The organism is Blastopirellula marina (assembly GCF_002967715.1).
Lineage (GTDB): Bacteria > Planctomycetota > Planctomycetia > Pirellulales > Pirellulaceae > Bremerella > Bremerella marina_B.
On sequence record NZ_PUIA01000010.1, the window covers coordinates 1 to 57149 of the forward strand.

Here is a 57149-nt window from a genome sequence, read left to right on the forward strand (position 1 = left end):
TTTTGGTTCAAGTGGTTTTCACGAACCCAATACGAACCTCAAGTGGGACGACCACCCATCACTCAAGCAAGTCACTACCTTATTTATATTGAAGAACCTCTTCGAGTTAACGCTCGAAGAGGTTTTTCATGCGCGCTGGAGATTCAGTTTAAGTAGCATAATACCTGCCAAATACCAGTCAGCCGCTGCTATCACCTATCAACACTTGCCCTAGAATTTTGGTTCTTCAATCGGGACCAATCCCTTGGGGATCGCTTCGGCGTCGAGCTTGGATGGGCGTTCTTTTCGATTCTCGTACGCTTCGCGAGGGCCAAGTACGATGATCGCGCCTTGGAATTGATCCTTCTTGCCGTTGTCATCTTCCACGGCGACTTCCAGAGGAAACCAGGCTGCCATTTTGTCAACCGGAAGTTCCTTACCCGTTATCTGACGATAGATGGCGACATGCTCTTCCCGACTTACGCGGGCAGAGCCGTTGTTGATCAGGGCATAATCCAGAGCATCGCCTCGTCGTTGATCCAAGAGTTCGTTCCACAGCTTCTCGACGTCCGCGGTGATTTCCCCTGTCGCGGAATCAATCTGCAGGCTGCGATGCTGCCTCAGCAGGGTGTAATAGGGATTCTTCCAGTTACCTTCTGATGTAAGCTTGATCGTCTGCTTTCCCTGCAGCGGTACCTCGAAGAGTTGCTTTAATCCAAAGTGAGGAGGTGTCGGAAGGCTCTCCAGCACGTCAGTGGGAATCTCGGCAAAGATCAATTCTTCCATGAACCAGGCAACGAGCGTCTCTCCGATCAGGAGACCTCCCAATTGACCAGATGCCGGAACAGGCCGGATGCGTGCCCCCGTATCTACGTAGTTCCACCAGAACAAATCGCTGGAAAAAGCAGCCTTTCCCGTGTCGACGTCTTTTAGTTTCCAGGATTCGATGAGGTAGTCTCCGTCGAATCGGTATGCGAATTCACATACCGCCGGAAAATCGCAGGCGACCGTACTATCCGCTTTTAGTGCAGGAGGCCCAGCAATGGGAGAACTGCTTTCTCCAAATTCGCCACTGGAATAAAGGAAGGGAATTGGGCTACCATAGTCTTGGTCACCAAACCCATCAGCCGCAACAGAAAGATAAGCTCCCCCCAACTTCTTGAATTGCCTGCTCATCAAAGGTAATCGCAATGCCCGGCTCAGTGAGATTCCAATCGTCTCGCCGGTTGTCCAATCGACGACGCTTTGCCCCAGGCCTCGATATTTCTCGTTGCGCCATAGGCATTGGCCATCATGCAGATAGTAACGGTCGTCCTTCTCGACCGGCATCATCGTTTTCGTATCGTAGACGATGATCTGTTTCGCGTTAGAAGCAAGCCGCTGAGGCCCAATCATTAGTAAGCCTTGCGAGCCAGCATGTAAGAAGAATTCGTCCGTCTTTTTCAACTTCAGGTTGTATCGATGAATGCGGAGTTTTTCTGCTTGGCTGAGATAGAGGTTGTCCTGATCGATCGCTACGGAAATTGGGGAAGGAAATTCGCTTCGAACAACGACAGTCTTCGACTTCAGATCAACCAGGGCCAGTGGATAAGTGATCTTTTGGGTTGTTTTGGACTTATGCTCGCCCCACAAGACCAACCATTGATGATCTGGTGAGACGTCAACTCCTTTTACGTCAAAACCAATGGAGACCCGCGGCAATTCGACCAGAAAGCGTAACGTGGCCGAAGCCACTTCCTTTTCCGCATTGTCTTTCAGCACGAAGGCCAACTTCACATGCTGAAGGCCCACCTCTTTGAGGGTTGGCTTCCATTGAATGGCATTCCCCTGAACGGTAACGCCGTCTGGACCAGACAATTTTTTCAGCTGAATCGAGTCTTGGTCGTAGTTACGAGGTGGATTGAATCCGAGGCGAAACACCTCATCGACTTTAATGATTGTCGGAGGTCGCTTCGCTGGTTCACTCGACTGAGCAAACACAGACTGATGGTTTACCCCCAAACAGAATACACAGAAGATCGCCGGAACGATCGCTTGAACGGCAGAACGGGGAGGAGCGACGGATTTCAATTTCTTGCCCTTTTCTCTGACAGCGAGAAGAAACCGGGCGCATTCTAAAATCAGGCGACTACGAGTGCAAAGATGTTTGCAATTGGTTTTTCTGTTTTATTTATCTGTGCGATTTGCGGGCTTACAGTTCCTGCACTGGTACTTTCTGGGAAATAGCGTCCTCTCCCCCAATGTCGTCAAGAAACGAAACAGCTCCGGTCAGGACATAACTGGAGCTGCGACGACCACTAGCCAATTCGTGAATCAGTTTGTTCTAATTCACTTCTATGTCGAATGCCTGTTTAGCTACTCCGATTTCTTAAACTCCACCTCAGCCCGCACCTGGGGAATCGCGTAGCGTGTCGTCTTCGCCAGGAAGTCTTGATCGAGGACCAGTTCGATCCCGTGGAACGCTTCGTCATTCATCGTGCCGCGGTAGCGGACGTGGAAGGTAATCTTTTGCGATTCGCCTGGTTTCACGTGGCCGTGCGTGTGGTTGGGTGAAATGCTCCACCGCGAGTCGCGGCTGGCAGGGGTTAGTGTGAAGTCGATCGCGTGGCTTGTTGGATTCTCGATAACCGTGGTGATCGATCCCTCATGAAGGTCTTCTCCTGCCGGGGTGAGAGTCGTGGTGACTTTCGGCTTCTGTTCTGCCAGCTTGATTGCTTGTTGCTGCAGTTCGGCCGTGATCTCGCGAACATCCATCGCTTCACCGACAGGGAAAGCGGCCATGGCTACCTGCTTGGGACGAACAGTGACCAGGTGGTACTGATGAAGGTAACCGGCCTCAGGCACCTTGCTCGATTGCCCGCCACCAACGGTTGCCAGGGTGACGTACTCGATGCCATCTTGTGGGTCGTACCGCATGTAATGAATGTGGCCTGCGAAAACAGCCGTCACATTACCTGCTTGCTTGAGCAGTGGATGAACGCGTTCTTTCCAATCGTTTCCATAGTTGCCACCCAGCCAACGTGGATGATGCAGGAACAGAAACTGATGGTCATTCCCCTTACCGCGCTCCAGGGCCTCCTTCAGGAAGGCAAACTGTTCTGGACTGATCTTCTGGGCATCGGCCTTCTGAAAATTCTTCTCGCCTGTCTCGGGGTTACCTTCGTCGGAGTAGATGACAATGAAGTTGCAATTCTTGTGCTGGAACGAGTACCAGAGCGGCCCGAAGTGCATTTCGTAATGCTCATCGTGCTGCCCCTTGGGCATCTCAGGGTCATTCAACGGACGCCAATAAACATCATGATTGCCAGCCACCGGAAACCAGGGGCATAGCAGTTCTTTCATGATCGCTTTGAACTCGCGCATTTGCGCGAGCCACTTTTCGGTGCCGTTGTAACCGTTGATCAAGTCGCCCACGGTCATCACCAGGTCTGGCTCAATTAGGTTCACGTCTCGCACGGCATCGGCTAGCACGTTGACACCTTCTTCAGGGCCCCCTGTGCGATCTCCAAAAACCGCGAAAACGAAAGCGTCTTCCTCGTTGGGAAGCGGCAAAACCACGTTACTGGAACGCGTGGTGAAAAAACGCTTCTCGGTTGGCTGCTGCGTAGCGTGGTGATCGTTGTGATGGTGCATGTGTCGATCATGCACGAGATTAGGAGTCTCGCTCATTGGCTTCTCCTGAGCACTCACGCTGCCCAACAGAACTAAGCCCGTCCAAATCAAACTTTGCGCCACGATTATGGTTTTCATCGTGCTATTTGCCTTTCGCACTCTGGAGACTTTCAGGAAACAATGTAGAGCGAAGCTACCCAAGGTATATTAATGGGTCTAGGGGCCTAAGTACAGGAACTTCCCCTCTACATGATTTCTTCACACGGTTCTCGTGTTTCCGGGAAATCCGTATCTTTTTGCCCAGCCACAATGCCCCCTGAAGATCGGGTATCGAGCCCTTACTCTAACTAATGGTTGTGACGCTTCGCTCACTCAACAGCGTCAATTATTCGCCCTCCATGTTACCGCGATTCGATATCCCACTTTAAGCAGCATGCGTGAAAGTGCGATAAAATAACGCAAACCGAAGATTCAACTCAGGAGCTTGCCATGGATAAGTTCTTTCAGGTCGCTATCGAGGAAGCTAAGAGGGGCTTGCATGAAGGGGGTATTCCCATCGGTTCGACACTGGTGGTTGACGGCAAATTGCGAAGCCAGGGACACAACCAACGTGTTCAGAAAGGAAGTGCCATTTTGCATGCTGAGATGCACTGCCTGGAAGAAGCAGGCCGATTGACGCCCAGGGAGTATCGCAACTCGGTCCTCTATACAACGCTCTCTCCCTGTGACATGTGCAGTGGTACGGCTCTTCTGTACAAGATCCCCAAGATCGTGATTGGTGAGAACCAGACCTTCCAAGGCCCCGAGGCCTACCTGCGATCGCGCGGCGTTGAATTAGTGTTTCTAGATGACGCTGAATGCAAAGCGTTGATGGATGAATTCATTGCGGCCCACCCACAATTGTGGAACGAGGATATCGGCGAAGTTTAACGCCGCACAAGCAATACGCTCTCCGCTGAATTTCTTAGCAAGACCATAATTCGGTGGATTCTTGCAATCCATCACTACTGGGGGTATCTTACATATTTCGGGTTTTTCCCGATGATGTCACGTGCGCCTTTCTGCCCTTAACAGGTCGTTTTGGAGAAGGTCACCTCTCTAAGGGCCTCCCGTTTCCCCATCGCGTATAAACCGTATGGCGTTTGGCATAGGGTGTGCCTTAACAGTGATCTGTAATCCAATCATGCGTTTTCCCTCCCCCACCTTAAGGGAAACTCTCTCCGTGAATTCCCCCCGCGTACATCGCTTTTTTCTATATCTATCTACAGGATTACGTTTGGTATGAATCGAAAGATTAAGTCCAGAACAGGCTTCACCCTAGTCGAGCTCTTGGTCGTCATCGCTATTATCGGCGTGCTAATTGCCTTGCTTTTGCCTGCCGTTCAACAGGCTCGCGAAGCCGCCAGAAGATCTCAATGTGTAAATCATCAGAAACAGCTTGGCTTAGCCATGCACAACTACGAGAGCACGTTCGGCGTGTTTCCGTATGGCTATCGTCCCGAAGGGACTAACGATGGAACCCATCGCCGTGATTGCTGGTACCAACGAATCTTGCCTTTCGTCGAACAGAAGGGGCTTTCGGATGTGTACGAAGCTGATCCGGGCTTGTACGTCATGCACGTAGCCAGCGACACGAAAAAGGCAGAGGTCTTCACCCTGACATGTCCTTCTGACCCTAATTCTCCCGGTCACGGCGCATCTGGGGACTCGATCAGCTTTCAAGGGAATTACGCCCTATCAGGTGGTCCTGGCAGAACGTGGAGCCAAGATAGTTCGACGACGCCACCGACAATCAATGTAACCGATCGTAACATGACCAGTACCGATCCAGGTGGCATGTTTTACCTGCTGTCGAAAAAGACGTTCCGTGATTGCACCGATGGCTCGAGCAACACGCTTCTGGCAAGCGAAGGCATCGTGCGCCGCAGCAACGTAACAGCATGGGGAGAAATCGGTGGTTACTGGGGTGGTGCACCGCACGGCTCGTTCGCTTTCTCCGTCGCTGAGACACCCAACTCGTCGGTTCCAGATCGCGTCTATTCCTGCTCCGCGACTTCAGTACCTGGTGCCCCGAGCGATGCCCCTTGCGAAAACGGGAATGCCGATGGGCTTTCCGGACGTTGGAACTTTGCTCGCAGCTTTCACCCAGGCGGCGTGAACGCCGTAATGGTCGATGGATCAGTGCACTTCTTCACCGATACCATCAACCGCCAGGTGTGGCTGAAGCTCGGCATTCGTGATGACGGTCAGGTAGTCGGCGAATTCTAAGCTGCGAATTCACAAGTTTCGTTTCAGAACAAAACGCCCATACCGCTGGAAGCCGTATGGGCACACCTTCCATAGAATTCCTACCCAATAATGCCCATGAGGATGTAAGCATGAGAACCTCTCTCGCGCTCGTTGTTTGTCTGATGCTCGGACCGGTTGGATGTAGCTCAAGCACTTCTGGTCCCGATATGCATGTCGTCCAAGGCACCGTGACTTTCGATGGGAAGCCGATCGAAACAGGACGTATTCTGTTCCGTCAAACCGAAGGAGATGGACGAGCCTATTCGACCGAAATTGTCGAAGGTTCCTACAAGTTGGAAGTGAAAGAAGGTCCAACCGAGGTAGCGATTACCGCCTCCAGGCTGATCCCTGGCAAGTTCGATAATTCAAACGGAACACCGGAGCAGATGGGCGAAATGTATATTCCTGCCAAATACAACCAAAAAACCGAACTGAATGCCCTGGTGAAATCAGGCAGTGACAACCAATTCTCGTTTGATCTTTCCGCCAAATAGTCGGCGACTCAACATGGGTCGAATCAATCAGCAGGGCTGCCTACTCTTGTGGCAGCCCTTTCTCTGATGGGGCGTTCTTGGCATCATCAACGACACTCCCAAGCCAATGGGAGAACCGCGATCTGGTGCCGCAATCACTTTGGACGCACCTTAGGCCCTGATCGATTGCAGGTCGGCCATGATCATTTCTCGCGAGGACGGTTCTTCGATCCGATCAACCAGTTTCTGCGCCGCGGCAAGGTAGCGTATTGCAGCAGCCGAATCCCCTGAGATTACCGAAGCTCTGGCGAGAGCCTCATACGCGTAGGCTTCATAGAAAGGGGGCGTTCCCTTGGAGTACTTCAAGCAAAGCTCGCCACAACGCATCGCCATGCCTCCTTCACTTAATAGCGCGAACACGCGAGAAAGCTGCCAATAGCCGACCGAGCGTGATTGGCTGTTCATATCGCTACGCTGATTCCAGTGCCATAGGGAAGCGGCGGCGCGGCATAGCATGGCGATGTCTTCTTCCGGAGTCCGGTCCGTCTTATCGATCAGGTCCCATGCGGTGTTGAACGCCTCGGCCGAAAACTGACGATGTGCGAGGACTCGGTCGAACGGAGACTGATCAGACATAGCAAACTTACCACTAGCACTTCAAGAAACGGTTGCATGCCGACTGTTCTATGCTTGCCTGCGACTAGCTGCAAGCGAAATCCTATGGATCATGTCTTTCAAAAAAACATACCGCCAAGAAACGATGCATGCCCACGCAAGCGTGGGCATAACACCTGAGATGGTTGAATCGTCAATAGACAATCACTAGCGATAGGCGAGAGCCGATTTCGGCACGTGCTGGGCTCTCACCTGGATGTGGAGCTGTTCCATCGCATAACGATTATTCTGCACCTGGAATCGAATCTGAGGAGGCAGCGACGTAAGGCCATCCTTCTTCACCATCGCTTGGATTTCCATCAATTGATCACGGAAGACCGGAATCTCTCGATCGGCCGTACGCAAGATCCCCAAGTGCAGGACAAGGTACGCTGGGTCTTCCAGTACCAGTTGGAAAGGATCGACTTTGGGCGACATATGCATTTCGCGAAAGCCCTGTGCCATCGCTTTTTTCTGAGCAACGAGCACCTCAGGGCTATCAATCTCTTCGCTGATGACCAACAGATCATTCGCTTTCAGCTTTCGACCAATTTCGAGACTACCCAGGATCATCGAAAGTGGCACCGAAAAGACAAGTCCTACCAGAACCGGTGCGAGCCAGAACAGGAACGCAGGAGCTGTCGCATAGAGAGCCACCGTGACGGCCAAGCCAATCAGCGTGTGCGCCCAGTGCATCATGATGGCATCACCCAGCGTAACACCCGTATCGTCTCGCTGCTGAGCATTCCACTTCACCTTCTTGCCTCGCAGGGTCGCCAGGACGAATTGGCTGTGCAGCAGCATCATAATCGGGGCGATCAAGATCGCGATGCCCGTCTCAAGAAGCACGCTCAGCCCTGCCCTTTTGCGTACCTCAGGAGAATCGTTCGGCTGAGGACGAAGATACATGGCAATCAGCCCATAAGCTTTCGGCAGCAACAGCATTCCCATCGTGGCCGCAAACAAACCGCCTGCCATCGCGCCGAGAATGGCCGCACCTTCTTCACCACCACTGATGAAAGCAGCGACAAGTGAAAGGGTGAGAAAGACCAGCCACAGTGGCGACGCCAGGTAGCTCATGACCCCCATGCTCAAGTGCAATCGGCTGGCCGGGTGAAAACCATCGGCCAACAGCAGCCCCATGTGCTGCATATTTCCCTGACACCAGCGCTGGTCGCGCTGGGCGTAGTCGAGCATGGTCGTGGGACATTCTTCGTAGCTGCCTTGCAGGTCATGCGCCAGGCAGATCTTCCAACCTGCACGCCGCATCAAAGCCGCTTCCACAAAGTCGTGGCTGAGGATCTCGCCCCCCAAAGGTCCGCTTCCTGGCAGCACCGGCAGATCGCAGTGCTGCATGAAGGGCTGAATCCGAATGATCGCGTTGTGCCCCCAGTAGTTGCCGTCGCATTCCGACCAGAGAGCAAACCCCTCAAGGAAAACACGGCCATATACCTGGGCAGCGAACTGCTGTGTACGAGCAAAGAACGACTGACGATTTACCGGGGTGGGTGGAACCTGCAGAATACCGATCTTCGGATCGTTCTCCATCCGGCGAACCATTTCGACCAGTGTCTCACCGGCCATCACGCTATCGGCATCCAGCACGATCATGTAGGGATAGTGCTCACCCCACCGCTGACAGAAGTCGGCAATGTTTCCAGCTTTCCGACTGATGTTCTTAGGGCGATGGCGGTAGAACACGTGACAGTCGTCCGGCAGATCGATCACCAACTTGGCCCACGCTCGTTCTTCTTCCAGCCAAATATCAGGATTGGTGGTGTCCGAGAGGATGAACAAATCAAACTTTTCAGCGGCACCGATCGACTTGAGCGACTGAGCCACTGCTTTGAGATTTGCCATCACACTGATGGTGTCTTCGTTATAGATCGGCATCAGGATCGCACTTCGCGGCAGACCAGCCAGGTAAGCAGGATCATCAGGGCTAATCGATTCTCTCTGCTTTTTCGAGAACAGAATCGAAGCCAGACCCATCGTGGCGGTCCAGAAGCTGAACGCGATCCAGAAAAACAGCAACACGAACAAGGCCACCAGCGGATATTGGAAGAATCCCGTATTGGCAACCGTTTCCCAATAGACTGCCGCGGCGGTGCCTGTGGTCAGGATGGTCAAGAATGCCAACAAGCTTCGCGTGATGTTGAAACATTGAAAGAAAGAACAGCCATTCTTTTCTTCAGAGTTGATCGGTTTGTCGTACGAATGCCTTTCGATTTCCTTCAACCCGAACATCTCGGCCAGGTGATTTCCCCAGCGAGGAAGCAGCGGCAATTGCTGCTTGGTCATCTCTTTTGGTTTTGGCTGCGGTACGACCGGCTTTCGCTTCGACTTCGCGTTGGCCACGAACGACTCCGGCAAGGTCTCGGCTAAAAAACCTTCGGGGTTCTGGCTGAGCAGCTCTGGCAGGTGAGCACCAATCACGCCAGCGGGAATGCGATGGTTGTTCGCGTCGTTTTCGATCTCGATCGCATGAACCCATTTGGCAAGCTTCTTCACCGTCAGTCGAATAGCAACCTTGCGCAGTCGTTTTCCATTCGCCTTGGGATCGGTCGCTATCTGCTCTAGTGCTTCGTTGACGATACGCTTACTCTCAGCAGCGATAAAGTCGGTATCGGTGACGCCCAGGTCGCGGAGATAGTCCGACACGACAAGCTTGGCAGCGCGTACGTCCGCGTCGGGAATGGCCTCGTGCAGCGCTGGTGCATTCGGAAAGACTGCGCCGAGGGTGTCTGTGCCGAACGATTCAAATAAGGCACCGACATCGGTTGTTGAACTTAAATGGGACATAAATATCTCCACGATTCAGAGAAGAGTTCGTCCTCGTCGGTGAGGTAAACTTCCATCTCCATGGCGTACGGTGAATCTGGAATCAGGTTGCACGATACTTCTACGGTGTTCAGAGCGGTTCGCCGGACGACGACGTTCTCCGCTTTGCCACGTTGCACGTCGATATACGCTTGCAACTGGCGTTCCGTAGAGAATTTGGAAATGGTGTCGCCCTGGTAAACGACGGTGAGACGGAGAGAAGACTTATCCGAGCGATCCACTCGGAAATCAGTCACCTTCGCCAGCGAATGCTGCTTGGGTGCCTGATGGAGAAAAGCAATTTGATATTCAAGATCGATCGGCTTGCCGACCTCGATGGGTTGTTTCGGCATCCAGTAGGCACCGATGTTATCAATCCCTTCATGTTCCGACGGCAGTTCCAACAGTTGGATCGCACCATCTTTCCAAGGAGTCTTCGGAGTAATCCAAACACTGGGACGCAAATGATACTTGGCTTCGTCGTCGTTATATCGGCTTGGAGCCCGCTCGGCCTGCATTAAACCAAAGCCGTGCAGATCCTTCGCGTCGTAGTTGCTCAACGAAGGAAAGTCCAACCGGTTCAGCGATCGGCGGATCCAATCCTTCTCTCCCTTTTGAATCAGAAGACTGTCGGCATCATGTACGCGTGGACGTGGGTCGTTCTCAGGTCCATCTTTCCCCATGCCCCACATAAACATGCTGGTCAGCGGAGCCAGGCCGACTTTTTCGGGAACGCTACGAAAGAACAATTTCGCTTTCACATCAATGGTCATGGTCTCGTCCGGATGGATAACCAAGGCGTACGCGCCACTTACGCTGGGGCTATCCAGCAAGGCCCACAGCTTTAGCTGCTTGGCATCTTGCCCAGGCTGTTCGATCCAAAACTCGCGGAAGATCGGAAACTCTTCCGCTTTTGCGAGACCAATGTCGACGGCCAATCCGCGAACACTCGTCCCGTAAAACTGCCCTGGCGAAATTGCCCGAAAGTAACTCGCACCGAGGAACGAAGCGATCTCCAGCGGGTGTTCCGAGGAGGGAAATTTCCCGATGACCTTCACCCCGGAATAGCCGAGGTCTTTTGGTGGATCGAGCCCTGCCAACTCTCCCCGGTATTGAAACAGGGATTTGTCGAACTCCATCCACTGGATTTGTTGGGCCGCTTTGGCATTCTCTGGTAACAGCGAGACCTGGACTTCGTCACGGAAGATGTACCCGCGATGAAACAACTCTAGCCAGAACGGCAAAGCTTCTTTCTTCCAGATCGACTTCTCGTGCTCGAAAGCGATCAGGCGATATGTATCGTAGTTGAGGCTATTAAGATCTTCTGGAAGCTCGTGCGAAGATTCATACGGCTTGGACGAGTTGGCTTTCGCCTTGGCCACCATGGCGTCGAAGATGGCATCGCTTTGGGATGCAGCAGAGTTCACTTCCTTCATCTTGGCGGTTGGCTCGGCGCATGCTTGCTGCGCTGACCAGAAAGATATCGCGCTAAACAATGCGACAAGTATCAACGTCGGCAGATCCATAAGCTGGATTGCTCTGGACGCAATAACTTTCGTCACATCGGAGAATAAATACATGGAGAGGGCCTGTGGTGTTGGTGTTGCTATCACGACGGGCGCGATACCCTTTCTTATGCACGAGTCGTGCCAAAGTTTGTTCTGGATTTCACTAACAGACCCACAAGAACCACTGCCAATCACGGCTAGACGGCAACGAAAAGAAGCGACCCCATAAAAGCAAAGTAAGGGAACGCACCACGAGAGCTAAGTTCTAGTGGTCATTGGATAAAGATTGACCACTTACACAATTTGGCAGAGTAGCAGACGAACTGACGCAAAATTGACCGATACGATGTGCAGAAATTGCACAGCTAGACGTCGAATCTACACATTTACATGCATAAACGTGTGAATCTATTTGACAAACACCAGTTCAAACGCTTTGCAACTTGGCCTGGTGGCCACCTAACGGCTAAATACTGTCATCTCGGTATGAAGGATGGGAAAAACATCCGATGCCGAACCATGGCAGACGGAGTGGTTGACTGGCAACCACTCGACCAAATCGCTACGGCCGGTGCATGGCAATGCTGGAAAGTCGAGCAGAACCGTCCCCTGCCCTGCCTTCAAACCACGAGCCAATTCAGCAAAACTTCGTTAGGGATAGGCAGAATTAGTAGTCGATCAGGCTAAACGACTCGAACGGGGCAATCCGCTGTTCCCCTTCCAAGGCCTTCAGGTTGATCAGGAAGCAGCAGCCAACGACGTTGGCTCCGATCTTTTCAACCAGGTTACAGCAGGCCTTCATCGTTCCGCCGGTCGCCAGAAGGTCGTCGACCATCAAAACGTTTTGCCCTGGCTGAACACCGTCGATGTGGATTTAGAGCGTGTCGGTGCCGTACTCTAGTTCGTAGTGGAACGAATGGGTATCGAACGGCAACTTGCCAGGCTTACGAACCGGCACGAAACCGCAGTTGAGCTTCAGAGCCAACGGAGCAGCGAAGATGAACCCGCGTGCTTCAGCGGCAACGATCGCGTCGATCTTCTTCCCCTCGTAGCGAGCGGCCATCTGATCAATCGCTTCGTTGAACGCGTGAGGATTGGCCAGCAGCGGCGTAATATCGCGAAACAGGATACCTGGCTTCGGGAAGTCTGGGATATCGCGGATGTACGCCTTGAGATCGATTTCCGACATGCTGCTCGCTCCAGCCAATAAAAAAGCACCTGAGACATGATTTGTTTCAGGTGCTGAATATACGTCGATTTTGCAGCCGCGGAAAGAATGGGCAGAAGAGGGGTTGGTCCTCTCCGTCCGAATTAACGTCGCGTACGACGTCGGATCGGGCCTTCCAGCATTCGCTCGCGAGGATCTTGCAGGCCTTCGGCCAGGCGATTGAGGGCTTCCGTTTCGATCTGACGGACGCGTTCGCGGGTCAGGCCCAGCTTTTCGCCGATCTCTTTCAGCGTGTGGGGCTCTTCGCCGTGCAGGCCGAAACGCATCTTCAAGACGGTCGATTCACGGCCGTCCATCGTCTTCAGCATTTCGCGAACGTGCTTCAGGTCGTCGTGTTCGACCAGTTCCTCTTCGGGATTCTTCAGCCGCTCGTCGGTCACCATTTCACCCAGAGACCAACCGTTGTCGGCCTGATCGGTCTGAGGGGTGCTGTTGTAGATGCGGATCGCCTTCTTGATGATCGGCAGCTTCTTCTTCTGCAAACCGAGCACGCGAGCGATTTCTTCCGGAGTGGGCGTACGACCGAGTTCTTCGGTCAAACGGTTGGTTGCTCGTCGCCACTTCGACAGCAGTTCCACCATGTATGCCGGAATACGGATCGTCTTAGCACAGTTGATCAGGGCCCGCTTGATCGACTGCTTGATCCAGTAACTGGCGTAAGTGCTGAAACGGGTTCCCATCGCCGGGTCAAACCCCTCGACCGCACGCAAGAGTCCGAGGTTGCCTTCTTCGATGAGATCCTGCAGGCCCAGTCCTTTGCCGGTGTAACCACGGGCAATGTTCACCACCAGGCGGAGATTGGCACGAACCATCCGATCGCGAGCAGCAACGTCCCCGTTACCAATGGCGGTAGCCAGTTCGCGCTCTTCCTTGGCGGAAAGGAGAGCCGTTTCGTTGATTTCACGCAAATACGTTTCGAGCGGACTTTGCACGGATTCGAAATCGTCGAACTCCGTTTCACTCCGTTTGGTCTTCGTGGCCATGGTTGCTTCAATGCTTTCGATACGTGGCGGGGGAAATTCTTCACGCTGTCACACCACTGCTATCGTCCATGTGCTATCACTTTCTTTGATGCGTAGCGAAACGGTCACCAATGCGCGGGATGATCCGGTTGTGCGGGATTTACACAAAACGGCCAGAGAATCGGGAGAAAAGGCACAGTGACTGCGGATTACGCAGGTAGGCCCGGATGTAAGATCATCCAACCCGCCGCATCGAGCCAGAAGTCTCAACGAAAAAAGCCTCGAAGGAAACTTCGAGGCTTTTTTGATTTCTAACAAGAAGAGGCAGCAATTTAGCTGTTTTCTTCGTTGTTGTCTTGTTCCGAAGGCATCGAGAACATCGGACCGCTGGAGCCCAGACCGCCCTTGAGTTCGCTCGGAGCTGGCGATCCGCTGCGGGCTTCGCCGCCAGCGTCGGCACCTTCTGGAGCTTCGTCTTCGGCCCACTGGACACGCTTGCGGGACAGGCCGATCTTGCGATCTTCCGTATCGACACGCAGGATCTTGACCTCGATTTCTTCGCCCACCTTGACGACGTTTTCGGGGTTTTCGACCTTGTCGTCTGACAGTTCGCTGATATGCAGCAGACCTTCCAGACCGTCTTCCAGACCAACGAAGACACCAAAGTTGGTGATCTTGGTGACCTTACCCTTAACCAACTGATTCGGCTGGTATTTTTCGGGGATGGAGGTCGCCCATGGATCGGATTCGAGCTGCTTCAAGCCCAGAGCGATACGACGACGTTCTTCGTCGATGCTGAGAACCTTGCACTCGACTTCCTGGCCCTTTTCGAGCATTTCGCTCGGGTGACCGATCTTGCGGGTCCACGACATGTCGGAAACGTGCAGCAGACCGTCGATCCCTTCTTCCAGTTCGACAAACGCACCGTAGTTGGTGAGGTTGCGAACGCGGCCCTTGACGACCGATTCGACTGGGTAGCGATCCTTGATGTTTTCCCATGGGTTGGACTGGGTTTGCTTCATACCCAAGGAGATCTCTTGCTTCTCCTTGTTGATGCCCAGGATAACCACTTCGATTTCGTCGTTGATGTTGACGATTTCGCTGGGGTGGCTGATACGCTTGGTCCACGACATTTCGGAAATGTGAACCAGACCTTCGATGCCTTCTTCCAGCTTGACGAATGCACCGTAGCTCATGACGTTGACGACGCTGCCCTTGACCTTGGCACCGACTGGGTATTTCTCTTCGACCCCGTCCCATGGGCTTGGAGTCAGCTGCTTCAGACCCAGAGCAATCTTTTCGCGTTCGTGGTCGATGTTCAGGATCTGAACTTCGATTTCGTCGTCGATGTTCACCATTTCGGTCGGATGACCGATGCGGCCCCAGCTCATGTCGGTGATGTGCAGCAGGCCGTCGATACCGCCCAGGTCAACGAACGCACCGAAGTCGGCGATGTTCTTGACCACGCCCTGGCGGGTTTGACCGACTTCCAGTTCCTTGAGCAACGATTCGCGATCGCTCTTACGCTTACGTTCGATGAGCGAACGGCGGCTGACCACGATATTGCGGCGTTCGGCGTCGATCTTGAGCACTTCGCACTCGACCGTCTTGCCGATGTAGTCGGCGATGTCGTGTGGACGGCGAATATCGACCTGGCTGGCCGGTAGGAACACGTTGACGCCGATGTCGACGAGCAAACCACCCTTGATCTTGCGGGTGACTTCCCCCTTGACGACCTGACCTTCGGCGATGGATTCCATCGTCCGTTCCCAGTCGTCGATCTTGCGGGCCTTACGCTTCGACAGGGCGACCATGCCGTGCGGGTCGTCGGTACGGCCGAATTCATCTTCGACGTCTTCGACGAGAACACGAACAACAGCCCCAACTTCTGGCGGATCTTCGTCTTCATCCCATTCGTCGCGGGGAACGCTGCCTTCGCTCTTCCCGCCGATGTCGATCAGCACAAACTCTTCGTCCATACGAAGAATACGGCCTTCGACGATTTTGTTGATTTCGATCGATTCTTCCATCTCGATCGTGTCATCGAGCCAGGTATCTTCAATACCAGGCGAGAGCTCATCGATTTGCGCTAAAAGAGTGTCGTCACTTTCGAGATTGCGAATGAGATTACGATTGACCATGCTTAAAAATTTTGAACCAGGGGGCTCGAAGTCGCTGGAGATAAATAGCTGCCGCAAAAGACGATAAAATGGCGGCTGGGCTGATCCCCTCAGGCGGCTATTCGAGTGCAAAAATGCTGGACCTAACGAACCTGCGCAGGGTAAACCACTATACCCTTCATAACGCTCGATTCAGTGAGAACCCGTAAAAGTAGCAAATCCCCAAATTACCATCAACCACAGAAGGTGGGGTGAGATACCACGATTCTCGAAAATCGCCGAAAGAAAAGTCGGTTTAGGCAAACTGCGTCTTGTCTGTGGTGTGAATACGAGGATTCATCGACCGTGCTCGCGAATACTGAACCTCGCGAAAAATCGTGTCCATTCGCGTCTGCAGCGCTGATAGCAGTTCGTCGTCCGACATCTGGGCAATTTCTTCTGCGGTAATCGGTTTTCCGATCTTCACATGCACGACCCCCAACGCCGGCAGCAGTTGCCACTTGGGCCATGCTTGGAACGACCCGTCAAAGGCTACCGGGACGATCGGAGTTCTTCCTTTCCGGGCAACAGCGATGAATCCGGGTTTCAATTGCCCCAGTTCCCCATTCTCGCTCCGCGTTCCTTCGGGGAAAATCAGCACCAATTCCCCGCCTCGCAGCCGTTTGAGCGTCTCTTTCAAGCCATCCAGCCCTGTTCCAGCGCGATTCACCGGAATGGCATTAAGGTGTTCGATGAAGGCCTTTAGTGGAAACCTGAAGAGAGACTTCTTGGCCAGGAAATTCAGCTGGCGATCGCAACACAGACCGACCAGCGGCGGATCGAGGAAGCCTTGGTGGTTCGAACAGACGAGAGCCCCACCCTCGGCAGGCCAGTTTTCACGGCCAAACACGCGGATTCGATAAAACGCGACCGCAACCAACCTCGCCGTGACACGCAGAAAGTTATAGATCAGTTGCTGGGACCACGAACGAGCCCCCGTTCGCTTTTCCTCACGCATGCTGGTACCGCTGTACGATCCCGACCAATTCCTGCAATACTTCGGCTTCCGACATACCGTCGGTCATTACTTCCACGGCATCTTCGGCTTTTAGAAGCGGACCGACCTCGCGCTGCGAGTCTTCTTCGTCTCGCTTGGTTTGCTGCTGCAGAATCTCTTCAAATTCAACCGTTTCACCACGTTTTGCCAGGTCGCCGACGCGGCGGCGGGCTCGTTCCTCGGGCGAGGCGGTCAGAAAGATCTTGCACTCCGCATTCGGAAAAACAAGCGTTCCCTGATCGCGTCCTTCGGTGACAATGTCTTTGCCGGCAGCGATTTCCCGCTGAAGTCGCACCAGTTCTTCCCGCACGCCGAAATTATTCGCGGCGTAGCGTGTGACTTCGGTGACCTGTTGCGAGCGAATCTCGTGAGAAACGTCTTCCCCATCCAGAATCACGGCTCGGCCCGATAGATCAATCGATGCCGATTTCGCGAAATCCACGAGAAGATTCTTATCGGCCCAATCGATTTTGGCCCGTAACCCCATCAAGGCTACTGCCCGATACATGGCCCCGGTGTCGAGAAACTCGAACCCAAGTTCGTCTGCCAGCCGCCGGGAAATGCTGCTCTTTCCCGCCCCGGCCGGGCCGTCGATGGTAACAATCATGCCAAAAGGTCGTGAACAGGTTGGGTTTATGGATCGGTCCATGGTGAATCACCGTGCATTTAAGCAGTTATAGCAGGAAGCCGGAACGACTTCGAAGGACCCATTATTTCCTTTTCCACAGTAATCTTTCGCGAATGAGGAAATTCTGGAACAATCCGTAGAGAAGAAGCCACCCTTGTTTAGAAGCGGTCCATGCGTAGCTCGTTGTCCTTGAAATCCAGCCAAAACGTTGTCGTCCTGGGAGCCACCGGGAGTATCGGATGCAGCACGCTGGATGTCATTCGAGCCAGTAAGGGGGCATTCACACCCTTTGCTCTGACAGCACACGGGCGTCTGGAGGATCTACTCAAAGCAGCCATCGAGTACCAACCCAAGTACATCGTGGCCAGCGACGAAGCTGCGGCCCAGGAGTTCGATTGGTCGAAACTCCCCCAACAAACGACCCTACTGACCGGTACCGCAGGCCTGCAGGAAGTAGCCGCCCATCGCGATGCCGATATTATTGTTTCGGCCATCGTTGGTCGGGCAGGCCTTGAAGGAACTTTCGCGGCAATCGCAGCCGGCAAGCGAGTGGCACTCGCCAACAAAGAAACCCTGGTCGTCGCCGGCCACTTGGCAACTAAGTTAGCCGCAGAATCCGGTGCCGAGATCCTACCGGTCGATAGTGAACACAGTGCGATCTTCCAGGCCATGAAAGCCGGACGCGAGGTCGACGTTCGCAAGGTCATCCTGACAGCCTCCGGTGGACCTTTCCGTAAGTTCACCCGGCAGCAACTGACCGAAGTCACCGCTGATGAAGCGCTCGATCACCCAACCTGGAAAATGGGTCCAAAGATCACCGTCGACTCGGCAACGATGATGAACAAGGCTTTAGAGTTAATCGAAGCCAAATGGCTGTTCGACTTGGCGGTCGATCAGATCGACGTCGTGGTCCATCCCCAATCGATCGTGCATTCGATTGTAGAGTTCGTCGATGGCTCGATGGTTGCCCAAATGAGCCCTCCGGATATGCGAATGCCCATTCAACTGGCAATGACGTATCCCGAGCGCACCGAGTGTCCTGCCAGACAACTCGACCTGACGGCTGCGTTTTCGCTCGAATTCGAGCCCCCAGATTACGAGCGTTTCCCTGCCCTTAAACTGGGAAAAGAGGTCGCAGAGCGTGGGGGAACGTGCGGAGCTGTCCTGAACGCCGCGAATGAAGTGGCCGTTCAGCAGTTTTTAGAAGGTAAAATTCGTTTCGTAGACATTTACCGGGTATGTCGCCACCTGTTGGACGAACACCCGTTTGAATCAAACCCAGAATTAACCCGGCTGCTCGAGCTTGATGCTTGGGCCCGAGAGGAGTCTATCAAGTGGATCACTTGCTGTTTGCGGCAAGCGAAGGACCAAGCCTGCTCCAATACTTAGGCGGCATTTGGGCCTTCATGCAGGGCATCATCGGCTTGGGCATCGTTATTTTCGTGCACGAACTGGGGCACTTCCTGGTGGCCAAAGCTTGTGGCGTGCGCTGCGATAAGTTTTACGTTGGTTTCGACGTGCCGATTACCCTCGGCCCCTGGACAATCTCGGCCCTCTGGAAAAAGAAGTGGGGCGAGACCGAATACGGTATCGGTACGATCCCGCTGGGTGGCTACGTGAAGATGCTAGGGCAGGACGATAACCCCAACAACGCCGAAGACGAATCGGCCTCGACCATGATTGAAACGGTCGATGATCAAGGCAACAAGCAGGAAGTCGTGAACCCCCGTAGCTACACCGCCAAGAGCGTGCCGCAGCGAATGGCCATCATTTCCGCTGGCGTGGTTTTCAATCTGATTTTCGGTGTGATCTTCGCTGCAATCGCCTACACCATGGGCGTTCCTTACATTCCAGCTCAGGTCAGCTGGCTTCAGCCGGGCTCGCCGGCGTGGGAAGTCGGGCTCAACCCGGGCGATGAGATCGTCGGCCTGAACTCGGAAGGCAAGGTTCGTAAGGATCTGCGTTTCGACAAAGACATGACCCTGCGGATCATCATGAATGGCGACGACAAGGCGATGCCATTCGTGGTGAAGCGTGCCGATGGCCAGCAGGAAGTCATCGATATTGTTCCCAAGAACACCTACAAAGATGCCCAGCGTCCGACCATCGGTGTCGCTCCGATGTACACAACCAAGATGGTCGTCGCTCCCAAGCTCATGAACATGGTCTTTGGTAGCGATGTCGCCGACAAACTGAAGCCTGGCGATAATCTGACTGGCATCAACGGCCAGCCGATCGCCAACTTCCTCGACTACCAGAAGTACGTCGCCAATCACCCATACGACGCGCTCAAGCTTAAGCTCGAGCGAAAGATCGACAAGGAGAGCGACACGACCGAAGAAGTCGAAGTCGAAATCCCAACGGTGCCTTATCGCGAGACAGGTCTGATCATGGAGATCAGCCCAATCCTGGCGATCCGCTCTGGCTCACCCGCCGAAAAGGCCGGACTGAAGGTTGGTGACAAGCTCGTCTCGCTCAACGGCGAAGCTCTCGGCGATGGCTACACGCTGCCCAGCCGCGAAACGAAGTGGGCTGGTCAAACGATCGAAGTCGTGATCGAACGTGACGGCAAACAGGAAACCAAGTCGATCGAAACGGTTGTTCCGGAAGGGTTCTCTTCGGAATACATGCCAGGCTATGAAATCGGCCTGCAGACACTAGGACTGACCTTCGACCTGACGACGACCATCGCCGAGGTTCTGCCGGAAAGCTCGGCAGCCAAAGCTGGTCTTGCCGCTGGCGACGAGATCCTGATCGTCGGCTTCCAAGGCACTACCGATGCGGCCAAGGAAGTGAATGACGAGATGAAGATCGGTGCGAAGGACGTCAAAGTGAAGACGGACGAGATCGCCTGGCAGGCCGTTCAATGGACCCTGCAAGTCGCTCATCCCGACACCGAGATGGTGCTCACCGTGAAGAAGAAAGACTCCGGAACGCCGGAAAATGTCTCGGTTTCCAGCGCCCCGTCCAAGACCGACATGTTGCAGAGCCGTTATCTCCGCTTCGATGTGGAAGAGAAGATCCAGTACGCATCCGGCCTGGGCGATGCCCTGTACCTGGGTGTCCGCGAAGTGGGCGAAGGGATGAATCAGGTCATTGTCGTTCTGCGGAAGATCTTCTCGGGCGAGATGCAGATCAGCGGTCTGGGTGGCCCAGGCACGATCCTGTACGTGGCCACTGCGGAATCGTCGCGAGGCGTTTCCCGCTTGTTGATCTTCTTGACGCTCATCAGTGCCAACCTGGCAGTGGTGAACTTCTTACCTATTCCGGTTCTCGACGGCGGGCACATGATGTTCCTCCTGTACGAAGGGATCCGCGGCAAAGCGATGAACGAAAAGTGGATGATCCGCCTGACCTACCTGGGGCTGGCCATGGTGCTGACCCTGATGGTGACGGTCATCTTCCTCGACATCAATCGCTTCTTCCCTTGGGGTTAGTTCGCTGACGCCAGAACGTAAAACTGCTCCGCGTCCAAAGGTTGTTCTTTTGGACGCGGTCGGCACGGTCATCCGGCCGCTGCCATCGGTCGCCCATGCTTACCAGGCGGCAGGACAATTGCACGGGATTGATCTCGATCTACAGACCATTCGCCAGCGGTTTTATCAGGCCATCTCGAAATACAGCGTTCACGCTTTTCAAACGAGTCACGGTTCTGACGATCCGCTACGAACGAGCGAGTCATCGGAAATTGCCCGGTGGCAGGCAATCGTTAACTTCGTTCTTTCGCCGACTACTGACCAGCAGAACGATCTCTTTAAGCATCTGTGGAAACACTTCGGCCAGGCGGAGCACTGGTGCCTGTTCGAAGACGTCTCCCCTGCCCTGTCTCGGCTGGCCGACGCCGGCATTCCACTGGGGCTAGCATCGAACTTCGATCAGCGGCTCCGACCGATTGCCGAGCAGCACCTGGCAGACTTCGATCTGACACTCTTCATCTCTTCGGAAATCGGCTGGGTAAAACCAGCTTCGCAGTTCTACGAGCACGTTACGCGTGAACTCGACTGCCAGCCCAATGAGATTTTGCTGATTGGTGACGACTGGGAAAATGACGTGCAAGCACCGCAAATTTTCGGCTGGCAGGCCCTCTATTTAACCCGTTCCAGCAAACCTGGTGATGGTGATATCCCCAATAGCTATCCAAGCTTAGATGCTGCCGTCGACGCGGTGCTCGCGCGATAGCAGCCCTCAAGTCCGGGCGATAATTGATGTTGGTTCGTTGGGGTGAAACCAGCTACATTAGGGCGATCTATATTGACCCGACCCGCACTGGAAAGGATTCCTTCATGGGCACCACGCTGGCACAACTGGCCGAACTTGTTGATGGCAAAGTCTTTGGCGATCCCAATCGTGTCATCACCGGGGCCAACATCATCCGCGACGCGGTTGCCGGCGAAATTACGCTGATGGATAAGCCCGACCAGGTTGCCATGCTCATGGAAGACTGCCAGGCATCCGCCGTGTTGGTTCGTCAACAATCCGACAAACTGAACATCGATTGCATCGTTGTCGCGAACGTCCACGAGGCATTCGGCAAAACGATTCGCTTCTTTCAGCCCTGGGAACAACAAGCCGACGTTGGTATCCACCGCTCGGCCGTCGTATCTCTGGCTGCGGTCGTCGATCCCACTGCAACCATCGGCGCTGGTGCCGTAATTAGCGACGGCGTCACGATCGGCAAGAACAGCATTATTCACAGCGGCGTTACCATTCAGGCCGGCTGCCGCATCGGCGACAACGTCATCATTTTCCCAGGCGTGGTCCTGTACGATCGAACCGAAATTGGCGATCGCTGTATCGTGCATGCCAACGCCGTGCTGGGCGCTTACGGCTTCGGTTACGACTCCTCAAGCGGCAAACACATCCTCTCGGCTCAGCTAGGCAACGTCGTCCTGGAATCGGACGTCGAAATCGGTGCCGGCACCACGATCGACCGCGGCACCTACGGAGCCACGCTGATTGGCGAAGGCACGAAGATCGACAACAGCGTTCAAATCGGACACAACTGTCGCATCGGCAAACATAACCTACTCTGCTCGCAAGTCGGCATCGCTGGCAGTTCGAGCACCGGTGATTACGTAGTCATGGCCGGTCAAGTCGGCGTTCGCGATCATGTCCACATCGGTACCGGCGCAATGGTAGGGGCCAAAGCTGGTGTTAGCACGGATATTCCCGCAGGACAGCAAAGCTTGGGCGTGCCTGCCGGTCCGGCCAAGGTGGTCTTAGGCGAACACATGGCGATCAAAAAGTTGCCGGAGATGCGAAAGACCATCAAGCAGTTGGCCAAACGAATCGAACAACTGGAAAAGGAAGCCGAAGTGATCGTCGAACCGGTCATTCGGAAAGCCTCGTAAGAATCGCCTCATGGACAGTTCGCAATTACCTCCGGTTGGACTTTTGGCCGGATGGGGAAACCTGCCGATCGTCGTGGCCGAAGCAATTCAGCGCAGTGGCCGACGTGTGGTATGCGCCGCCGTCAAAGACCATGCTGACCCTGTCTTGGAAGAACTTTGCGACGCGACCGTCTGGGTTGGGCTTGGCCAGCTTGGCAAAGTGAAACGTCACTTTCAGAAGCACCACGCGACCGAAGTGACCATGGCAGGAAAAATCCATAAGGTGCGGATCTTCGATCGTGGATTCCTGTGGAACCACTTCCCCGACTGGTTCTGCTTTCGGACATTTGCTCCGCATCTGTGGGGCACGAAAGATCGCAAGGACGATACGCTCCTACTGGCCATCGTTGATGCGTTCGCCGCCAGCGGAATTACCTTCTACCCTGCTACCGACTATGCACCGGAGTTGCTCGTGAATTTTGGCGTCATTGCAGGTCCCCAGCCCAGTGCAAAGCTACTGCGGGACATTCAGTTCGGTTGGGAAATGGCCAAGGAGCTTGGGCGTCTGGATGTTGGCCAGAGCGTTGCCGTCAAGAACCAGGCCGTGCTGGCGTTGGAAGCCATTGAAGGGACCGACGCGTGCATTCAGCGAGCCGGTACCCTGTGCAAAGCTGGCGGGTTCACGGTCGTGAAAGTGGCCAAACCACAGCAAGACATGCGATTTGATGTCCCCACGATTGGTGTAGGCACGTTGCAGACCATGGTCGATGCCGGGGCAAGCACACTGGTACTCGAAGCAGAAAAAACAATTCTCCTCGACGAGCCAGCCGTGTTAGAATTTGCAAAGACCCATCGTTTGTCGATTCTTGCCGTGAGCGAGGATCGCCTCGCCGAATTTGCTCCCTCTTCGGAAGCGGCCTAGCAATGTTGCCTGGCCGCCCCAACCAGGATCCTATGCTTCGTACTGCTATTCTCGCCGTTGCTTTTCTGTGCTTTGCCACCCAGTTCGCTGCCGCTCAGCAGGACGTTACGTCGGTGGATGGCCGCCCTATTTATCAAGGGCGTGAGATTGCTCAGACCATGCATTACAACGGTGCCCCCTGGTTGATTCGCGAAAGCCGTCAGCGGGAAGAAGACTGCCAGAAGATGCTCGAGAACCTGGGCGTGAAGCCAGGGATGACCATCTGCGACATGGGCTGCGGCAATGGCTTCTACAGCCTCAAGCTGGCCGAGATGGTGGGCAAAGAAGGTAAGATTCTGGCCGTCGATATTCAACCGGAAATGCTACGTCTGCTGAAAGCCCGGGCGGAAGAAGAGGGGATCGAGAACATCGATTTGATTCTCGGTGACATCGACAACCCGAAACTGCCAGAGGGCAAAGTCGATATGATCCTCTGCGTCGACGTCTATCACGAGTTCTCGCACCCGGTCGAAATGCTGACCGGAATGCGTCAATCCCTGAAACCAGACGGCAAGGTGGCACTACTCGAGTTTCGTATGGAAGACCCGAACGTCCCCATCAAGCTGCTTCACAAGATGAGTAAGAAACAGGCAATCCTTGAATACGAAGCCAACGGTTTTCAGTTGGCCAGCGAATTCGACGGGCTGCCGTGGCAGCACATGATGTTCTTTGAAAAGGCGAAACAAACGCCGGAAGAGTAACCAGCAACGACAAGCCTGATCCGACGCTGCTGGCTTAGCTTCTGTTTCATTTCCCGGCGTGCTGAAGTTGATCACGCAGACGCCGAGCTTCGGCCAGGTGTTGCTCGGCCATCTTCTTCTCTTGCAGACTCAGCTGCATAAGCTTCGGCTGATCCGAGATCTTGATCGCTCCGAGCTCGGCAAACATCCAGGCATGGGCACGGATTGTCTGGTCGAGATAGGCCGTGTCGAAATCGGTACCTTCCAACGCATCCAGCCGCTCGACCACCGACTTGATGTGGTCTTTTACGGCCGCCAGTTGATACTGAACGACATCGACGTCTTTTTCGACTTCGCTATTCTCTTTGCTGGACAGTTTCTGGGGTGGGGCATCGGCTTTCGGCTCCACCGGTTTGGGGCGGCCTTCCAAAACCCACTTGTTATCACGAATGCTCTCGGCATCGGCGCGTTCCTGTTGGGTTCCCGGTTCCCCGCGAGGATAGCGAATATCGGTTTCGATCGACTCGATCGATTCCAGATGGTCGGCATCGATCAGTGGTTCGAGCGCCTTTTCTAGTTTTTCATGCTTGGCGACAAGTTCCTGGGCGAATGACTTCACGGCCTTCGACTGGGCTTTCTTCTCCGCCATCTCTCCTAGAACGATCGCTTCTTTGTTCATCAAAAGCAATTTAATCGCGATATGCGAACCCAATGCATCGACATCCGCGGCTGCTTGCTTTTCGGGAGCCGCCGGTGATTGAGCGAAAGTGGGGGCCGCAAATAGGGCTCCCAATAGAATCACGCAACCAGTAAGTTTCACGCAGGTCGACATGGGTAAAACTCCGTTCGAGAAAAAGTTAGTCACCCCAAGCCCCACTTGCCAGCACTTAGAATGTTGGCAATCCGTCGAGCTGGTTGCCGTTGGGTAAATCCACGCGGATCTGAACCTGGCCATCTTGAGTCTCTGCCCAAATCGTACCCTGCAACTGTTCGACGAGAAGTCGAATAATCTCGATTCCCGTGCAAACCGTGTCATCTGCGGTCAGGGCCGCTCGGGACGAAAGCTGAGCCTGAAGCTCTTCGATGCTCTTCGTTTTCGGCACGAATTTGAGCAGAATCTGTCCTTGTTCGATCTCGGAGTAAACTGCGAACGTCGCCTCAGGCGTACCGTCTTCGATAAGGAAGTCGAACAGGCCTCGACAAATAGACTGAACTGCCTCTCGGTCAGACTTGAACGTAGTCGTGGTCTGATCGGAGACTTCAATTTCCAAATCAGCCGTCCGATTCTTCATCTCGTGAAGAACTTCTGCGAGCACCTCGCTCAAACGAACAGGCTCGGCGTGCCACGAGGTCGAGGCCAGTCGCGAATAGGCCGTCAGTCCGTCCATCAAGTGATCAAGCTGATCCAGGAACGGAGCCTTGGCTTCCAAGTCGGTAGCGCCATCGAGACAAGCTTGCCGAATGGCCGATGTGGTCTGACGACATTTCGTTGCAGCCACTTGAATCACCCGCTGCAGCGTCTGACGGTGCCGCATCGACTGCCGATCGGATTGCACGTGTCGCATGGCATTAGTCAAACTGCGGCACAGTGTCGCACGTGTCAAATCGTCTTTGATCAGGTAATCCTGACAGCCTTGCTTAATGGCATCGATGGCGAGCTGCTCGTGCCCCATGGCGGTCATCATCACCACCGGTAGTTCACGTGCAATTGCATCGGGCAGCACCTGAAAGCCAGTCCCGTCAGGCAGGCGATAATCGAGCAGTACGCACTGAAAACGCTCGGTGCTCAGCAAGCTTCGGCCCGACTCAATGCTGGAAGCCTCGTCGATCTGGTAGTCGCTACCCAGCAGACGCTTGATAAGCATCCGAAACACCGAATCGTCTTCGATGAGCAAAATCTTGGGCGTTTCTACGGCAACGTTCATCAACGATAACTTCTAAGCACAAATCGGAAATTCATTGATCTCGGCATAAGTACCGAGCAATTGAATCAGGTTTCTAAACTCGACGCCTGCGTTCGATTTGGTAATGTAACCGGCCACACAATGCGAATACGCAGTTAATTTATCCTTTGGGTCGTTCGATGTTGTCAATACAAAAACGACACTCTTACGCAGCTCTTCGTCTGCCCGAATCGCCGCAAGGAATTCCGGACCATTCATCTGCGGCAGCTTTAAGTCAAGCAGCACGACATACGGCACATTCTGAAAGTCGCCATCTTTCTTACGCAGCATTGCTAGTGCCTGAATACCGTTGGTCGCTCGATATAAAGGACATGCCACCCCGGCCTTGGCGAAACCGCGCTTCACCGCTTCGGCATCAATGTCGTCGTCCTCTACCAGTAATACTCGGAGATTAGGGGATATCATTCTTGATCTCCTAGCGGAGTATTCTTCGGCCACGTGAATGAAAAAGTCGATCCCTGGCCAGGTTGCGACTCAAGCGAGATAGTTCCACCGATCGTCTCGACCGTCTTTTGGACGAGCGATAACCCCATGCCACTTCCTTCGACATCATCGCGGGGACGGAGCGTCTCAAACATTTTAAATATACGTTCATGAAACTCGGGAGAGATGCCCGGTCCGTCATCCTCAACCGAAAAGCGGATGTAATCTCCTGCATCCTCACACGAAACCTTTATTATGCCATCGTCACGGTCGTGGTGCTTAATTGCGTTCTGAATCAAATTGCTTAGGGTCAAGTCGAGCGGTGCCCGCAAAGTTCGCAGGACCGGCATTCCAGGTTTAACCTGAACCTGCATTTTCTCGGGACGGGGCAACGTATCAATAATCGCATCAAGTAACTTTGCTACATCCACTTCGCCAATCGATTGTTCTACCCTTCCCACCCGAGAATACTGCAACAGGTCATCCAGTAGCCGCTCCATACGTTGAATACGCTGATGCATCAGATCGACATGGCGAACCGACTCGTCCGACAACGTTTCGGCATTGTCGTCACGGATCCAGTTGGCCAGGTTTTTTACGGCCTGCAGTGGTGAACGCAAGTCGTGCGAAGCGACGTATGCGAATTCGTCGAGTTCTTCATTCGATTTCTCCAACTGACGGGTGTACTCAGCCAGCGATCGCTCCGATCGTTTGCGTTCCGATATGTCGACAATCGAGGCCAGCACGAATTGCTCATTTCCAATTTGAATGGGATTCAGCCCGATCTCGACCGGCAATTCATTTCCATCTTTTCTCGTGGCATACAAATCACGTCCCTCCCCCATCATTCGCATGCGAGGAGCTTTAAAGAACGATTCACGTAACGCTTGGTGGCGGTCTCGAATGGCCTTCGGAATGAGCATCTCGACCGACTTCCCGATCATTTCGTCTTCCGAGTAACCAAACATCTGCGTCACACGATGATTGACCATTTTCAGGGTTCCCAGAGGGTCTACCATGATGATTCCATTGGGCACCCCGAAAAAGATCGTCCGAAACAGGGCTTCCGCCCGTCGACGTTCGGCAATCTCTGCTTCCAACTGGGCATTCATTTTTTCCAGATTGGGCAGGTCGAGAACTCGGGGAATCAGGGGAAACAACGCCACAACCGTTCCCCACGAAACAATCGCCGTAACGGCTTTGATGAGCCCTGAAAAGCGATAGACCGGTTCCCAAAAGATAATCGCCTCGACCAGGTGACCCACACCGCAAGAGACAATGAACAAGGCAAACAATGCAATAACGGTTGGGAAGGGGAGGTCACGTCGTCGAAACAGAAAGTACGCCAGAACGACCGGAATGGTCAAATACGCGCCAAATATGGCGACATCGGAAACGATGTGCAGCCAGCCAACCCCAGGCTCTTCGTGCCATACCGAACCGCAATACCAACGCGCAGGAAATCCATCGGTTTCAAAGAGATGGAGAAAAAACAATCCAATGCTGCTCAGAACACTTCCAATAAGCTGCAACACGCTGAGATAACCTCCGTCAACAGAGGCAATTCCCAATGGACCCCCAGGCCTCGCATTCCAGTTGAACTGCGCGGCTGCCCACGGTTGACCTGCCCCCTAATGGTCAAACTATCATTGAATTGATTGTTGAGACACATGTTGCGCAATTTTGCTTTCGTCGGCAATGTCGTCTATGCTGTCGGAAGTAAAAAGCCAGTTATCCCCCAGACTTTCCAACGGAACGTCCGACAATCGGAAAGACCTATGATATCTCGTATTATTCCCCTGTTTTGTGCTGTTTTTTTGCCGCTTACCGCTATTCAAGCCGGCGAGTACAACCCCATTCTCTCGATCGGAGACGTCGTCCAGCCATGGGAGAACTTACCGGCAACTAACGGGGAACCGCACAGTTGGAAGGACCTAAAAGTCAAGAAAGTGGTCGTTGTGGCTTTTACCTGCAACACATGTCCCTACGCAGTTGACTACCAGGATCGCATCAAAACTCTATCCAAGAAGTGGCAGAACGACGACCGGGTGGCCCTGATTGCTGTGAACTCGAACCTAATCGACGAAGACTCCCTGGAAGCGATGAAAGAACGAGCCAAGACCGAGAAGTTCACCTTCCCGTATCTCAAGGACGAAAAGCAGGAACTGGGCAAGGCCTGGGGAGCTACCCGCACGCCTGAGTTCTTTGTGATCGACAGCGACCGAAAAGTTGTTTACATGGGTGCCATGGATGACAACCCCAACGCCGCCGAGGCCACCGTCAATTATGTCGACAAGGCCGTCGAAGCGACTCTGGCCGGCAAGCAGCCGGACGTTCAAGAGACCGTCGCGATCGGTTGCAACATTCGTTACAAGCGATCACGACGTTAAGCGGTGACCGTTAGTCGACAGCCACAAACTGAAACAGCTTGATCCGATTACCATCCGGGTCGGTCGTCGACCACTGCAGGAAACCTTCGTCACTCGTCTCGATCGGTTCTGGCGGTTCCATCAAAAAGGGCTCGATACGCTCGCGGGCAGCCACGATGTCCTCGACCTCCAGCGCCAGGCTGATCGCCGAATGATCGCGCGGCTCGTCTTCCTGAAGTTCTAAAACCGATAGCCGCCAGCCTCGTCCGGCCAACAGGGCATACCCTTCTTCTTCACTACGGACGGCAGACTTCATATTCAATGCCGACGTATACCACAAGATCATCGGCTGCCACTGCGCTGTCCGTATCTCAACCGCGAATAGTTCCATCGAAGGTTCCGTCAAAAGGCAACCGAATACAGGCCCTGTACCTCGCGTCTAAATTACCATCGGCATGACGACTCGTCACGGTCACATGCCCCGAGATCGCTCAAACCTCTGCTCGAAGGCCACGTTTCCATCGACATCGCATAGCTGGAACGTGATTTCTGAGGAAGCCGGTTTTGAATCGACCATCACGTTTAGGAAACCACCTTGCACTTTGTGGAAGCGATGGATCTTCGGGTTTCGCCCCGGCGTTCCCCCTGCATGCGAATTACTGGCCGCGCCGACGCTGAATTCTTTCACCCCGGTTTCCGGATCGACCGAGTGGTACTGCCAGTGACGATCGCCGCAGATGACGAAGAAGTTATCCGGCACGTTCTGCTGCAGCCACTTGCGGATCTCATTCCCTTCGTGGGTGAAACCTTCGTTGGCGTGGTTATCGTTCTTTCCTTTGCGGTCTGGACCCACGATCGGCGTGGGCGAGATCAATACCTTCCAGGTCGCGTCGCTCTCTTTCACCGTTCGCTTGAACCAGGCCTTCTGTTCGGCTCCCCAGATCGTTTTGTCTGGGCCGTCAGGCTTCTTATTTGGCGAGCGGAAATCACGGCCGTCGGTCAGCCAGATTTGCAGGTCCTTCCCCCAGCGAAACGTGCGATACGAATCACTTCCCAGAGGTGCCTGTTGGCGGAAGATCTCTTGCCCCTGCTCGAAGGTCAACTCACCGTACTTCTGCCCCGGCCACGAATCGTTATCGAGCGTGTCGTGGTCGTCTTTCAGCCAGTAGGTCGAAGTGTGACTCAGTGTATCGACCAGTCGCGGCAGACTGAACATCCGTTGCCAATGCAAACGCGCCAGATCAGGTGTCATCGCGCTGGGGGCGTCGTTGTCGTAGTAGATCAAATCGCCAGTTAGCGAAATAAAGTCGGGATCCTTCGCCGTCATCGCAGGATAGATTGGGTGCCCGTCAGGATGATCGCGATCGGGATACCCCTGGCAGGTCATCACGCAGAAGCGAACCGGCTTGGCTTCGTCTGGCTTGGGTGCCGTGCGGAACGTACCGACAAAGGGCTCATGCAGTTCCCCATCCACCGAAGTTTCGCATACGACGGTGTATTGAGTGGCTGGTTTCAAATCCTTCAAGGGAAACTGATGAATGAAGTCGGATTCTTCATCTACATTGATCCATTCTGTTTGAAACGAGATGTCATCAATTCCATAGCGCAACCGAATCTTACCCGGCTGCCCGGGACAAGCTCCTTCGATTTGCTCGACCGGGGTCTTTAACGCTTCTTCCGACTTACCTCGCTTCTTGAAAACTATCCCATCATTGTTTCGCTCGGTGTTCTTGGTCAGTCGCGTCCACACAATCGCAGTCGTTGGCGTCACTTCCCCGATGCGAAGTCCTGTTGCCTGATAAACAGGATGTCGAAGAACTTCCGTGTCGTTGGCTTGGGCCGACGTCGCAATAGCAGCCGTTGCGATGGTGGACTTAATAAACAGACGGCGATCGATGGGCGGGAATTTGGGCATGGGGGATTTCCGGAGGCACTTAAGAGAAGAAGTCAATACTTTGCGCTGGGAATCTCGGCAAAACGGGCAATCTAGCAGTGGGCGGTCTTTCCATGTCGCAAAGCAGGTCAGACATTCTTTAGAATAGAGGCAGGCCAGCCAGACCGCAAATTTCAGCGACGAAATTCTCAGGTGGCTGACACCCTCATGCACCATGCAGGAACATGTGCCATGGAAGCAGAAGCAGCTACGCTATGGAGTAAGATCGAAGCGTTCTCGTTCGACGAGCCAGGGGCGACACTCACGTTCGCTGCTCGACTGGCCCGCGAGAACGGCTGGCGACTCGGTTTCGCCCAACGGGTGATCGACGAGTACCGACGCTTTCTCTTCCTCTCGATGGTCGCTGGCCACGCGGTATCTCCATCGGAAGCGGTCGACCAGGCCTGGCACTTGCACCTGACCTATACCAAGTCTTACTGGGAACAGATGTGCGGCGAGGTCTTGCCTCGCCCCTTGCATCATTGCCCTACGTCAGGTCGCCGGGAAGAATCCGAGAAGTTCGACGACTGGTATTCCAAGACCCTGGCCAGCTACCAGCACTATTTCAGTGAGGCACCTCCCACGGACATCTGGCCTTCCGTCGGCGAGCAAATGGAGTCGGTCGTCGACAGCCGCTGGGTCGATCGTAGTCGATACTTCATCATCCCTCGCAATCCGCTGAAGTGGCTTGCCCTGATTCTGTTCGTGCTCCTTCCCATGCTGAGCTTGGGTGGCTGCCAGGCCGAACCCGTGGCCGTCGTTTCTCCTTTAGACTTTGATGGTCCAACGTTCCTCAAGTTCTACGCAATCGCGGGGGGGATCTTCCTGCTGATCGCGCTGGGCATCCGCTTCTTGATTCCCATTCCCGATCCGCCGATTCCCGCAAAAGTGGACGAACCAACCCTGGCCGCTTACCTGGCTCAAGGACCTAAAGGGCTGGTGATCGCCACCATTGCCAAGCTGATTCAAGATGGCAGTATTCAGTTGGTTGAAGGAAGCTTCTCAGGGGGCCGGGTCGAAAAACACCTGACGGCGATCAGTCCGCTGCCACCCGAAGCAACGCCCCTGGAACGCCACGTATATCACGAAGTACAAGACAGCTACAACGAAAACATCCAAACAGTAATCGCCAACTCGTTACCGATCGCAAAAGAAGCCGGAGCCAAGCTCACCGAAATGGGGCTCTTCGAGCCCAACCCTTACGAGCCAATCGCGCGGCGATGGGTTCCTACGCTCATTATGCTGGGTGTCTTTTGTTTTGGACTCGCCAAGATCGCTATTGGCATCTCGCGCGAAAAGCCCGTCTTCTTCCTGGTGCTGATGATCATCCCGGCGTTGTTGGCTGCCATTTGGTTTGCCGTTCGTCGCGGGCGGACCGCTCGGGGAAATGCCATCCTTGCGGATTGGCAGCACGAAAATGCCCATCTCAACCCATCAACCCCTGGCAGCAGCATTAACACGGCAGACGAATACTTTCTTGCTGCCGGGCTGTTCGGTATTACCGCGTTCTCGTCCGGCCATCTTTATCCACTATCCGAAGAATTCCGCTCGGCTCAAAGTTCGAGTTGGGGCGGATTTGGTGGTGGCTGTGGAGGCGATTCCGGCTGCGGCGGCGGAGGAGGTTGTGGAGGCGGCTGCGGAGGGGGTGGATGCGGAGGATGCGGAAGTTGATAAGGGGCCTGTAACTGAAAGGAGACGGCCATGATGCAAACGGAAATCACTTACATCTGCAATGCTTGCGGCGAGGACATCGTCATCCCGCTCGATCCATCCCAGGGAAGCGAACAGCAGTTCGTCGAAGACTGCCCCGTGTGTTGTCGACCGCACGTGATCCATATCCAGATCGACCCCAACGGGGACGCAACAGCCTGGGCTGAGCCGGAGCAGGACTACGACTAGCTGAGAGCAAGACGTTACACGTCCATCTCGACTTGCTGCGGCTTCCAGATATCGAACAGCACGCTCAGCAGCACCGGCACGAGGAACATGGTGAACACGGTCGATACGACCAGCCCTCCCACCACGACCGCCCCGAGGCCGCGATAAAGTTCGCTACCAGAGCCTGGCATCAGCACCAGTGGCAACATACCGCCCACCGACGTCAGCGTGCTCATCAGAATCGGTCGCACGCGGCTTTCCACGCTCTTGGCGATCGCTTCGCGCGGCGACAGATCGCTCACGTCGTCCCCTTCTTCGCTTCTGCCTTGCAGGAAGTTGATCGTTTGATAGACGATCAAGATCGCATTGTTCACCACCACGCCAGCCAGGATCACAAAGCCCAGGATCGTAAGGACGTCCATGTTCTGGATCGGCATATAGCGATCGGCCACGCTCCACTGATGCACCAGGGCCAGTCCGGCGAAACCACCCAGCAACGCCAACGGAACGCTCACCATGATCACCAGTGGGTAGCTCCAACTCTGGAACAGCACCACCATCAGCAGGTACACAATCACCAAGGCCAGAAAGAGGGAACTGAACAGCGTACCGACAACCGTTCCGTCTCCCATGAGTGCCTGACGAATCTGCGCGAGTTGACCCGCCGAGCCTGCCATCTGCATTTCGACATCCGGCGAGATCGCCCCAGCCTCGCGTAGTTCCACAACGGCCAGTTCGACCTGGTTGATCGCCTCTTGCAGTGGCAATCCTTGCGGAGGCGTGAACTGCAGCGTCACGGCTCGTCGCCGGTCGACGTGCTTGATTTGATCGGCGGCTTCCACACGCTCAGGCGTGGCCAGACTCTCGATATCAACCACCGAACCACTCGGCGTGGCAATGGGTGAATTGAACATCGCATTGGTCGGGTCGCTTTCCAGGGCCTCGATGTTGACGATCTTCAGATCCTTCAGTTCGCCACCGACATCAAAAGACCGCGGCAGCAAAATCCCATCCCCATTTGCCGCCACGGCCAGACCAATATCGCGTCGTGTCATATTCACATCTTGCAGGCGTTCATCATTCGGGGTGATTCGAATTTCTGGCGTCGGTAGCGAGAAGTTCACCGGTTCCGGCGTGACACTATACGGACCATACTTCTCCATCAGCGTGCCTAGCAGTGCCCCTGCCGCATTGCTAACGCGATCGAGGTCATCCCCTACCAGGTCGATCTTGATGGCCGAACCCGTCGTGCCACCGGTGCGGAACAACGGCATTTGAAACGCGAAGTTGATCACACCTGGTGCCTGATCGCCACCCGCAGCCGCTGTGAACAGAGGCAATGCGTCGACCACCTTTTCTTTATCCTTCGAGATAGCGACTTGAAACACGCGGCCATCCCAGGCCACCAGAAAGTAGTGATCCAGGGGAGGAGGCATCACCGTCATATCGGTGCCCATCATCGGCACGGGCTCGCGCAGGTCTTCACCGTTCCACTCGTGACCGCGAATCACGGCCTCGGCACCGAACTTATCGCCGGCGGCTTCCCAGGCTGGTTTGATTTTCGATTCCATGCGAGCACCAATCTCGGAAAGCTGCTCGACGTTATATCCAGGCGGAGGAAGCAACATCCCAAGAACAATGTTTCGATTGCCGGTCGGCAGATAGTCGAGCGGCGGGATCAAAAGCCAAATGCCCACGATCGTCGCGATACCAAACCCACCGATCACCAGCAGGCGAGTCGTCCAACTGCCAATCAAAGCGTAAACCGTGTTGCCCACCATCGCCGGAACATCGGTCAGCGCGACAAGGAACCGCCAGACGCGGGCCCCGAAGCTTTTCGGCTTGGCGTTGGGGTTTTTCATCTCCGCCGATTCATGGGCATGCTGCTGAATCGTCTTCGCCTTAAGCCACTGCCCCGCAGCGGATGGAATCACGGTGGTCGAGACGATAAAGCTCACTCCCACCGCAGCCATAATCGCCAAAGCGATGTCGCGAAAGAGTTGTCCCGCTTGTTCTTCAATCAACAGAATCGGAAAGAACACCACCAGCGTTGTCAGGGTCGAAGCGAGCACCGCCCCGGAAACTTCCTGCGTGCCATCGACCGCTGCCTTGGTAGCCGACTTGCCCATTTCGATGTGGCGGAAGATGTTCTCGATCACCACGATCGCATTATCGACCACCATCCCCACGGCGAACGCCATCCCGGCTAGCGAGATGATATTCATCGAACGCCCCAGCGCCACCATCACCACCACGGCCACCACGGTTGAAATCGGAATGGCGATCGCAATGATCCCAATCGTCCGTAATGACCTTAGAAACAGCAGCAGCGTTAAAACGGCCAGCAAGCTACCCATCAAGATATTACTTTCGACCAGGGCAATCGCATCGACGACGTAAGTGGTGGCGTCGTACGTTTGCACCAACTCGAAGGTACCGTTCACGCCCAGTCGCTTGGCCTCTTGCTGGAGCACACCCCCAGGCTGATTCAACTCATCGAGTTCCTGCTTGATGCCATCCATCGTCTCTAGCAGGTTCCCGCCACTTTCCAGCATGAAGCTGAAGAACGGCATCGTCTGGCCGCGGGCCCGCACCCATTCGGTCATTTCTTTATGGGCCACTTCAACCGTTGCTACGTCACGCAAATAGATCGGACCGGTCTGCTCGCGGCGAATCACGAGGCTTTCAACCCACTGGGCATCGCGGAAGCGTCCTACGCTTCGCACGCGAATGTCGCTTTTCCCTTCCGGCAGCTTGCCCCCAGAGAAGTTGCCGTTGTTGTACTGCAGTGCGTTGACCAGTTCCTGGTAGGTGATCCCACGCTGAGCTAGCGCCACCGGATCGACACGAATCTGCACTTCCTTCTCGCGGGCACCGCGAATACCCACCTGCGACACGCCAGGGATTCGCTCGAACCGCGGACGCAGACGGCGTTCCATGAAGTCGTACAGCGTTGTTGCGTCGAAGTTCGGGTCGGTCGAGGCCAGTCCGATCCAGGCAATGTAGTCGACCGACTCCGGGTCGAAGTCTTCGACCTGCGGTTGATCCACCTCGGCAGGATAGCCTGAGACTTCCGATAGCTTCTGATCGACCTCGGCCATCGCTTCGTCGATATTCGTGCCGGTCATGAACTCCAGACGGATTTGCCCCGAGCCCGGCTGGCTGATACTGGTCATCGAGACGAGACCGGAAAGGTCGCCGAGTCGTTGTTCCTGCTCTTCGATCACGTCCGACTCGATTTCCTGAGCCGAAGCGTTCTCCCAGTAGGTCATCACAGAAACGACAACCGACTCTACTTCGGGAGTCATGCGGATCGGCATGCGAGTGAACGCGAGCACGCCTGCCATGATGCTGAGGATCACCCCCACTGCGACCGTAATGGGCTGTCTGACCGCGAGTTGGATGAAGTTCATAGGATTGTCCTAAAGGTATTCTCGTAACAGCACCAAGGCACACGCGCGGGATTAGCGAGGCTGGGTCGTCAGATTCACGGCCGTCGTCGAATTCACGGCAGGCTCCTCAGACACCGCGATCGGCGTACCAGGAAAGAGCCGCTCGTTTCCTTCGATCACCACCAGGTCTCCGGCGGCAAGTTGCTGGGACTCAACAACCGCCAGGCTGCCGGTTTCAAACTTCACGGTTACCGATGTGCGAACCGCCGTTGTCTGTCCCTCAGCAGTGACTGCTTTAAAGACATACGCCATCCCGGTCGAGCGAATGATCGCATCCTTAGGCACCGTCAGCGAAGGCTCGGCCGGACCGGTCGGCAGCCAGGCTTCGACCGACATTCCCGGGGCGAGAATCGCATCCTGGGCATCGAGCGTTAGCACATACTGAAAGGTCCGCGTTCGCGGATGGACTTCGTGCACGCGTTTAGCCGATGCCGAAACGAACTTGCGATCGGTACCCACAATATGCACGGCAACCTTCTGGGCATACTGCGAGACGGTCGCGGCATAGCGTTCAGGAATCTCCAACCAGGCTTCGACCTGCCCGGTCGAGACCAGCGTGACAAACGGTTCGCCTGCTTTGATCCATTCGCCTGGTTCGGTGTGACGCATGATTACCTGACCGTCGTACGGTGCGCGAACTTCGGTGTCATCGAGCCGCACTTGAATCAGATCCAATTGGCGTCGTATCTCGTCCAATCGGCGGCGGTCGGTATCGAGCTTGGCCTGAGCGATTGTCAGTTCCGTTTCGCTGCGTTCGTGCTGCTGTTTCGAGATTGCGTTGTTACGAATCAACGAGGCCGAGCGTTCCATGTCGAGATTGGCCTGACGGAGTTCTGCCTCACGCTGAACGATCAACGCTTCGGCAGTTCCCAGGGCCGCTTCGAGTTCCCCCTTCTGAGCTTCCAGGCGACGCGAATCGATGCGTGCGATCACGTCATCCTTCTTGACCGTCGCTCCTTCGCGAACCGTGACTTCCAGCACGCGGCCATCTTCCAAGGCTGCCACGGCCCCACGTGCAACCGCTTTCAAACTACCGGTAAAGCGATGATGCGGCTCGACGGTCTGCATCGTCACAGGCACCGCGCGAACGGCTGCCGGCGGCATCTGAGCCAACGCAGGAGAAACCCCCATCGCCAACATGGCGAGCGTCATCAGGATGATACGCATACCCTTCTCCATCTCCACTGCTGTCAAAATAGTAGACCGGTCGTCTATGTGTGATGCCTGGCGAACGTGTCGCGTTTCAGTTCGGGCGCTTCAGTAATACTTGGAAGACAAAATGCAGGAACTGGTTCACCGGACGGATGTGATTATCTACCTGTACGCGAATCATCGCCCCCTCGAAAGAGTAGACAATAAACTCGGCCAATGCTCCTGGGTCGTGAGCCGGATCGATCTCTCCGGCCTCTTGGGCTTCGCGAAGGCAGTCGGTCATGATGACCCGCCACTGGTCCCACCCCTGACGCACCGCAAGTCGCAAAGGTTCGCTCAAAGAAGACAATTCTAAAGCTAGCTTACAAATCAAGCATTCCTGCCGCAATTCTCGGGAATTAATATCATCGCGTGCCCAAATGAAGTATTGCTCCAACCTACTGAGGGGGCTCAACTTCGGATCGGTTAAAGCTTGACGAAGTTTCTCGGTGTTCTCGTTGACCGAGGCCTCGATGACTGCCACTCCCAATTCTTCTTTCGATTTGAAGAAGTGGTAGAACGAGCCTTTGGGTACCCCGGCGTCAGTCAGAATCTCGTTCAACCCGACTCCGTTATAACTCTTGGCAATCATCGCCTTGCGGCCTGCCTCGATGATTTCGCTTTTTGTTTCGTTGCCCACAACCAATTACCTGTCGTCCATTTCGGGGGTGCCCTGCTAATATTAGACCAGTCGTCTAGTAGCGTCAAGCAAAGATTATCGCCCCTACCATTCAAGAGGATCCCCATCGATCAAACCGCGGTATCGACACATGTACCCTTCAGGGCTAGATTGAAGCGAAACCTTACTTCGCAATAGAAACTCACCTGCGATTGCTTCTGCTGATGGAAGAAACCGACCTAGTTGAACGAATGTTGCGGGCCATTCGTCGGGTCATTCTGAAGACTTCCCAGTACTCTCGATCGTTGGCCCGGAACTCGGGCCTGACCCTTCCTCAGCTGCTTTGCCTGCGAGCCATTCGTGACCTGTCCCAGGAAAAGGATGAAGTGACCGCGGCCCAGGTTTCTAGTCGCGTCGGTCTCGCCGCTGCGACGGTATCCCGCATCCTGGAACGCATGGAGCGAGGACAACTCATCGAGCGTGTTCGCAACAGCCCAGACCGCCGCCGAGTACTGATTCATCTGACTGAAACCGGCAAGCAAAAGCTGGATGGCATTCCGACACCCTTGCAAGAGCAGTTCGTCAATCGGCTGATGTCGCTACAGGAAGAAGAAGTACGAGGCCTGGTCACCTCGCTGGAGCAAGTGGTCGAACTGATGGAAGCCGCCGACCTGGATGCCGAACCGGTGATCTCCGCGGAATTTGAACCCCGCGAAGATCGTCCTCGGCTGACTTAATTCAACTAATCGTTCGCGACTGGGTAGACCCCATCTTTGTTGTGGACTTCGGTGCCAGTCACGGCCGGATTGAAGACACACACCACGCGGGTATCCTCGTGAGCGATCAGCACGTGCTTGTCGTGCTTGTCCAACGCGTAGACGGTGCCTGGTTTGATTTCGTACTTCTCGCCGCTCGGATCGAGTTCGACGGTCACATGCCCTTCAATGCAGTAAACGGCTTCCAGGTGGTTCTGGTAGTGAATCGGGGTGGTGGTCCCTGCTTTCAAGATCGTGTCATGCAGCGAAAAGCCCATGTTATCGCCAGCGAGCAGCAATCGGCGGCTAACCCAGTTGCCACCATCGACGTCGCGATCGGTCCCTTTGATCTCTTCCAGGCTACGTACAATCATCTGTTTCTCCTGTGTTTATGTGGGGTTGAATGTTGGTTGGTCTCGTCCATGGGCACCCCAGGCCGTAGAGTGCCTGGGAAATTCCTAGTAGCATGATCCTCTCGGCCGCCCAAAAAGAACAGGGGGCACTCTACGCTGGCAGAGGCCCCCGGCTATTGTCTTCCGGTGTACCACCCATTTAAGGAGGAACCACCGAGGAATCGATGGTGCGGCGTCGGTTACGATTTGGCCGAAACGACGGCCTTGGTCGAGACTTCCGACTTCAGATTCTCGTGGATCGCTTCGGTGATGATCCGCAGGCCTTCTTTCAGCGCGTCGAACTCAATCGTCAGGGGCGGAAGGACCTTCAGCACTTCGTCGTTGGGGCCTGCCGTTTCCACGATTAATCCGCGGTTGAACGCCGATTTCGAGATCTTGCCGGCCAGGCTGCGATCGGGAAATTCGATCCCTTGAATCATACCGCGGCCACGGACGCTGCCATCGTAGCGGTCGGCCATCTCCAGGAACGCATCTTTGATGATGCGGGCCTTGTCGTGCACTTCCTTCGACAACCGATCGTCTCGCCAGTAGGTTTCAATGGCCGTTGCCGCTGTGACGAAGGCCGGGTTATGGCCGCGGAACGTACCATTATGCTCGCCTGGTTTGAAGGCATCGAACTCAGGCTTCATCAGCGCCACCGACAACGGCAGACCGTAACCCGAGAACGACTTCGACAAGCAGATAATATCGGGCTCGATGTCGGCGAATTCAAAGCTGAAGAACGGGCCCGTACGACCGCAGCCGACCTGAATATCGTCCAAGATCAATAGGGCACCGGAAGCCTTGGCCAGTTCGGCAATCCGTCGTAGCCATTCCTTGGAAGCGACGTTGACGCCCCCTTCGGCCTGAACCGTTTCCAGAATGAACGCCGCCGGCTTGTCGATCCCGCTGGAATTGTCTTCCAGGTAATTCTCAATCATCGCGATCGTATCGGTTTCGGCGTCGAAGTAATCGCAGAACGGCATGTGGGTCGTATCGTGCAGCGAGACACCGGCACCGGCGCGTTTACCGCTGTTGCCCGTGATCGCCAGCGCACCAAGCGTCATGCCGTGAAAACCGTTGGTGAACGAGATAACGTTGCGTCGTCCGGTCACCTTTCGCGCCAGTTTCAAGGCGCTTTCCACGGCGTTGGTCCCCGTGGGGCCAGGGAACATCACCTTGTATTCCATCCCACGCGGGGCGAACAGAACGTCCTGCATCGATTGCAACAGGCGTTTCTTGGCAACCGTCGTCATATCTAGCGCGTGCGTAATGCCATCGCCTGAGATGTATTCGATCAGCGCGTTCTTCAATGTTTCGTTGTTATGGCCGTAGTTCAACGAGCCCGCTCCGGCGAAGAAGTCGATGTACGCCTTGCCGCGTTCATCAATGATCAAGTGATCTTTCGCCGTCTTGAACGTCACGGGGAACGAGCGGCAGTAACTACGGACGTTTGATTCCATTCGGTCGATAATATTCATGATCTCTTTCGGTTGGGGCCAATGGGGCCGACCCGACAAAGTTCTTCCGGGTCATGGGCAAAGGTTCCGAAGTGCTCGGCAAGGAAATACGGCGTAAACGCGATTTCCGTATGCATAGAACGTGCCAGGGCATCAAAGAGTCGGCGAGATGGCTGGTTGTCAGGCGTAATCGTCGCCTCGACCCACTCGAGCTTCTCACCAGGAAATTGAGCAATCAGTGCTTCTAGCATTCGCTTGGCTAAACCCTGGCGTCTCGCTTCCGGTGCGACTACCACCTGCCATACAAATAAGGAAGTCGGCCGCGTCGGTGGGGTGTAACCGGTCACAAAGCCAACTATCGATCCATCGACTTCCGCCACGATACACGTGTCGGCGAAATCCTGGCACAACAGCAGATAGAGATAACACGAGTTGTCATCGATCTCTTCGCTGCCTGCCACCAATCTACGAAGCTGCGCGCCATCTTCGACGCGGGGTTTCCGGATGTTCATCCGGCCTGATCACCTCCTCTTAAATCCTCTCACTCGCGTCCCTGAAATCAACACAACCTCAGGGATTACCCGGCCTCTCGGATTCGCGAAAATTACTGCAGCAATGGTTGCTGCTGCAACTAATTAGCTTTAGAATTTAGCACATCACGCCTTGAAGTTCAACGTGCAAACCATTGTTTTCACGGACAACCTACGCAAGACGCAACCTACTTACTTATCAATAGTTACGAAACACACGAACTAATGTTCGATGAAAAAAAGTCGGAGATTTCGTTAACCGGTGTATTAGCACTGCTAATACTGTCAGCATGCCTGGGCGCAATCTTTTGGCAGGCTAATCACGCTAATACCAGTGCTGACGCGACCTTAGCGCGGATTCAAAAGGCCGGGACCGTCCGCATTGGATTCGCCAACGAAGCCCCCTACGGCTACCTCGATACCTCTTCCGGAAAAGTAACCGGCGAGGCCCCCGAAATCGCGAAAGCAATTCTGAAGCGAATGGGTGTCGAGCACGTCGAACCCATTGTGGCTGACTTTGGTTCGCTTATCCCAGGCCTGAAAGCGAAAAGGTTCGATATCATCGCGGCTGGCATGTACATCACCCCGACCAGGGCCCAAGAGATCTCCTTTTCGAATCCTTCCTATGCGATCGGCGAATCGTTCATTGTGAAGGCCGGCAACCCGCTCGAACTCCACGGATATGAAGACGTGCGCGACAATCCCAACGCCAAGCTCGGCGTCATGGGGGGCAGCGTCGAGCAAGGTTATGCCCGCGACATGGGGGTCGATGACAGACAGGTGCTCGTCTTCTCCGACTACAACAGCGCGATCCTGGGGCTCAAAGGAGGTCAGATCGATGCCGTCGCCGCAACCGACCTGACGGTCAACGATCTGCTGCAGAAGCAGGCCAGCGACGAAATCGAAAAGGCAACAGACTTTCACGATCCGGTCATTGATGGTCAATCGATTCGCGGTTACGGTGCGTTCGGCTTTCGCCAGGAAGACGTCGCGCTTCGCGAGCGGTTCGACGAAGAACTCGCCCAGTTCATTGGCTCGCCAGAACATTTGCAACTGGTCAAGAGATTCGGGTTCGACCAGTCGACCCTGCCAGGCAACATGACCGCAAAGGAATTGTCGAAAGCACCGTGAGCAACCTTCCCCCTCCTTTCGATCTCCTACCCTTCCTCCTGCAAGGGCTCTGGATCACCCTCTTCATCACGCTGGGCGGCTGCGCGGTGGCGATCGTTCTGTCGGTGCTGTTTGGTGTATGGAGCAAATCGACTGATCCGATTTTGCGCTGGCTGAGCGCCATCTATATCACCGTCTTTCGCGGGGCCAGTGCGCTGATCCTGTTGTACTGGTTCTATTTCGCGATGCCGGAACTGACGAACATCCGCCTCGATGCCATCACTACCGGCATCCTGGTGCTGGGCGCGAATGTCGGAGCCTACGGAGCGGAAGTCGTAAGGGCCAGTCTCGATGCGGTTCCCAAAGGGCAGTACCAGGCCGCCGCAGCGCTAAACCTCAACCGCTGGCAAACGATGCGCTACGTCATCTTTCCGCAAGCGATCCTGAGCATGATTCCCCCGTTTGGCAATCTGATGATCGAACTGCTGAAAGGGACGGCCCTGGTCTCGACGATCACCGTCACCGACCTCACCCTGCAAGGGAAGTTTCTGCGCGATGATACGCATCGATCGCTGGAAATCTTCGGGCTGCTGTTGGTGATCTACTTCCTGCTATCGATGACCATTACCGCGGTCTTCCGCGTGCTCGAGCATCGTTATTCCCAAGGCCGCGACTATGGAGGAGGGAACTAACCATGTGGAAGTGGGAAGTCGTCTGGCAAGTGATGCCCGATATTGTTAGCGGCCTGGTCGTTACGCTTGAAGCCGTCGCTGGCGGTATGATCCTGGCATTGCTGCTCGGGCTGCTATGGGCCGTGATGCGGCGATCGAAGTCGCACGTTATCAGTTGGCCGGCGTGGGGCGTGGTCGAGTTTGTCCGCAGTACGCCGCTGCTGGTGCAGTTGTTCTTCGTGTACTACGTGATGATCGATATCGTTGGGCGAGGCTTCTCGCCGCTGATGACCGGTATTCTGGTTCTCGGCGTCCATTACAGCTGCTACACGGCCGAGGTCTATCGGGCAGGGCTCGACGCCGTTGCCCGTGGCCAATGGAACGCCGCCAAGGCGCTCAACCTGACTCCGTACCAAACGTATCGCTACGTGATCCTTCCCCAGGCCATTCCCCCCATTCTGCCGAACCTGGGGAACTACCTGATTGCGATGCTCAAGGAAGCTCCGCTCCTGTCAACGATCACCGTTCTGGAAATCTTGAACGAAGCGAAGATCTTCGGCAACGAACATTACCGATACCTCGAACCCCTGACGATCGTGGGTGTACTGTTTATCCTGCTCAGCCTGTTGGCTGGCCTGTCGGTTGAATGGTTACGCCGGCGCACCGCGGCAATGACTTCATGAGTGAAACCACACCCCAGCTCCAAGTTCGGAATCTGCAAAAGACGTACGGCCCCAACCAGGTGCTGCGGGGCCTGAACGTCGACATTCAGTCAGGCGAGAAGATCGCGATTATCGGCCCCAGTGGCTCTGGCAAAAGCACCCTGCTGCGCATTCTCATGACGCTGGAGGCCCCCAACGGCGGAAGCGTGCTGGTCGATGGCGAGTCCGTCTGGACAATGCAAGTCAACGGCCACGAGAAGAAAGCGGACGAAGCGCACCTACACCAGATGCGTGCGAAGCTGGGGATGGTCTTTCAGCACTTCTTTCTGTTTCCGCATCTCTCGGTACGTCAGAACCTGACTCTGGCACCGAAGCTGGTGAATAACGTCTCAGGCAATGTTGCGGACGAAACGGCCATGAACCTACTGAAAATGGTCGGCATGGACGCCAAGGCCGATGCCTACCCGGCGCAGCTTTCTGGCGGGCAAAAACAGCGTGTTGCAATCGCCAGGGCCCTGGCCATGCAGCCCGAGATCATGCTGTTTGACGAAGTCACCTCGGCCCTCGACCCGGAACTGGTGCATGAAGTACTGAACGTGCTGCGTCAACTGGCCGAAAAATCGGACATGACGATGCTGCTGGTCACGCACGAGATGAACTTTGCCCGCGAGATCGCCGACCGCGTGCTGTTCTTCGACGGAGGCGTCATCCTGGAAGAAGGTCCCCCTAGCGAGATCTTCACCCAGCCGAAGCAGCAGCGCACGCAAGAATTTCTCAAGACCGTACTAGAAGCCTAAGCCCCACGATGCCTAGCCAAGCACTGATCGATTCCACGACGTTACTGTTGGTTCTGCTGAATCCCTTCCTGTTATGCATCTACCTGTTGGACCTGATTCAGGGGCTCGATACCCGCGGCTTTGCGCGGATGATGATTCAAGCCGGCCTGATCAGCGCGGCCATCTACTTCGGCTTCGCGGTCGTCGGTGACACGATCTTCACCACGATCTTCAAAGTCCGTTACGAATCGTTCCTGCTGTTTGGTGGGATTGTCTTTTTGCTGGTTTCGATTCGTCTGGTGATGAACGGCAGCACGGCCCTCAAATCGCTGCGCGGCGATAAACCACACGGGGCGGAAGGGACGGCATTACCCTTCATGCTGGGGCCTGGCACCATCAGCGCGTCGATCGTCACCGGTGCGAAAGTCAGCATCCCGGAAGCAGCCGGGGCGATTGCCTTCTCGGTGTTTGTGTGCGTCGTCTCGATCATCATCCTGAAGTGGATCCACGACATGATCCGCAAGCGTCACGAAGCGATCATGGAACGCTATCTCGACACGATCGGCCGCATCATGGCCCTGCTCACCGGCACGATCGCCGTTGATATGATCCTCAACGGCCTGGGGCAGTGGCTGGAGACCGGGGCAAGTTAGCGTCCATTCGCCTCAAGCTGGTCGCGGGGGCTCAGGCGAGCATTGCTCACCTTGGGCAAAATCGTCCCAGCACCATTGAAACTCAAGATAGCCATGCGTCGCCAACGTCTCATGACATCGAACCGCTGCCTGGAACACTTTCTGGGGGGTCGCCGACGCGGTACGACCGAACCATCGCGTCAGGAAACCAGGCCGATAGCTCGGTGAGATTTGCAATATCCACCGACTCTCGTCGACGTGATCCGCCAGGACGATGACTTCCAAGGTGGAAGTATCGGACCGGACGGTAAAAATCCACCCTGCATCGCGCCAGCATTCTAATTCCGACACTTCCAATCCCGTTTCGCGGAAGTCTGCCGCTAACAACCGTGCGATCGAACGGCCTCGAATCCGCTGTCCCTTCGACTCCGCTTCGGGCCCGGCAAATGTCGTATTCTGTGATATTGGCATTGATCAGCAGATCCTCAAACAACAAAAGTTGCGACTCGAAGTAACTCACTTCCCACTTACTAACGACTTGCCCGAACGTCCCGATACGGCCCATACGAATAATACTTCGGCCGATCATCCAGTCGCACATGCAGCCACGGCACACCGGCCCCGGCCGTGCTGAGCCAGACTGGCTTCGCGCTGATTCGCTTCTCCCAGGTCGTTCCCACGGCCTGCCAAAGTAAGCATTGCTGCCCTGACGAAGCATGACGAACGAACGCGGCCAGGTGCGGGTACGCATCGTTTTCTGCCAACGGTTCCGGTACCACCAAAATCGCATCGCCGCGTAGGTTCGGGAACGTGACGACCTGCTGTTCGCCGGTAAAGTGCTCGTCAAACGCCGACGACTTCGCCGTTTGACGCAGTTCCAGGCTCTCGGCCACCACGCACTCGAACGGCTGGGTAAAACTCCCTTCGACCAGCCCCGGCAACTCCCAGCGAAACGCGACGTACGGGGCATCGGCCAGCGTCTGATTGAACTGCTGGCAGAAATGCGGATCGGCCTGCCACCGCTGAGCCACTTCCTGAAACGTCAATCGCGTGCCTGCCGCTTCAATCTGCACATGCAGTCCGCGTCGCTCGTTCAGCTGCTGAATTTGAAATTGGCACATCGCTATTCCTCGCGTGAATCTTTCCAGCCCATCGTTGGCATTTTAGATTATCCCAGACACGAAGAGGAATCCTTCGGCTAGAATCACACCATGCAACGAACATCCCCCAAGCTCTGGCAGCACGGTGCCGCTCAACTGGCTCACCTCATCGCGTCGCGCGAGGTCTCGGCGGTGGAGGTGATCGCGGCCCATATCGATCGTATCAATACGGTCAATCCGCACATCAACGCGCTGACCGAAACGTTCTTCGACCAGGCCACCGCCACGGCCAAGCGACTGGACGACGATCCCTCCCTGCATGCCAACCAGCCGCTGCGGGGTGTGCCGATATCGATCAAAGAATGTTTCCTCGTCGCCGGCGGCAAGAGCACGCTGGGGATGACGACACCTGCGGTTCAGCACACCCACGATGGCATCCATGTCGCTCGGCTGCGTGAAGCTGGCGGCATTGTCCTGGGGATGACCAACGTCCCGCAGATGATGATCATCCACGAGACACGTAACCCGGTCTTCGGCACCACCAACAACCCTTGGAACCTGGAGCGTAGCGTCGGCGGAAGCAGCGGCGGCGAGGCCGCGATTCTGGCCGCTGGCGGAACGGCCCTCGGCCTGGGAAGCGACCTGGGAGGAAGCATTCGCCTGCCAAGTCACTTCTGCGGCATCGCCGGACTGAAGCCCACCTCGCGGCGACTGCTACGCAGCGGAGCAGTCGAGAACCTTCGCGGGATGGCGTGGCTTGAATACCAGCCAGGGCCTATGGCACGGCACGTGGCCGACCTGCGGCTGGCCATGCAGGTACTCGCCCGGCAACAAGCCAACATGAAGTGGAGCGACCCCGAAGTTGCCCCGCTCGGCTTCGACCCGCAGGCCTCGACCGACATCAGCTCACTCCGCATTGGCGTCTATGCCGACGATGGTTTCTTCCCTCCCTGCCCTGCCGTGAAACGTGCGATCGCAGAAGGGATCGAAGGCCTGACCGCGCGTGGTGCCACGATCGTCACGCTCGAACCACCCAAGACACTCGACCTGCTGAAATCGTACTTCGCGATTGCCAGCGCCGATGGTGGCCGCGATTTTCGTCGCATGCTGAAGGGAAGCAGGCTCGATCCGGAAATCGCCCGCCTGGTTCGCCTGGCCGCACTACCCCGTTGGCTGCGTCCCTTGATCGCCATGCTGGTGCTCGCTCCGTTTGGCAAACGCAAAATGTCGGCTCTCTTTCAGGCATCGGGGCCTCGTTCGGCCAATTCGCTGTGGCAGATTACCTACCAGGCCGCTTGTCAGGTTCGCGAAGTCTTCCAGTCCTGGGACAACGCAGGCGTCGATGCCGTCCTGTGTCCCACGCACGCGACCCCTGCTCTGCTACCAGACAGCGCCGTCGATATGATGCCGGCGGCCAGCTACAGCGTCGTGATGAACCTCTTGGGTGTTCCGTGCGGAAACGTTCCGGCGACACGCGTTCGCGCGGAGGAAACCTCTGATCGAAGCGGCAATCTCGATGCCAGCGAGCAAATGGCCGCGAAGATCGAACGCGGCAGTGCCGGGTTACCGGTCGGCGTGCAAGTCGCCGGACGCTTCTGGCGTGAAGACCAGGTACTTAGTGTGATGGAAGCACTCGAATCGCATTACCGCACGCTGCCCGATTTCCCTGCTATCTCGCACCTTCCCAAGTTCGGTAACGATTAGCGAGGGCACATCATGTTGACTTGGATTCGCAGCTTCTGGAAACCCAAGTCGCTCGGCCAGCGGGGCGAGTCGCTGGCCTGCCGTTACCTTCGCCGCCAAGGCTACACGATCGTGGCCCGGCAAGATCGGACGCGGCTGGGGGAAATCGATATCATCGCGGTCCACCAGCGAACGGTCGTCTTCGTCGAAGTCAAAACCAGGGCCGGCGACGAAAAGGGAACACCCACCCAGGCGGTCAACACCGAGAAGCAAGAACGCCTCACCCGCGCGGCCTTAGCGTACATGCGACGGCACGATCTACTAGGCAACTGCGCCGCCCGCTTCGATGTCATCGCAATCGTCTGGCCAGGCGATCAAGCGAAGCCCACGATCAACCATATCGAAAACGCCTTCGAACCGACCGGGCAGTTTCAAATGTTTTCGTAACGCTAAATCCCCCAACGTTCGCGCAGCGCCGCGATCAGTTCGGTCTGGTCTTTGTCGTCGAGGTGATCCCAGGCTAGTTCCCCTTTATAGACCGGATGCAGGATCAAATCCTCGAAAGTGATTCCTGCGACTTTGACTTGAACACGGCACAGGGCATGTACGTGATCGTTGCCATCGGGAACATAACCTAGGACTTTGGCCGATTGGAACTCGGAGACGATGTCTTCAATGTCAGGAATATGCTTTTCATGAATCGCTTTCGAACGACGCCACAAACGCGGCAATCCTTCGTCCAATACCATGTACCACTTTCCATTACTCTTGTGGCAAGTCTCTTCAATCACGTGCAGCGAAACCGAGCGAGTAATCACGTGAGCACATTCGGCTGACTCCACAATCACACCCAGGATATCCAACTCTGGCGAGCTTTTACGAAGTTGTTCTTTGGTAATTCCCCGGTAGGTGTTTTCATACTTCTGCTTGAGCACCCCATCGGGACCGGCCTGACTGACTTCCTCTTTGGTATCGATCGGACGCAGTTGTTCTTTGAGTTGCACGACCATCGGGTCTTGCGGATTGCCCTCAAAAAGCTCCATCAGAAACTTCGAGTACGCCTCTTTCGACTTCGGATCGGTTAGGGCGATGATCCGGTCGAAGTCGGAATCGTAGAGCGCCTTGAAGGTCGCCTGAACGACCGCTTTGGGGGAAGCCTGGGCCGGATCGACCTTTTGCCCAAAGGCCAGGCCGGGGCAGAGCATCAGCAAGGGTAGCCACACCAACAGATTACGCATATTGCTGTCCGATTAAGTCCTGGTTTTAAGTCCGCTTCAGTATACAGAAGCCAGCAAGCTTCCCATCCAAGCAAAACCTGCCAAAGACGTAACCTACATGCAATCAACACCTTACGCTACATCCTGGCAAATTCTTTCAAAAACTTTTTGCCCCGCAAATTCAGATGACCCAACGTGTCATCGGCCTACTCGATAGTACGTGTGTCGCGGATGGGAAAGGTTTTCCACCGTGCTGCACACGACACAAAGAACATCACGTTTCTGAGATATGGAGAGGTCTATCATGGCTTTGGGATTTGGCCTGGAACTGGGTGAATGGATGGAAGAGTCGACCGAAACGAAGGCCGCTTTTGCGGAGCTGGCCGTGCTGGAAGACTTGTTCGAGGGTGTCGATGCTCAGCCGCGTCCGTACCAGGTACGCATCGCGACGAAAGCAATTCAAGCTCTGCTAAGTGCAAACGCGGATCCGTTTGACGAATTCGCGGGGTCGAGCGCCTCGGTCCTGATCGAAAGTCCCACGGGCAGCGGGAAGACGGTCATGGGCCTGGCAATCGCCCAGTGGATGCAAAAGCACTTCGGTCTGTCGATCGGCTGGGTTTCGATGCGACGCAATCTGCTCTCGCAAGCCCAGGCCGAGAACATCGCTCGCGGCTTCGATGTGAAGCTGGAACTGATCTCGATGTTCGATAAAGATCCTCCGAAAGTCGACATGCTGATCGTCGACGAAGCCCAGCACGACGCCGCGATGAGCATGGCCAACCTGCACTGCACCATACGCCCGCAGTACATCTTGGGCCTGACCGCCACCCCATTCCGCGGCGATCGCGTGAAGCTGTGCTTCGATCATGTCATTCGCGACGCAGGCATCCATCAATTGATTCAAGATGGTTACCTCAGCGAGTACCACCACTACACCATCCCTGAATATACCCCGGGATCCGTCGCTGAAACTTATGCGTCGGACATCCAGCGGTGGGGGAAGTCCATCGTCTTCTTCCACCGCCACGATCAATGTGTCGAATGCCAGGAAGAGCTTACGCTCCGCGGCATTCGCAGCGAAATCGTCACTGCCAAGAGTGACCGAGATCGGCAGTTGGCCGAGTTCATCTCCGGCAAGCTCCAGGTGCTGATCAACATGAACATCTTGACCGAAGGGTTCGACTGCCCTGACCTCAAGACGGTGTTCTGTCGTCCTTCGAGCAAGGCCTGCACCATTCAGATGTGCGGGCGAGTCTTCCGAAAGCATGCGAGCCACGCTTTCAAACAAGTCGTTCAGTGTCAACAAACGCCGCATCCGATTCTGAAAACGGCCGCGGCCAACGAGCAGTACGTGTGGGCCGGCGATCAGTGGAATAGCCTCAAGATGAACCGCCAGATCGAAGCGATCAGCCAGCGATCGCGACGGCTGATCGCCGGCACCCAGGTACGCTTGCCGAAGCTCGTCGCCGCCTTGAAAGAGACTCGGCCGATGTGGGAACAGCGGCGAAACCGGTTCTAACGGTCACTCGCCAAGAGGTAGCCCCTCACCCTAACCCTCTCCCCTCAGGGGAGAGGGGACCAGATTCCTATTCTCACTGAACCCAAAGAACTCAAACTTATCCGGAGTACTAATCATGCGATGGAATTTTGAATACGGACATGCTCGCGTTTCTGATTTTCGTGTCCAGGCCGAGCGAGACCTCAAGTCAGGCCGCGTCGATGTGACCGGCATCGAACTATTCGGCGAGAAGCTTCGCCCGACCAAACGATTCTGGAAGTCGATGTTCATGCGGTTCGGCTTTTCGGAAAGTGTCTTCCGCTACTTCGATCATGGCGAAGTCTTTCAGCGGATCTCCGAGAAATCCCCCAACGATGCGGTTCGTTTTTGCCTGGAACGGGGCGGAGCGAAAGGGCCGCGATTGCTTTCGGTCAGTAACCCGAAACGACCGGTGATCACGCACGAGGAAGTTCGCGGACTGTTGGATCAATACGACGGCAAGGACATCAAGTACACCGAAGGAGTCATCACCAGCACGCATCGCCCCCGTAGCGGCGACTGCGATTTTGAAATCGGCGGCGACCGCTTCAAACATCGCTTTGTGATGGAAACGCCGATCGATGGTTTCAGCCAACCGAAGATCTACCTTTCGTTTTTGCGGATGCTGTGCAGCAACGGAGCGATCGGCTACAGCCGCGCGTTTCGTAGCGACATTAGCCTGGGCAAGGACATCGGCCACTGCATCTCGCGTGCCTTGGAAAGCTACGATAACGGCGAAGGGTACGCCGGACTGCGGCAGCGGTTTGAAAGCTCGCAAACATCGTGGGCTTCGCTGAACGAATGCAACAAGCTGTACAAGCTGCTGTTCAAGTGGGACCGCTCGAAGTCGTTCGATCGTCCCAACGTACTGACCGACTTCCACCGCCTGACCGGCCGCATGAACCAACTATACGGGCTCACCAACCTGGATGCCCTCAGCGAAAAACGCCTGCGGGTGCTGCCGGCCAAGTGCCGCGTGTACGACCTGGTCAACTTCGCCAGCGAAGTCGCCACCCACCACGCCGATGAAGCGGCCTCGCGCACGCTGCAAGCCTACATCGGCAGTCTCATTTCCGACGAATACGACATGGAAGGTACCGCTGGCGAAGGAACCGAGTTCGCCGATTTCTTCGTGACCGACGAGAAATCGTCAGCCGCCTTAATGAACTGATCCAATTCCGTTTCTCCTCCGTGACCCCGAAGGCGGGCCGAACTTGTTCGGCCCGCTTTTGCGTTGGAGGGAGCTATTTGGCAGAATGCTGGTTCCTCGACACGCCCATACAATGAAACGGAATGACCAACAACTTCCCTCCCCACCCTTCTTCCGTTCTCGCTGGCTTTGCCATCATCGTGATAGGCAGTTGTGTTGTGCCTATCGGTTGGGGAATTGAAGCGCAATCGTACTCTGATCCCGTTACCAATCAGATCGGACTTGTACTTCTTACGGTCTTTGGCACGTTGGCATTCGCTCAATACGTTGCCGTGTTTCGCTGTTCTCGTTGGTTTGCTTCGCTGGCAATTGTGATGCTGGTAATCATCGTTATCGCAACCATCGCTCTGCTCCTCCTGCTTCAAAAGGCGGGACCGCAAGACGATGTCGAGCAGCGATGGATTTTGGGAATCGCCGGCATGGCACTCATCTATGCCTGTACCGTTGTGTTAACCTATCGCTGGCAGACGGAATTGCTGAATGCTCCCTTGTCCGAAAGAACGCCCGAACCCGCGAAGAATCTTAAGCTCTTCGATCTTTTTGCGATCACGACCTTTGCGGCAGGACTGATGGCCTACTTAGCCACGTTTTGATTGGTTCGTTTCGGTCGCCCTTCCAGGCCTTAAGAGTCTTACGGCTACGATGAGCTGTTACTGAGCGTTTTGAAATGCGTGTGACGAACTAGTCGTAGAGCCGGAACAATCGCTTGAGGGCATCAAGAAGCCCTCCTTGGGCACCGCTTTCGATGTCATCGCGGAGTGATTCCAGGGGTGGATGAAGCAGCTTGTTCACCAACCGGTCGAAGGAACGTTCGATCTCTTTTTGTAGCTTCGGATCGAGACCTTCCATCTTGTTCAGCAGGCGTTTCAGTTCGTCCTGCTTCAGTTCGTCGGCGGCCTGCTTCAAGCGTTTGATCGTGGGGCCGGTGGCGCGGTGGTGCAGGTCGGCCATGAACTTGGCCGTTTCCTTTTCGACAATCCTTTCGGCCTTGGGCCATTCCAACTCGCGGGCCTTGCGGTTCTTCTCGCACGCTTTCTGCAGGTCGTCGATCGAGAAGAGATACACCCCGACACAATCGCCGATCTTGGGATCGAAGTCGCGCGGGATGGCCAGGTCCAAGATGAACAGCGCCTTTTGATAACGCTTCGCTTCCACTTCCTGGAACTGCTCGTAGGTGATGATTGGCTCAGTGGCCCCGGTCGTGCTGACGACGACGTCGGCCCGCACGAGTTGCCGAGTGAGTTCCGACCACGGGAACGCCTCGGCATTGAACGCTTCGGCCAGTTTCTGGCCGCGTTCGAGGTTGCGGTTCACGACGGTGAAGTCGCGCACGCCCATGTCACGCAGGTAATTGAGGGTCTCTTCCCCCATCTCGCCTGCCCCGATGATCAGCACCTTCTTGTCGTCGAAGCGATCGAAGATGCTCGAGGCGAATTCACCCACGGCGACGCTGGGAATGCTGACCCGCTTCTGGTGGATGTTCGTTTCGTTGTGAACGCGTTTGGCGACGTGGATGGCGGCTTGAAACACGCTATGGGTGAGCGTGCCGGCACAGTCGGCATCGGTTGCCATTTCGTAGGCCTGTTTGACCTGCGACAGGATCTGGGCTTCGCCGACGACCATGCTGTCTAAGCTGGCCGCCACGGTGAACAGGTGCCGCACGACATCTTCGCCGGTCCGTTCCAGGACGTTGTCGAAGATCTCTTCCGACTTCAGTTGATGAAACTGGGCCAGGAAGTCGACCATCTCGTGGTGACTGGGGAACCGGGTCGGATCGACCGAAGCCGTGTAGAACTCGGTCCGATTGCAGGTCGAGAGAATCACCGATTCGGTATCGGGGAAGTTCTCGCGCAAAAGCAACATCGCCTGCCGGGCTTGCTCTGGGGTGAAGGCCAGCCGCTCGCGGACTTCGACCTTCGCGTTGTGGTGGCTACAGCCAATCATGTGGAGCTTCATTGGATGATGCTCCTGGGCTGGGTAGCGGGCAGTTGAAGTTGGCTGGTGCTCTCGTCGGTTCCGGGGTGTTCCAGGTTGCGGGCATGCTGCGACGGTCCGAACAGGATGAGCGCCAACACGATCATCAGGAACAAAAAGTTGGCCATCGTCAGGTAGGCCACCTTCTGCCCACGTCGAGCCGGACGATAGATCAGTTCGAAGATCATCGCCGCGACGAGCCACAAAAACAGGATCGCCGAACTCCAGATCACCGGATCGGTCCAAGGGAAGCTGTTATGGCTAAGCTTCAGCAAGATACCAGCGAACATGCCGCCAGCAAGCAAGCAGGTTGAAATGACCAGGGCCCGGCGATTGGTTGTTTCCAACCATTCGAGACTCGGCAGCTTGAACCCTTCGCTGGTCAGCATTTTATGTTTCAGGCGATACGACTGAATGAGATACATGACCCCAGTCACGAATCCCAGCATCACGACGACCGTCCCGGCCAAGAGCGCCGTCCCGTGGATCACGCCCCAGGTTTCCGCCGCCGTGCTGGCACCAAAGGGGGCGACCTGGTCCATCAAGTAGGCCACACCGATCAGCAGTAACACCATCGGCAGCAGGAACAATCCGAGCGAGGTCCCTGGCTGGGCGAACGCGGCGATCACAAACAGCGACATCAACACCCAGGCCGCCATCAAGCACCACTGGTGCCACGACGATATCGGCCCCGGTTGAATGACCCCTTGCTGTTCGCCAATCAGGTAGAGCGTGTGGGTAATAATCCCCAGAACGGCAAACCCTAGCGAAATAACGGCTCGGGAGCGTGCTCGAACCCAGATTCGCGCAACCTCCAGCCCCAGCGTTATCGCATAGCAGGAAGCAAAACAAAGCAGGGTTATCCCAGACAGCATGACCGTTCTAACTGAACCTTCGTGGGGGGAAGGGGTTGCGTTTCTGGTAATTGGGATCGGTCAGGCTCACCGCCAGCATGATCCGAAGAAGGATTCTTCCGGCGGCTTCCTGCGAAGGTGGGTAAAGTCGACTCACTTATTCTAGATGCGCGGGCCCGAAAAGGTTACTCCCCCAGAGCGTGGTACACGGCCTAGCAGGCCAAGAAACAGGGTTTGTGCGGTTTCCCGCGCACTTAAGTGGCCTGGATCTCGGTTTTGTCCGCATTGACACCGCTTTCATGAGGGGGCGAAACATCTTATAGTAGTCGTTTACGTTCTGGCTTGGGGGATCTACTGAGCACCCCAGAACCAAGGCCGTAGCCCAGACAATCTCGCGCCCGACGCTCACACGCCGACCGGTTCTTTCGCACTCGGCCACCCCTACTTTGACGTCGGCCCAATCGTTTTCGACCGCAGGATATTGAATGAAAACGCTGATTAAGAACGCCACCGTAATACTGCCCGACGGACCTCAAAAGACGTCTGTCTTGATCGATGGAGCTCAAATCGCCGATATCGATCCGGCTGAATCGGTGAAAGTCGACGAGACCGTCTACGCTTACGGCATGACGCTGATCCCCGGCGTGATCGATGCCCACGTTCACATGCGCGATCCTGGCCTGACCGCCAAGGAAGACCTTCGCAGTGGCAGCCGTGCGTGTGCTAAGGGGGGTATTACTACCTTCCTGGAAATGCCCAACACCAATCCGGCCACCATTTCGCAGAAGCTTCTGGAAGAGAAGCTCACCCTGGCAGCCAACAAAAGCATCGTGAACTACGGGTTCTTCGTCGGTGCCACGCTGCAGAACATGGAAGAACTGAAGAAGGCGACCCGCACGCCTGGCATCAAGATCTACATGGGTAGCAGCACCGGCGACATGGCCCTGACCGACCCCGGCCTGCTGGAAGCGATCTTCGCCGAAACCAAGCTGCCGATCGCCGTACATGCCGAAGACGAAACGATCATCGAAAAGATGAAGCAGGAACTGGCCGGCACGCGCAACGTGGTCGACCACTCCAAGATCCGCAGCGTCGAAGCGGAAGTCGCTTCCATCAAGCGAGCCTGTGCGTTGGCTCGTGAGTACAAACACCGGTTGCACATCTGCCACGTGAGTGCTGGTGCCTCGGTCGATATCTTCGAAGATCACGCCGACGTGATCACCGCCGAAGTCACTCCGCATCACTTGTTCCTCAATGTGGATGATTACCTGAACCTGGGCACGCTGGCCCAGATGAATCCGTCCCTCAAAACGCAGGAAGACAACGAAGCACTCTTCCAGGCACTTCTGGACGACAAGATCCAGATCGTCGCGACCGACCACGCCCCACACACGTGGGAAGAGAAGTGCGGCCGCTATCCCGAAACGCCCAGTGGTGTCCCCGGCGTCGACACGGCCCTGCCGCTGATGTTGGACATGGTCGCCAAGGACAAGTGCACCATGGAGGACGTCGTGCATTGGATGTGCGAAGGCCCGGCCCTGGTGTGGGACATCCTGGAAAAGGGTCGCATCGAAGTAGGCTACGACGCCGACCTGGTGCTGATCGACATGAACAAAACCCAGGTCATCCACGGCCCAAGCATGGAAACCAAATGTCGCTGGACCCCCTTCGAAGGCCGCGAAGTCACCGGCTGGCCTGTGCGAACCTGGGTCTGCGGCAAGGAAGTTTACCGCGACGGCAAGTTCGACGAATCGCGCATGGGCGTCGAAGCCATGTTCGACCACAGCCGCGGTGGCTACTGGGCAGGGATCGAGTAAACGACCTCGACAACCAATACCAGTCGCCACGAAGCGAACATACTAAGCCAGGGTTAGCCGCCCTGGCTTTTTTCGTTAGTGGTGATCTGTATCTTCGTACGGATGATTCGCTCGGTACTGCTCGCGTCCCTGACGATACATCTGATAGTGCCGTACCGCAACGACGAACATCAACAGGGTGACGAATACGCAAATCAGCGTGCCTGCGATCGTCAATGTGGAAGTGACGATACTCGCGACGCAGATCAGCCCCAATAACACAGCCACTACCATTTGAATCGCGTGGGCCAGGTAGTCTTTGTGCTGGCAATTGGGTTGATCCACGGGGGCGATCTCGGGATCGGATCGGAAAGGGTTTTCTTCCATGGGGGAGATTCGCATTGCCTGTTTGGGACATCTGGACGTCCCTGGTAAGACGGGAACACCGCGTCTGCCTCCTTTCATTCGTCGTGCACTTGGGAATCTTGGACGAACGTGCAGCCGTGTCGGCACGCTCCGGTCCCCTCGCCCCTGCGGGGAGAGGGTTAGGGTGTGGGGTTTTCTTGTTGGGTGGCGACTCTTGCGCGACTGGGGTTCGCGTAAGGATCGCGTCGACATCCACTGGTTGGGGACGCAGGTTGTTGAACGATTCCTCGCGCCGCGTAAAGTTACCGTGCGCAT

52 protein-coding genes and 1 pseudogene are annotated in these 57149 nt (G+C 55.5%); 25 read left to right on the forward strand and 28 right to left on the reverse strand.

All coding sequences use genetic code 11. The features are described from left to right. The coding region (locus C5Y96_RS27670; RefSeq protein WP_214609068.1) for a hypothetical protein at positions 1 to 214 on the forward strand (214 nt) is incomplete at its 5' end. Here C5Y96_RS27670 and C5Y96_RS00960 read toward each other — a convergent pair. Continuing rightward, positions 211 to 2049, reverse strand: a complete 1839-nt coding sequence (locus C5Y96_RS00960) for a hypothetical protein (protein WP_105349681.1) — start codon at positions 2047 to 2049, stop codon at positions 211 to 213. The two genes, C5Y96_RS27670 and C5Y96_RS00960, sit on opposite strands and share 4 nt — an antisense overlap. A gap of 285 nt (positions 2050 to 2334) precedes the next feature. Next, positions 2335 to 3648, reverse strand: coding sequence for a metallophosphoesterase family protein (locus C5Y96_RS00965; protein ID WP_158261025.1), 1314 nt, complete (start codon positions 3646 to 3648; stop codon positions 2335 to 2337). A gap of 432 nt (positions 3649 to 4080) precedes the next feature. Between C5Y96_RS00965 and C5Y96_RS00970 the strand changes: the two genes are divergently transcribed. The 3 genes from C5Y96_RS00970 to C5Y96_RS00980 all read left to right on the forward strand — a co-directional run bounded on the left by C5Y96_RS00970 (position 4081) and on the right by C5Y96_RS00980 (position 6374). After that, entirely contained in the window at positions 4081 to 4521 is a 441-nt protein-coding gene (locus tag C5Y96_RS00970; protein ID WP_105349683.1) for a nucleoside deaminase, read from the forward strand. A 351-nt stretch (positions 4522 to 4872) separates the two neighbouring features. Continuing rightward, complete coding sequence (locus tag C5Y96_RS00975; RefSeq protein ID WP_105349684.1) at positions 4873 to 5859, forward strand: DUF1559 domain-containing protein; 987 nt, start codon at positions 4873 to 4875, stop codon at positions 5857 to 5859. A gap of 110 nt (positions 5860 to 5969) precedes the next feature. Continuing rightward, the gene (locus C5Y96_RS00980; RefSeq protein WP_233198696.1) at positions 5970 to 6374 is read left to right on the forward strand and encodes a hypothetical protein; all 405 of its coding nucleotides are present in this window, start codon (positions 5970 to 5972) and stop codon (positions 6372 to 6374) included. A gap of 150 nt (positions 6375 to 6524) precedes the next feature. Here the strand turns inward: C5Y96_RS00980 and C5Y96_RS00985 are convergent, their stop codons facing one another. The 8 genes and pseudogenes from C5Y96_RS00985 to cmk all read right to left on the reverse strand — a co-directional run bounded on the left by C5Y96_RS00985 (position 6525) and on the right by cmk (position 17288). Next, positions 6525 to 6989, reverse strand: a complete 465-nt coding sequence (locus tag C5Y96_RS00985; protein ID WP_105349685.1) for a hypothetical protein — start codon at positions 6987 to 6989, stop codon at positions 6525 to 6527. A gap of 186 nt (positions 6990 to 7175) precedes the next feature. Beyond that, complete coding sequence (mdoH, locus tag C5Y96_RS00990) at positions 7176 to 9809, reverse strand: glucans biosynthesis glucosyltransferase MdoH (protein WP_105349686.1); 2634 nt, start codon at positions 9807 to 9809, stop codon at positions 7176 to 7178. Further along, positions 9797 to 11254 carry a glucan biosynthesis protein gene (locus tag C5Y96_RS00995; RefSeq protein ID WP_158261026.1) on the reverse strand — a complete coding sequence of 486 codons (1458 nt, stop codon included), beginning with the start codon at positions 11252 to 11254 and terminating at the stop codon, positions 9797 to 9799. The genes mdoH and C5Y96_RS00995 overlap by 13 nt, the downstream gene beginning before the upstream one ends. A gap of 748 nt (positions 11255 to 12002) precedes the next feature. Next, positions 12003 to 12524 (reverse strand): annotated as a pseudogene (locus C5Y96_RS01000) (adenine phosphoribosyltransferase). Positions 12525 to 12646: 122 nt separating this feature from the next. Further along, positions 12647 to 13546, reverse strand: a complete 900-nt coding sequence (locus C5Y96_RS01005; protein ID WP_105349688.1) for an RNA polymerase sigma factor RpoD/SigA — start codon at positions 13544 to 13546, stop codon at positions 12647 to 12649. Positions 13547 to 13857: 311 nt separating this feature from the next. After that, the gene (locus C5Y96_RS01010) at positions 13858 to 15666 is read right to left on the reverse strand and encodes a 30S ribosomal protein S1 (RefSeq protein WP_105349689.1); all 1809 of its coding nucleotides are present in this window, start codon (positions 15664 to 15666) and stop codon (positions 13858 to 13860) included. Between the two features lie 274 nt (positions 15667 to 15940). Continuing rightward, on the reverse strand, positions 15941 to 16642 hold the full coding sequence (locus C5Y96_RS01015; protein ID WP_105349690.1) for a lysophospholipid acyltransferase family protein: 702 nt from the start codon (positions 16640 to 16642) through the stop codon (positions 15941 to 15943). Next, positions 16635 to 17288: a (d)CMP kinase gene (gene cmk / locus C5Y96_RS01020; protein WP_105349691.1), complete on the reverse strand. Its 654-nt coding sequence runs from the start codon at positions 17286 to 17288 to the stop codon at positions 16635 to 16637. Before cmk ends, C5Y96_RS01015 begins: the two co-directional genes overlap by 8 nt. A gap of 192 nt (positions 17289 to 17480) precedes the next feature. On the opposite strand from cmk, the gene dxr reads away from it, so the two are divergent. From dxr to C5Y96_RS01050, 6 genes are all read left to right on the forward strand, one after another. Then, entirely contained in the window at positions 17481 to 18698 is a 1218-nt protein-coding gene (gene dxr, locus C5Y96_RS01025) for a 1-deoxy-D-xylulose-5-phosphate reductoisomerase (protein WP_105349692.1), read from the forward strand. Next, positions 18644 to 20746, forward strand: a complete 2103-nt coding sequence (locus C5Y96_RS01030) for a site-2 protease family protein (RefSeq protein ID WP_105349693.1) — start codon at positions 18644 to 18646, stop codon at positions 20744 to 20746. The genes dxr and C5Y96_RS01030 overlap by 55 nt, the downstream gene beginning before the upstream one ends. A 49-nt stretch (positions 20747 to 20795) precedes the next feature. Then, positions 20796 to 21488 (forward strand): HAD-IA family hydrolase, encoded by a 693-nt coding sequence (locus C5Y96_RS01035; protein WP_158261027.1) that lies wholly within the window; start codon positions 20796 to 20798, stop codon positions 21486 to 21488. Positions 21489 to 21592: 104 nt separating this feature from the next. Next, entirely contained in the window at positions 21593 to 22660 is a 1068-nt protein-coding gene (lpxD, locus tag C5Y96_RS01040; protein ID WP_105349695.1) for a UDP-3-O-(3-hydroxymyristoyl)glucosamine N-acyltransferase, read from the forward strand. Positions 22661 to 22670: 10 nt separating this feature from the next. Then, positions 22671 to 23561: an LpxI family protein gene (locus C5Y96_RS01045; protein WP_105349696.1), complete on the forward strand. Its 891-nt coding sequence runs from the start codon at positions 22671 to 22673 to the stop codon at positions 23559 to 23561. Between the two features lie 32 nt (positions 23562 to 23593). Continuing rightward, positions 23594 to 24301, forward strand: coding sequence for a class I SAM-dependent methyltransferase (locus tag C5Y96_RS01050; RefSeq protein ID WP_158261028.1), 708 nt, complete (start codon positions 23594 to 23596; stop codon positions 24299 to 24301). 46 nt (positions 24302 to 24347) lie between these two features. Here C5Y96_RS01050 and C5Y96_RS01055 read toward each other — a convergent pair whose 3' ends face one another. The 4 genes from C5Y96_RS01055 to C5Y96_RS01070 are packed head-to-tail and all read right to left on the reverse strand — an operon-like array spanning position 24348 to position 28202. Continuing rightward, complete coding sequence (locus tag C5Y96_RS01055; RefSeq protein WP_158261029.1) at positions 24348 to 25112, reverse strand: DUF4142 domain-containing protein; 765 nt, start codon at positions 25110 to 25112, stop codon at positions 24348 to 24350. Positions 25113 to 25167: 55 nt separating this feature from the next. Then, a complete protein-coding gene (locus C5Y96_RS01060; RefSeq protein WP_105349699.1) occupies positions 25168 to 26205 on the reverse strand; it encodes a response regulator in 1038 nt (345 codons plus the stop codon). A 12-nt stretch (positions 26206 to 26217) separates the two neighbouring features. Continuing rightward, positions 26218 to 26649: a response regulator gene (locus C5Y96_RS01065; protein ID WP_105349700.1), complete on the reverse strand. Its 432-nt coding sequence runs from the start codon at positions 26647 to 26649 to the stop codon at positions 26218 to 26220. Further along, entirely contained in the window at positions 26646 to 28202 is a 1557-nt protein-coding gene (locus C5Y96_RS01070) for a sensor histidine kinase (RefSeq protein ID WP_105349701.1), read from the reverse strand. The genes C5Y96_RS01065 and C5Y96_RS01070 overlap by 4 nt, the downstream gene beginning before the upstream one ends. A 243-nt stretch (positions 28203 to 28445) precedes the next feature. Between C5Y96_RS01070 and C5Y96_RS01075 the strand changes: the two genes are divergently transcribed. Then, complete coding sequence (locus tag C5Y96_RS01075; RefSeq protein WP_105349702.1) at positions 28446 to 29057, forward strand: thioredoxin family protein; 612 nt, start codon at positions 28446 to 28448, stop codon at positions 29055 to 29057. Positions 29058 to 29067: 10 nt separating this feature from the next. Here C5Y96_RS01075 and C5Y96_RS01080 read toward each other — a convergent pair whose 3' ends face one another. Next, complete coding sequence (locus C5Y96_RS01080) at positions 29068 to 29427, reverse strand: VOC family protein (protein ID WP_105349703.1); 360 nt, start codon at positions 29425 to 29427, stop codon at positions 29068 to 29070. A gap of 81 nt (positions 29428 to 29508) precedes the next feature. Beyond that, complete coding sequence (locus tag C5Y96_RS01085) at positions 29509 to 30951, reverse strand: alkaline phosphatase D family protein (RefSeq protein WP_105349704.1); 1443 nt, start codon at positions 30949 to 30951, stop codon at positions 29509 to 29511. Positions 30952 to 31161: 210 nt separating this feature from the next. Between C5Y96_RS01085 and C5Y96_RS01090 the strand changes: the two genes are divergently transcribed. Both C5Y96_RS01090 and C5Y96_RS01095 read left to right on the forward strand, forming a co-directional pair. After that, on the forward strand, positions 31162 to 32640 hold the full coding sequence (locus C5Y96_RS01090) for a TIGR04222 domain-containing membrane protein (protein ID WP_158261030.1): 1479 nt from the start codon (positions 31162 to 31164) through the stop codon (positions 32638 to 32640). A 30-nt stretch (positions 32641 to 32670) separates the two neighbouring features. After that, entirely contained in the window at positions 32671 to 32868 is a 198-nt protein-coding gene (locus C5Y96_RS01095) for a CPXCG motif-containing cysteine-rich protein (RefSeq protein WP_233198697.1), read from the forward strand. Positions 32869 to 32882: 14 nt separating this feature from the next. Here the strand turns inward: C5Y96_RS01095 and C5Y96_RS01100 are convergent, their stop codons facing one another. The 3 genes from C5Y96_RS01100 to C5Y96_RS01110 form a co-directional block, all read right to left on the reverse strand. Next, a complete protein-coding gene (locus C5Y96_RS01100) occupies positions 32883 to 36260 on the reverse strand; it encodes an efflux RND transporter permease subunit (RefSeq protein ID WP_105349706.1) in 3378 nt (1125 codons plus the stop codon). Between the two features lie 51 nt (positions 36261 to 36311). Next, the gene (locus C5Y96_RS01105; protein ID WP_158261031.1) at positions 36312 to 37466 is read right to left on the reverse strand and encodes an efflux RND transporter periplasmic adaptor subunit; all 1155 of its coding nucleotides are present in this window, start codon (positions 37464 to 37466) and stop codon (positions 36312 to 36314) included. Positions 37467 to 37542: 76 nt separating this feature from the next. Then, positions 37543 to 38130, reverse strand: coding sequence for a TetR/AcrR family transcriptional regulator (locus C5Y96_RS01110; protein ID WP_105349708.1), 588 nt, complete (start codon positions 38128 to 38130; stop codon positions 37543 to 37545). A gap of 203 nt (positions 38131 to 38333) precedes the next feature. Between C5Y96_RS01110 and C5Y96_RS01115 the strand changes: the two genes are divergently transcribed. Continuing rightward, positions 38334 to 38846, forward strand: coding sequence for a MarR family winged helix-turn-helix transcriptional regulator (locus tag C5Y96_RS01115; RefSeq protein ID WP_146115469.1), 513 nt, complete (start codon positions 38334 to 38336; stop codon positions 38844 to 38846). A 5-nt stretch (positions 38847 to 38851) separates the two neighbouring features. Here C5Y96_RS01115 and C5Y96_RS01120 read toward each other — a convergent pair whose 3' ends face one another. The 3 genes from C5Y96_RS01120 to ectA form a co-directional block, all read right to left on the reverse strand. Then, the gene (locus C5Y96_RS01120; RefSeq protein WP_105349710.1) at positions 38852 to 39238 is read right to left on the reverse strand and encodes an ectoine synthase; all 387 of its coding nucleotides are present in this window, start codon (positions 39236 to 39238) and stop codon (positions 38852 to 38854) included. A 218-nt stretch (positions 39239 to 39456) separates the two neighbouring features. Next, the gene (gene ectB, locus C5Y96_RS01125) at positions 39457 to 40737 is read right to left on the reverse strand and encodes a diaminobutyrate--2-oxoglutarate transaminase (RefSeq protein ID WP_105349711.1); all 1281 of its coding nucleotides are present in this window, start codon (positions 40735 to 40737) and stop codon (positions 39457 to 39459) included. Further along, a complete protein-coding gene (gene ectA, locus C5Y96_RS01130) occupies positions 40734 to 41228 on the reverse strand; it encodes a diaminobutyrate acetyltransferase (RefSeq protein WP_105349712.1) in 495 nt (164 codons plus the stop codon). The genes ectB and ectA overlap by 4 nt, the downstream gene beginning before the upstream one ends. A 243-nt stretch (positions 41229 to 41471) precedes the next feature. Between ectA and ehuB the strand changes: the two genes are divergently transcribed. From ehuB to C5Y96_RS01155, 5 genes are read left to right on the forward strand one after another with little or no spacing between them, the layout of a single operon-like run. Then, positions 41472 to 42377: an ectoine/hydroxyectoine ABC transporter substrate-binding protein EhuB gene (gene ehuB / locus C5Y96_RS01135; protein ID WP_105349713.1), complete on the forward strand. Its 906-nt coding sequence runs from the start codon at positions 41472 to 41474 to the stop codon at positions 42375 to 42377. After that, complete coding sequence (gene ehuC, locus C5Y96_RS01140) at positions 42374 to 43048, forward strand: ectoine/hydroxyectoine ABC transporter permease subunit EhuC (RefSeq protein WP_105349714.1); 675 nt, start codon at positions 42374 to 42376, stop codon at positions 43046 to 43048. The genes ehuB and ehuC overlap by 4 nt, the downstream gene beginning before the upstream one ends. Positions 43049 to 43050: 2 nt before the next feature. Then, positions 43051 to 43710, forward strand: coding sequence for an ectoine/hydroxyectoine ABC transporter permease subunit EhuD (gene ehuD, locus C5Y96_RS01145; RefSeq protein ID WP_105349715.1), 660 nt, complete (start codon positions 43051 to 43053; stop codon positions 43708 to 43710). Continuing rightward, the gene (ehuA, locus tag C5Y96_RS01150; protein ID WP_105349716.1) at positions 43707 to 44486 is read left to right on the forward strand and encodes an ectoine/hydroxyectoine ABC transporter ATP-binding protein EhuA; all 780 of its coding nucleotides are present in this window, start codon (positions 43707 to 43709) and stop codon (positions 44484 to 44486) included. Before ehuD ends, ehuA begins: the two co-directional genes overlap by 4 nt. An 8-nt stretch (positions 44487 to 44494) precedes the next feature. Next, on the forward strand, positions 44495 to 45118 hold the full coding sequence (locus tag C5Y96_RS01155; RefSeq protein ID WP_105349717.1) for a MarC family protein: 624 nt from the start codon (positions 44495 to 44497) through the stop codon (positions 45116 to 45118). 12 nt (positions 45119 to 45130) lie between these two features. Here the strand turns inward: C5Y96_RS01155 and C5Y96_RS01160 are convergent, their stop codons facing one another. Beyond that, on the reverse strand, positions 45131 to 45568 hold the full coding sequence (locus C5Y96_RS01160; protein ID WP_146115470.1) for a hypothetical protein: 438 nt from the start codon (positions 45566 to 45568) through the stop codon (positions 45131 to 45133). A 59-nt stretch (positions 45569 to 45627) separates the two neighbouring features. Then, positions 45628 to 46218: a DUF6940 family protein gene (locus tag C5Y96_RS01165; RefSeq protein WP_105349719.1), complete on the reverse strand. Its 591-nt coding sequence runs from the start codon at positions 46216 to 46218 to the stop codon at positions 45628 to 45630. 90 nt (positions 46219 to 46308) lie between these two features. On the opposite strand from C5Y96_RS01165, the gene C5Y96_RS01170 reads away from it, so the two are divergent. Together C5Y96_RS01170 and C5Y96_RS01175 are read left to right on the forward strand one after the other, a co-directional pair. Further along, positions 46309 to 47901, forward strand: a complete 1593-nt coding sequence (locus C5Y96_RS01170) for an amidase (RefSeq protein ID WP_105349720.1) — start codon at positions 46309 to 46311, stop codon at positions 47899 to 47901. 12 nt (positions 47902 to 47913) lie between these two features. Next, entirely contained in the window at positions 47914 to 48327 is a 414-nt protein-coding gene (locus tag C5Y96_RS01175; RefSeq protein WP_105349721.1) for a YraN family protein, read from the forward strand. A gap of 2 nt (positions 48328 to 48329) precedes the next feature. Here the strand turns inward: C5Y96_RS01175 and C5Y96_RS01180 are convergent, their stop codons facing one another. Continuing rightward, positions 48330 to 49118, reverse strand: coding sequence for a hypothetical protein (locus tag C5Y96_RS01180; protein ID WP_105349722.1), 789 nt, complete (start codon positions 49116 to 49118; stop codon positions 48330 to 48332). Between the two features lie 283 nt (positions 49119 to 49401). Between C5Y96_RS01180 and C5Y96_RS01185 the strand changes: the two genes are divergently transcribed. The 3 genes from C5Y96_RS01185 to C5Y96_RS01195 all read left to right on the forward strand — a co-directional run bounded on the left by C5Y96_RS01185 (position 49402) and on the right by C5Y96_RS01195 (position 52437). Further along, positions 49402 to 50616: a DEAD/DEAH box helicase gene (locus C5Y96_RS01185; protein WP_233198699.1), complete on the forward strand. Its 1215-nt coding sequence runs from the start codon at positions 49402 to 49404 to the stop codon at positions 50614 to 50616. Between the two features lie 115 nt (positions 50617 to 50731). Next, positions 50732 to 51805 carry a DUF932 domain-containing protein gene (locus C5Y96_RS01190; protein ID WP_105349723.1) on the forward strand — a complete coding sequence of 358 codons (1074 nt, stop codon included), beginning with the start codon at positions 50732 to 50734 and terminating at the stop codon, positions 51803 to 51805. A 122-nt stretch (positions 51806 to 51927) separates the two neighbouring features. Further along, complete coding sequence (locus tag C5Y96_RS01195; RefSeq protein ID WP_105349724.1) at positions 51928 to 52437, forward strand: hypothetical protein; 510 nt, start codon at positions 51928 to 51930, stop codon at positions 52435 to 52437. Positions 52438 to 52525: 88 nt separating this feature from the next. Here the strand turns inward: C5Y96_RS01195 and hemA are convergent, their stop codons facing one another. Together hemA and ccsA are read right to left on the reverse strand one after the other, a co-directional pair. Continuing rightward, positions 52526 to 53800: a glutamyl-tRNA reductase gene (gene hemA / locus C5Y96_RS01200; protein WP_105349725.1), complete on the reverse strand. Its 1275-nt coding sequence runs from the start codon at positions 53798 to 53800 to the stop codon at positions 52526 to 52528. Beyond that, positions 53797 to 54693, reverse strand: coding sequence for a cytochrome c biogenesis protein CcsA (ccsA, locus tag C5Y96_RS01205; protein WP_105349726.1), 897 nt, complete (start codon positions 54691 to 54693; stop codon positions 53797 to 53799). Before ccsA ends, hemA begins: the two co-directional genes overlap by 4 nt. 464 nt (positions 54694 to 55157) lie before the next feature. Here ccsA and C5Y96_RS01210 point away from each other — a divergent pair, with 464 nt between their 5' ends. Beyond that, positions 55158 to 56489 (forward strand): dihydroorotase, encoded by a 1332-nt coding sequence (locus tag C5Y96_RS01210; RefSeq protein WP_105349727.1) that lies wholly within the window; start codon positions 55158 to 55160, stop codon positions 56487 to 56489. A 75-nt stretch (positions 56490 to 56564) separates the two neighbouring features. Here C5Y96_RS01210 and C5Y96_RS01215 read toward each other — a convergent pair whose 3' ends face one another. Continuing rightward, the gene (locus C5Y96_RS01215) at positions 56565 to 56855 is read right to left on the reverse strand and encodes a hypothetical protein (protein ID WP_105349728.1); all 291 of its coding nucleotides are present in this window, start codon (positions 56853 to 56855) and stop codon (positions 56565 to 56567) included. Positions 56856 to 57149: the final 294 nt, after the last annotated feature.

Bases quoted from the DNA above. Each gene is read 5' to 3' on its own strand.
- C5Y96_RS00965 (WP_158261025.1), bottom strand. From the start codon at position 3,648: ATGAGCGAGACTCCTAATCTCGTGCATGATCGACACATGCACCATCAC.
- C5Y96_RS00970 (WP_105349683.1), top strand. From the start codon at position 4,081: ATGGATAAGTTCTTTCAGGTCGCTATCGAGGAAGCTAAGAGGGGCTTG.
- C5Y96_RS00975 (WP_105349684.1), top strand. From the start codon at position 4,873: ATGAATCGAAAGATTAAGTCCAGAACAGGCTTCACCCTAGTCGAGCTC.
- C5Y96_RS00980 (WP_233198696.1), top strand. From the start codon at position 5,970: ATGAGAACCTCTCTCGCGCTCGTTGTTTGTCTGATGCTCGGACCGGTT.
- C5Y96_RS00985 (WP_105349685.1), bottom strand. From the start codon at position 6,989: ATGTCTGATCAGTCTCCGTTCGACCGAGTCCTCGCACATCGTCAGTTT.
- mdoH (WP_105349686.1), bottom strand. From the start codon at position 9,809: ATGTCCCATTTAAGTTCAACAACCGATGTCGGTGCCTTATTTGAATCG.
- C5Y96_RS01005 (WP_105349688.1), bottom strand. From the start codon at position 13,546: ATGGCCACGAAGACCAAACGGAGTGAAACGGAGTTCGACGATTTCGAA.
- C5Y96_RS01010 (WP_105349689.1), bottom strand. From the start codon at position 15,666: ATGGTCAATCGTAATCTCATTCGCAATCTCGAAAGTGACGACACTCTT.
- C5Y96_RS01015 (WP_105349690.1), bottom strand. From the start codon at position 16,642: ATGCGTGAGGAAAAGCGAACGGGGGCTCGTTCGTGGTCCCAGCAACTG.
- cmk (WP_105349691.1), bottom strand. From the start codon at position 17,288: ATGATTGTTACCATCGACGGCCCGGCCGGGGCGGGAAAGAGCAGCATT.
- dxr (WP_105349692.1), top strand. From the start codon at position 17,481: ATGCGTAGCTCGTTGTCCTTGAAATCCAGCCAAAACGTTGTCGTCCTG.
- lpxD (WP_105349695.1), top strand. From the start codon at position 21,593: ATGGGCACCACGCTGGCACAACTGGCCGAACTTGTTGATGGCAAAGTC.
- C5Y96_RS01045 (WP_105349696.1), top strand. From the start codon at position 22,671: ATGGACAGTTCGCAATTACCTCCGGTTGGACTTTTGGCCGGATGGGGA.
- C5Y96_RS01050 (WP_158261028.1), top strand. From the start codon at position 23,594: ATGCTTCGTACTGCTATTCTCGCCGTTGCTTTTCTGTGCTTTGCCACC.
- C5Y96_RS01055 (WP_158261029.1), bottom strand. From the start codon at position 25,112: ATGTCGACCTGCGTGAAACTTACTGGTTGCGTGATTCTATTGGGAGCC.
- C5Y96_RS01060 (WP_105349699.1), bottom strand. From the start codon at position 26,205: ATGAACGTTGCCGTAGAAACGCCCAAGATTTTGCTCATCGAAGACGAT.
- C5Y96_RS01065 (WP_105349700.1), bottom strand. From the start codon at position 26,649: ATGATATCCCCTAATCTCCGAGTATTACTGGTAGAGGACGACGACATT.
- C5Y96_RS01075 (WP_105349702.1), top strand. From the start codon at position 28,446: ATGATATCTCGTATTATTCCCCTGTTTTGTGCTGTTTTTTTGCCGCTT.
- C5Y96_RS01080 (WP_105349703.1), bottom strand. From the start codon at position 29,427: ATGGAACTATTCGCGGTTGAGATACGGACAGCGCAGTGGCAGCCGATG.
- C5Y96_RS01085 (WP_105349704.1), bottom strand. From the start codon at position 30,951: ATGCCCAAATTCCCGCCCATCGATCGCCGTCTGTTTATTAAGTCCACC.
- C5Y96_RS01090 (WP_158261030.1), top strand. From the start codon at position 31,162: ATGGAAGCAGAAGCAGCTACGCTATGGAGTAAGATCGAAGCGTTCTCG.
- C5Y96_RS01095 (WP_233198697.1), top strand. From the start codon at position 32,671: ATGATGCAAACGGAAATCACTTACATCTGCAATGCTTGCGGCGAGGAC.
- C5Y96_RS01100 (WP_105349706.1), bottom strand. From the start codon at position 36,260: ATGAACTTCATCCAACTCGCGGTCAGACAGCCCATTACGGTCGCAGTG.
- C5Y96_RS01105 (WP_158261031.1), bottom strand. From the start codon at position 37,466: ATGCGTATCATCCTGATGACGCTCGCCATGTTGGCGATGGGGGTTTCT.
- C5Y96_RS01115 (WP_146115469.1), top strand. From the start codon at position 38,334: ATGGAAGAAACCGACCTAGTTGAACGAATGTTGCGGGCCATTCGTCGG.
- C5Y96_RS01120 (WP_105349710.1), bottom strand. From the start codon at position 39,238: ATGATTGTACGTAGCCTGGAAGAGATCAAAGGGACCGATCGCGACGTC.
- ectB (WP_105349711.1), bottom strand. From the start codon at position 40,737: ATGAATATTATCGACCGAATGGAATCAAACGTCCGTAGTTACTGCCGC.
- ectA (WP_105349712.1), bottom strand. From the start codon at position 41,228: ATGAACATCCGGAAACCCCGCGTCGAAGATGGCGCGCAGCTTCGTAGA.
- ehuB (WP_105349713.1), top strand. From the start codon at position 41,472: ATGTTCGATGAAAAAAAGTCGGAGATTTCGTTAACCGGTGTATTAGCA.
- ehuD (WP_105349715.1), top strand. From the start codon at position 43,051: ATGTGGAAGTGGGAAGTCGTCTGGCAAGTGATGCCCGATATTGTTAGC.
- ehuA (WP_105349716.1), top strand. From the start codon at position 43,707: ATGAGTGAAACCACACCCCAGCTCCAAGTTCGGAATCTGCAAAAGACG.
- C5Y96_RS01155 (WP_105349717.1), top strand. From the start codon at position 44,495: ATGCCTAGCCAAGCACTGATCGATTCCACGACGTTACTGTTGGTTCTG.
- C5Y96_RS01160 (WP_146115470.1), bottom strand. From the start codon at position 45,568: ATGCCAATATCACAGAATACGACATTTGCCGGGCCCGAAGCGGAGTCG.
- C5Y96_RS01165 (WP_105349719.1), bottom strand. From the start codon at position 46,218: ATGTGCCAATTTCAAATTCAGCAGCTGAACGAGCGACGCGGACTGCAT.
- C5Y96_RS01170 (WP_105349720.1), top strand. From the start codon at position 46,309: ATGCAACGAACATCCCCCAAGCTCTGGCAGCACGGTGCCGCTCAACTG.
- C5Y96_RS01175 (WP_105349721.1), top strand. From the start codon at position 47,914: ATGTTGACTTGGATTCGCAGCTTCTGGAAACCCAAGTCGCTCGGCCAG.
- C5Y96_RS01180 (WP_105349722.1), bottom strand. From the start codon at position 49,118: ATGCGTAATCTGTTGGTGTGGCTACCCTTGCTGATGCTCTGCCCCGGC.
- C5Y96_RS01185 (WP_233198699.1), top strand. From the start codon at position 49,402: ATGGCTTTGGGATTTGGCCTGGAACTGGGTGAATGGATGGAAGAGTCG.
- C5Y96_RS01190 (WP_105349723.1), top strand. From the start codon at position 50,732: ATGCGATGGAATTTTGAATACGGACATGCTCGCGTTTCTGATTTTCGT.
- C5Y96_RS01195 (WP_105349724.1), top strand. From the start codon at position 51,928: ATGACCAACAACTTCCCTCCCCACCCTTCTTCCGTTCTCGCTGGCTTT.
- hemA (WP_105349725.1), bottom strand. From the start codon at position 53,800: ATGAAGCTCCACATGATTGGCTGTAGCCACCACAACGCGAAGGTCGAA.
- ccsA (WP_105349726.1), bottom strand. From the start codon at position 54,693: ATGCTGTCTGGGATAACCCTGCTTTGTTTTGCTTCCTGCTATGCGATA.
- C5Y96_RS01210 (WP_105349727.1), top strand. From the start codon at position 55,158: ATGAAAACGCTGATTAAGAACGCCACCGTAATACTGCCCGACGGACCT.
- C5Y96_RS01215 (WP_105349728.1), bottom strand. From the start codon at position 56,855: ATGGAAGAAAACCCTTTCCGATCCGATCCCGAGATCGCCCCCGTGGAT.